The organism is Aeromonas sanarellii, from assembly GCF_000820085.1.
Taxonomy (GTDB): Bacteria; Pseudomonadota; Gammaproteobacteria; order Enterobacterales; family Aeromonadaceae; genus Aeromonas; species Aeromonas sanarellii.
This window is the reverse complement of record NZ_CDBN01000021.1, coordinates 1-57,279: the sequence shown is the minus strand read 5'-3', so window position 1 is coordinate 57,279 and position 57,279 is coordinate 1. Positions and strand designations below refer to the sequence as shown.

Annotated in this window: 49 protein-coding genes and 1 tRNA gene (1 of these 50 only partly in view); 21 read left to right on the top strand and 29 right to left on the bottom strand. The window is 62.4% G+C overall.

The window, feature by feature from the left end:
• The 7 genes from BN1132_RS03915 to hinT form a co-directional block, all read right to left on the bottom strand.
• On the bottom strand, positions 1-190 hold the 5' portion of the coding sequence (locus BN1132_RS03915) for a hypothetical protein (RefSeq protein ID WP_042075203.1). It extends 278 nt beyond the left edge of the window; only the first 190 of its 468 coding nucleotides appear in the window; the start codon lies at positions 188-190; its stop codon lies beyond the left edge, outside the window.
• Positions 191-298: 108 nt separating this feature from the next.
• On the bottom strand, positions 299-1,159 hold the full coding sequence (locus tag BN1132_RS03910; protein ID WP_042075201.1) for a DUF6279 family lipoprotein: 861 nt from the start codon (positions 1,157-1,159) through the stop codon (positions 299-301).
• A 50-nt stretch (positions 1,160-1,209) separates the two neighbouring features.
• Positions 1,210-2,070, bottom strand: coding sequence for a phosphotransferase (locus BN1132_RS03905; RefSeq protein WP_042075199.1), 861 nt, complete (start codon positions 2,068-2,070; stop codon positions 1,210-1,212).
• Positions 2,060-2,656 carry a penicillin-binding protein activator LpoB gene (lpoB, locus tag BN1132_RS03900; protein ID WP_042075196.1) on the bottom strand — a complete coding sequence of 199 codons (597 nt, stop codon included), beginning with the start codon at positions 2,654-2,656 and terminating at the stop codon, positions 2,060-2,062. Before lpoB ends, BN1132_RS03905 begins: the two co-directional genes overlap by 11 nt.
• On the bottom strand, positions 2,656-3,054 hold the full coding sequence (locus BN1132_RS03895) for a YcfL family putative periplasmic lipoprotein (RefSeq protein ID WP_042075193.1): 399 nt from the start codon (positions 3,052-3,054) through the stop codon (positions 2,656-2,658). The genes lpoB and BN1132_RS03895 overlap by 1 nt, the downstream gene beginning before the upstream one ends.
• A gap of 69 nt (positions 3,055-3,123) precedes the next feature.
• Positions 3,124-4,536: a COG3014 family protein gene (locus BN1132_RS03890; protein ID WP_042075191.1), complete on the bottom strand. Its 1,413-nt coding sequence runs from the start codon at positions 4,534-4,536 to the stop codon at positions 3,124-3,126.
• On the bottom strand, positions 4,536-4,886 hold the full coding sequence (hinT, locus tag BN1132_RS03885) for a purine nucleoside phosphoramidase (protein ID WP_042075189.1): 351 nt from the start codon (positions 4,884-4,886) through the stop codon (positions 4,536-4,538). The genes BN1132_RS03890 and hinT overlap by 1 nt, the downstream gene beginning before the upstream one ends.
• A gap of 257 nt (positions 4,887-5,143) precedes the next feature.
• Here hinT and BN1132_RS03880 point away from each other — a divergent pair, with 257 nt between their 5' ends.
• A complete protein-coding gene (locus BN1132_RS03880) occupies positions 5,144-7,156 on the top strand; it encodes a methyl-accepting chemotaxis protein (protein WP_042075187.1) in 2,013 nt (670 codons plus the stop codon).
• Positions 7,157-7,227: 71 nt separating this feature from the next.
• On the opposite strand, the gene BN1132_RS03875 is transcribed toward BN1132_RS03880, so the two are convergent.
• The gene (locus BN1132_RS03875) at positions 7,228-8,103 is read right to left on the bottom strand and encodes a 6-pyruvoyl trahydropterin synthase family protein (protein WP_042075186.1); all 876 of its coding nucleotides are present in this window, start codon (positions 8,101-8,103) and stop codon (positions 7,228-7,230) included.
• Between the two features lie 79 nt (positions 8,104-8,182).
• Here BN1132_RS03875 and BN1132_RS03870 point away from each other — a divergent pair, with 79 nt between their 5' ends.
• The 5 genes from BN1132_RS03870 to BN1132_RS03855 all read left to right on the top strand — a co-directional run bounded on the left by BN1132_RS03870 (position 8,183) and on the right by BN1132_RS03855 (position 12,001).
• Positions 8,183-9,526 (top strand): dihydroorotase, encoded by a 1,344-nt coding sequence (locus BN1132_RS03870; protein WP_042075184.1) that lies wholly within the window; start codon positions 8,183-8,185, stop codon positions 9,524-9,526.
• Between the two features lies 1 nt (position 9,527).
• Entirely contained in the window at positions 9,528-9,650 is a 123-nt protein-coding gene (locus BN1132_RS20345) for a hypothetical protein (protein WP_280136281.1), read from the top strand.
• A 211-nt stretch (positions 9,651-9,861) separates the two neighbouring features.
• Positions 9,862-9,938: transfer RNA gene (locus BN1132_RS03865), tRNA-Pro, on the top strand.
• 123 nt (positions 9,939-10,061) lie between these two features.
• A complete protein-coding gene (locus tag BN1132_RS03860) occupies positions 10,062-10,538 on the top strand; it encodes a CC0125/CC1285 family lipoprotein (protein WP_042075182.1) in 477 nt (158 codons plus the stop codon).
• A gap of 203 nt (positions 10,539-10,741) precedes the next feature.
• The gene (locus tag BN1132_RS03855; RefSeq protein ID WP_042075181.1) at positions 10,742-12,001 is read left to right on the top strand and encodes a dicarboxylate/amino acid:cation symporter; all 1,260 of its coding nucleotides are present in this window, start codon (positions 10,742-10,744) and stop codon (positions 11,999-12,001) included.
• A 72-nt stretch (positions 12,002-12,073) separates the two neighbouring features.
• On the opposite strand, the gene BN1132_RS03850 is transcribed toward BN1132_RS03855, so the two are convergent.
• The gene (locus tag BN1132_RS03850) at positions 12,074-12,520 is read right to left on the bottom strand and encodes a methyltransferase family protein (RefSeq protein WP_042075180.1); all 447 of its coding nucleotides are present in this window, start codon (positions 12,518-12,520) and stop codon (positions 12,074-12,076) included.
• 173 nt (positions 12,521-12,693) lie between these two features.
• Here BN1132_RS03850 and alr point away from each other — a divergent pair, with 173 nt between their 5' ends.
• Positions 12,694-13,920, top strand: a complete 1,227-nt coding sequence (gene alr / locus BN1132_RS03845; protein ID WP_042075178.1) for an alanine racemase — start codon at positions 12,694-12,696, stop codon at positions 13,918-13,920.
• Positions 13,921-13,977: 57 nt separating this feature from the next.
• Here alr and BN1132_RS03840 read toward each other — a convergent pair whose 3' ends face one another.
• From BN1132_RS03840 to BN1132_RS03805, 8 genes are all read right to left on the bottom strand, one after another.
• Entirely contained in the window at positions 13,978-14,934 is a 957-nt protein-coding gene (locus BN1132_RS03840) for a TerC family protein (protein WP_042075176.1), read from the bottom strand.
• 291 nt (positions 14,935-15,225) lie between these two features.
• The gene (oppF, locus tag BN1132_RS03835; RefSeq protein WP_042075175.1) at positions 15,226-16,221 is read right to left on the bottom strand and encodes a murein tripeptide/oligopeptide ABC transporter ATP binding protein OppF; all 996 of its coding nucleotides are present in this window, start codon (positions 16,219-16,221) and stop codon (positions 15,226-15,228) included.
• On the bottom strand, positions 16,222-17,202 hold the full coding sequence (gene oppD, locus BN1132_RS03830; RefSeq protein ID WP_042075173.1) for an ABC transporter ATP-binding protein: 981 nt from the start codon (positions 17,200-17,202) through the stop codon (positions 16,222-16,224).
• 107 nt (positions 17,203-17,309) lie between these two features.
• Positions 17,310-18,221 (bottom strand): oligopeptide ABC transporter permease OppC, encoded by a 912-nt coding sequence (gene oppC / locus BN1132_RS03825; protein WP_042075170.1) that lies wholly within the window; start codon positions 18,219-18,221, stop codon positions 17,310-17,312.
• Positions 18,222-18,235: 14 nt separating this feature from the next.
• Positions 18,236-19,156 carry an oligopeptide ABC transporter permease OppB gene (oppB, locus tag BN1132_RS03820; protein ID WP_010674330.1) on the bottom strand — a complete coding sequence of 307 codons (921 nt, stop codon included), beginning with the start codon at positions 19,154-19,156 and terminating at the stop codon, positions 18,236-18,238.
• A 97-nt stretch (positions 19,157-19,253) separates the two neighbouring features.
• On the bottom strand, positions 19,254-20,873 hold the full coding sequence (locus tag BN1132_RS03815; protein WP_042075168.1) for an ABC transporter substrate-binding protein: 1,620 nt from the start codon (positions 20,871-20,873) through the stop codon (positions 19,254-19,256).
• A 280-nt stretch (positions 20,874-21,153) separates the two neighbouring features.
• A complete protein-coding gene (locus BN1132_RS03810) occupies positions 21,154-21,789 on the bottom strand; it encodes a YchE family NAAT transporter (protein ID WP_042075167.1) in 636 nt (211 codons plus the stop codon).
• A gap of 164 nt (positions 21,790-21,953) precedes the next feature.
• The gene (locus BN1132_RS03805; RefSeq protein WP_042075165.1) at positions 21,954-22,145 is read right to left on the bottom strand and encodes a hypothetical protein; all 192 of its coding nucleotides are present in this window, start codon (positions 22,143-22,145) and stop codon (positions 21,954-21,956) included.
• A gap of 494 nt (positions 22,146-22,639) precedes the next feature.
• Between BN1132_RS03805 and adhE the strand changes: the two genes are divergently transcribed.
• The 5 genes from adhE to BN1132_RS03780 all read left to right on the top strand — a co-directional run bounded on the left by adhE (position 22,640) and on the right by BN1132_RS03780 (position 30,999).
• Positions 22,640-25,315, top strand: a complete 2,676-nt coding sequence (gene adhE / locus BN1132_RS03800) for a bifunctional acetaldehyde-CoA/alcohol dehydrogenase (RefSeq protein ID WP_042075164.1) — start codon at positions 22,640-22,642, stop codon at positions 25,313-25,315.
• Between the two features lie 108 nt (positions 25,316-25,423).
• Positions 25,424-26,659 (top strand): cyclic di-GMP phosphodiesterase, encoded by a 1,236-nt coding sequence (locus BN1132_RS03795; protein ID WP_042075163.1) that lies wholly within the window; start codon positions 25,424-25,426, stop codon positions 26,657-26,659.
• Between the two features lie 352 nt (positions 26,660-27,011).
• Positions 27,012-28,682, top strand: coding sequence for a sensor histidine kinase (locus BN1132_RS03790; RefSeq protein ID WP_042075162.1), 1,671 nt, complete (start codon positions 27,012-27,014; stop codon positions 28,680-28,682).
• A 50-nt stretch (positions 28,683-28,732) separates the two neighbouring features.
• The gene (gene btsR, locus BN1132_RS03785) at positions 28,733-29,437 is read left to right on the top strand and encodes a two-component system response regulator BtsR (RefSeq protein WP_042075161.1); all 705 of its coding nucleotides are present in this window, start codon (positions 28,733-28,735) and stop codon (positions 29,435-29,437) included.
• A gap of 140 nt (positions 29,438-29,577) precedes the next feature.
• On the top strand, positions 29,578-30,999 hold the full coding sequence (locus BN1132_RS03780) for a carbon starvation CstA family protein (RefSeq protein ID WP_042075160.1): 1,422 nt from the start codon (positions 29,578-29,580) through the stop codon (positions 30,997-30,999).
• Between the two features lie 67 nt (positions 31,000-31,066).
• Here BN1132_RS03780 and BN1132_RS03775 read toward each other — a convergent pair whose 3' ends face one another.
• Positions 31,067-32,701, bottom strand: a complete 1,635-nt coding sequence (locus BN1132_RS03775) for a mechanosensitive ion channel family protein (RefSeq protein WP_042075159.1) — start codon at positions 32,699-32,701, stop codon at positions 31,067-31,069.
• A gap of 245 nt (positions 32,702-32,946) precedes the next feature.
• Between BN1132_RS03775 and BN1132_RS03770 the strand changes: the two genes are divergently transcribed.
• From BN1132_RS03770 to BN1132_RS03750, 5 genes are all read left to right on the top strand, one after another.
• Positions 32,947-33,279: a DUF3302 domain-containing protein gene (locus tag BN1132_RS03770; protein ID WP_042075158.1), complete on the top strand. Its 333-nt coding sequence runs from the start codon at positions 32,947-32,949 to the stop codon at positions 33,277-33,279.
• A gap of 10 nt (positions 33,280-33,289) precedes the next feature.
• Positions 33,290-34,327, top strand: a complete 1,038-nt coding sequence (locus tag BN1132_RS03765; RefSeq protein ID WP_042075157.1) for an HlyD family secretion protein — start codon at positions 33,290-33,292, stop codon at positions 34,325-34,327.
• 129 nt (positions 34,328-34,456) lie between these two features.
• Entirely contained in the window at positions 34,457-36,217 is a 1,761-nt protein-coding gene (locus BN1132_RS03760) for a DNA repair helicase RadD (RefSeq protein WP_042075156.1), read from the top strand.
• A gap of 125 nt (positions 36,218-36,342) precedes the next feature.
• Positions 36,343-37,776 (top strand): D-alanyl-D-alanine carboxypeptidase/D-alanyl-D-alanine endopeptidase, encoded by a 1,434-nt coding sequence (gene dacB, locus BN1132_RS03755; protein ID WP_042075155.1) that lies wholly within the window; start codon positions 36,343-36,345, stop codon positions 37,774-37,776.
• Positions 37,777-37,989: 213 nt separating this feature from the next.
• On the top strand, positions 37,990-38,247 hold the full coding sequence (locus BN1132_RS03750) for a GrxA family glutaredoxin (protein ID WP_010674029.1): 258 nt from the start codon (positions 37,990-37,992) through the stop codon (positions 38,245-38,247).
• A 59-nt stretch (positions 38,248-38,306) separates the two neighbouring features.
• On the opposite strand, the gene BN1132_RS03745 is transcribed toward BN1132_RS03750, so the two are convergent.
• On the bottom strand, positions 38,307-38,516 hold the full coding sequence (locus BN1132_RS03745) for a DUF1653 domain-containing protein (RefSeq protein ID WP_010674028.1): 210 nt from the start codon (positions 38,514-38,516) through the stop codon (positions 38,307-38,309).
• A 356-nt stretch (positions 38,517-38,872) separates the two neighbouring features.
• Between BN1132_RS03745 and BN1132_RS03740 the strand changes: the two genes are divergently transcribed.
• The gene (locus tag BN1132_RS03740) at positions 38,873-40,087 is read left to right on the top strand and encodes a pyridoxal phosphate-dependent aminotransferase (RefSeq protein WP_042075154.1); all 1,215 of its coding nucleotides are present in this window, start codon (positions 38,873-38,875) and stop codon (positions 40,085-40,087) included.
• 61 nt (positions 40,088-40,148) lie between these two features.
• On the opposite strand, the gene BN1132_RS03735 is transcribed toward BN1132_RS03740, so the two are convergent.
• The 10 genes from BN1132_RS03735 to BN1132_RS03690 form a co-directional block, all read right to left on the bottom strand.
• Positions 40,149-41,624, bottom strand: a complete 1,476-nt coding sequence (locus BN1132_RS03735; RefSeq protein WP_042075153.1) for a YfcC family protein — start codon at positions 41,622-41,624, stop codon at positions 40,149-40,151.
• A 163-nt stretch (positions 41,625-41,787) separates the two neighbouring features.
• A complete protein-coding gene (fabV, locus tag BN1132_RS03730; RefSeq protein WP_042075152.1) occupies positions 41,788-42,981 on the bottom strand; it encodes an enoyl-ACP reductase FabV in 1,194 nt (397 codons plus the stop codon).
• Between the two features lie 205 nt (positions 42,982-43,186).
• Positions 43,187-43,408, bottom strand: a complete 222-nt coding sequence (locus tag BN1132_RS03725; RefSeq protein WP_042075151.1) for a hypothetical protein — start codon at positions 43,406-43,408, stop codon at positions 43,187-43,189.
• Positions 43,405-45,354, bottom strand: a complete 1,950-nt coding sequence (locus BN1132_RS03720; RefSeq protein ID WP_042075150.1) for a hypothetical protein — start codon at positions 45,352-45,354, stop codon at positions 43,405-43,407. Before BN1132_RS03720 ends, BN1132_RS03725 begins: the two co-directional genes overlap by 4 nt.
• A 27-nt stretch (positions 45,355-45,381) precedes the next feature.
• A complete protein-coding gene (locus tag BN1132_RS19165; RefSeq protein ID WP_052446999.1) occupies positions 45,382-45,786 on the bottom strand; it encodes a hypothetical protein in 405 nt (134 codons plus the stop codon).
• Positions 45,787-45,808: 22 nt separating this feature from the next.
• Positions 45,809-46,960 (bottom strand): LamG domain-containing protein, encoded by a 1,152-nt coding sequence (locus BN1132_RS20220; protein WP_244462906.1) that lies wholly within the window; start codon positions 46,958-46,960, stop codon positions 45,809-45,811.
• A gap of 3 nt (positions 46,961-46,963) precedes the next feature.
• Entirely contained in the window at positions 46,964-48,136 is a 1,173-nt protein-coding gene (locus BN1132_RS03705; RefSeq protein ID WP_042075148.1) for a hypothetical protein, read from the bottom strand.
• 115 nt (positions 48,137-48,251) lie between these two features.
• Positions 48,252-51,872, bottom strand: coding sequence for a hypothetical protein (locus BN1132_RS03700; RefSeq protein WP_042075147.1), 3,621 nt, complete (start codon positions 51,870-51,872; stop codon positions 48,252-48,254).
• Positions 51,869-52,237 (bottom strand): hypothetical protein, encoded by a 369-nt coding sequence (locus BN1132_RS03695; RefSeq protein ID WP_042075146.1) that lies wholly within the window; start codon positions 52,235-52,237, stop codon positions 51,869-51,871. Before BN1132_RS03695 ends, BN1132_RS03700 begins: the two co-directional genes overlap by 4 nt.
• On the bottom strand, positions 52,234-55,080 hold the full coding sequence (locus tag BN1132_RS03690) for a tape measure protein (RefSeq protein ID WP_042075144.1): 2,847 nt from the start codon (positions 55,078-55,080) through the stop codon (positions 52,234-52,236). The genes BN1132_RS03695 and BN1132_RS03690 overlap by 4 nt, the downstream gene beginning before the upstream one ends.
• Before the next feature lie 151 nt (positions 55,081-55,231).
• Between BN1132_RS03690 and BN1132_RS19880 the strand changes: the two genes are divergently transcribed.
• The 3 genes from BN1132_RS19880 to BN1132_RS19875 all read left to right on the top strand — a co-directional run bounded on the left by BN1132_RS19880 (position 55,232) and on the right by BN1132_RS19875 (position 57,104).
• The gene (locus tag BN1132_RS19880; protein ID WP_157005317.1) at positions 55,232-55,537 is read left to right on the top strand and encodes a hypothetical protein; all 306 of its coding nucleotides are present in this window, start codon (positions 55,232-55,234) and stop codon (positions 55,535-55,537) included.
• 36 nt (positions 55,538-55,573) lie between these two features.
• Positions 55,574-56,338, top strand: coding sequence for a hypothetical protein (locus BN1132_RS03685; protein WP_042075143.1), 765 nt, complete (start codon positions 55,574-55,576; stop codon positions 56,336-56,338).
• Positions 56,339-56,624: 286 nt separating this feature from the next.
• The gene (locus tag BN1132_RS19875; protein WP_157005314.1) at positions 56,625-57,104 is read left to right on the top strand and encodes a hypothetical protein; all 480 of its coding nucleotides are present in this window, start codon (positions 56,625-56,627) and stop codon (positions 57,102-57,104) included.
• Positions 57,105-57,279: the final 175 nt, after the last annotated feature.

The following is a 57,279-nucleotide window of genomic DNA, read 5'->3' as shown; positions in this document are numbered from 1 at the left end:
TGCCGCTGACACCGTGGGCCGCCGGGCTTGCGTCGGCAGGCGCCGCCCCCTCCGCCAGCGAGTGGGCCTGCTGGGCCGAGGGCTGGGACGCGGGAACCCTGAGCCCCTCCACCGAGAGGGTAGAGAACAACAGAGCGAGGGTGATGAGCAGGGTCATCGCCGCCAGTTTCACGTTGTCGGTCAGGCTCAAAAAGTTAATTCCCACACAATAGAAAGGGCAAGCTACCACAGCCTGCCCCACAAGAACAAGGGCGGCAGGCCCGAAGGCCCGCCGCCCTTGCGCTCTGGTCCCTCGCCCTCAGCGGCTGCGGGTCATGCCCTCGAAGTCCTCGGCATAGTCCTTGAGCAGGGTATAGAGATGGGCCCGCTGGGAGAGATCCATGGACTGGCTGAGATCGCTCAGCCACTGGATGGTGCGCTGGCGTGACTGGTCCGTATAGCCGGTGAAGCGACCGTCCATCAGGCCGTCCCCCTGCTGCAGCAGCCGGGTCAGCTCCTGGCCGAAATTCGGACTCTGGCGCTGCTTCATCAGCCGGTCCAGCTCCTTGGTCCAGGCCTCCTGGAAATCGAGCCAGGGGGCCATCATCTCGTATTGCCACTCGGCCCACTGGTTGACGAGGGGCGCCTGGGCCGGTTTCACCTTGCCAATCCAGAACACCAGGCGCTCGTTCATCTTCTCCCGAAAGCCCTTGATCATCTCGGCCTTCGACTCGGTAGCAAAATCGTGCTGGCGCTCCTGCTGGCGCTTCACCCGATCGGCCATGAAATGCGCCACCTGGTCGTCGGTCAGGGTCTTGGCCAGGCGCACCGTGCGGGGAATGGCGTTTTCCAGGGTGCGGGTCAGGCTCGCCTGGGTTCTGTCCAGGTGCAGGGTGACCTGGGCCGGGGTCATGGGGCTGGCCACCGCCCTGGCCAGGGCATCGAGATCCCGGGCGTAGAGGGGCAGCTCATGCTGCCGGTGCCAGGCCATCAGCCCCTTCACCTCCTGATCCAGCAGGGTCTTCTGGCTGCGGTTCAGGGAGAAGTAGTCGTCCAGTTGCCAGACGATGGCCGAGTCGAGCCAGTAGTAGATCACCCGGGTGGCGCAACCCGTCAGCAGCAGGCAGAGCAGCAGCAGGCTCCAGCTACGAGGTTGACGCCATGAGAATGTGGTCACCATGCATGCCTCCCATTCATTGAAAACAAGCGTCAGTCATGCCGTTGCCGGATTCATTCCAGGCGCTGGCGGTTCGTGTCGATGAGGGCCTGATACTCGGGCCCGGGTTGCCGCTCGGCCATCAGCAGCGCCCACAGCAGGCCGATGTAATCGACCCAGGGCAGGAAGGCATCGGCCTGAAATCCCTTGGCATTGAGCAGCTTATGCGTTCCCATGCCTTCAAGATAGCAGCTCTCCAACTGACGCCGCTGCTCTTCGCTCCAGCCATGGGTGCGCTGAATGCTGGCGACCTCGAAGCCCGGATGACCGGCGGCGCCGTACTCCCAGTCGATGACCCAGGGCCGAGGTCCCAACAAGTTAGCCGGATTGAGATCGTGATGGCAAGGGAGCCAGCAATCGTCCGGCTCCCGGCTCGCGAGCAGGGCCCGCTCCAGCGCCGGCAGCCAGGCCGGCACCCGGGCCAGACGGGCGCGATAGCCGGCGCTGTGGGCCCGCACCGCCATCACCACCTTGGGCACCGGCAGGCGGTGCAGGCGCCCCAGCACCCCGGCCAGCAGGGCGGGCTGCGCCTCGGGCGCGGGCGGCTGCTCGGCCCAGTTCGGCTCGTCGCACCACGCCAGCAGCATCAGGCCGCTGGCGGGATCGCCGTGATGACAGGGCAGTGCCAGCCCCTGCCCCACCGCCCCCTGATAGAGCCGCCACTCGGTGGCCCGATCGATGCCGAGGCGCACCGGATCCGGGTGGCCGCGGCGCAGGAAGGCGTACTCTCCCGAGGGGAGGCTGAGCCGGTAGTTGCCGTTGGTCAGCCCCCTCGCCAGCGGCTCAAGGCGCCCCTGGTTCCAGGGGGCCGGCAGGCTGGCGAGCAGCGCCAGCTCCGCCAGATCCCCCTGCCCGCGCGGGTCCTCACCAGCCAAAGGTGGAGGTCTTCGCCTGCTTGCGGATCTCTTTCTGATCGGCCCACAGCAGTTCGCCGTTCTCCAGATCCATCAGGTGCATGGTCATCTGGTAGTAGACGTCCTTCACCTTGCCGTTGTCCTTCACGATGCTGGCGAGGTTGCCATAGACCATGTAGCGGGCCCCGGTCTGCTTGCCCAGGCGCACCATGGTGGCGGGATCCACCATGCCGCTGCCCTGCTGGTACTCGAGCTGCTGCTTGACCGCGCTCACCTTGCTCATGTCCACGAAGCGGAACTTGCCGGCGCGCAGCAGCTTGGTGCGCAGGGTGTCGGTGATGGCCTCGGTGTCGATGTGTTCCGAGGTCTTGTTGCGGATGCTGTCCATGAACATCACGGGGCGGCCCCCCGCGGTGATCTCGGCGGTCGCCGGCGAGGCGAGCATGGAGTCCGCCATCTTGTCGGCGATGGCCTGCAGGTCGCTTGAGCCGTAATCCACGGTGACCGTCTCGGTCTCGGTGGGATCGCCATAGCTGACGGTGGTGCTGGAGCAGCCGCCGAGCAGCAGGGCAGAGCTCAAGATCAGCAGGGCATGATTCATTTTCATCAGTAGGATTCCTCAATCACTTCGCGTACGTAAATCCGGTAGCCCCGGGCGGCCGGGCTCGGCGCCAGGGCGGACAGGGTGCGGGTCTGGTAGCCGTGCAGCTTGAGGGGTGTCCAGCCGCGGCCGTCGCTGGCCAGCTCCTGCCCCGCCTCGTCATACCAGTAGAAGAGATATTGCAGCTTGTTGTCACCGCGCTGGGTGCTGGCCACCGCCACGTTGACCTGCAACAGGCCGTTCTGCTGGCGCCGGCTCAGCTCGGTCAGGGTGACGTCGACGTTCTGGTGCTGCTCCGCCACCGCCGCCGCCCCGGGCGCGCCATAGAGCGCCATGCCGGAGGTATTGGTGGCGCAGCCCGTCAGCAGCAGAACCAGGCCCAGGGCCAACCCTTGTGCTTTCATCTTGTTCTCCTCGCCGGCGGCCTTTGGCCAGACCGGTCACTCAGGTGGATTGCCATTGCCGGGAGGCCCTCACAGGGGCAGCACCCGGGTCGTCAGACCGGCGCCCAGGCGCTGCACCCACACCAGGGTAGTGCGCCCGGCGTGCACGCTGAGTGGCAGGGTGCGCATGGCACTGCCCGCCCCCAGGGTCAGGGTGATCTCTCCCGCCGTCACCCTCCCCTGCCAGCTCGATGCCTGGGCGGGCAGGGTCAGCCAGCTGCGGGTATCCGCCCGCTCCGAGAGGGTGTTGAAGATCCCGACCAGGATGTTGCCCACATCCCCCCCCTCCTTGGCGGCGCCGCGCCGCATCTGCTCCTTGGCCACCAGCCGCAGGGCCTGGCGGGTCAGCATGCCCGGCAGCCGCTCCTGCAGATCCTTGGCGGCCAGGGCTTCGAGCCGCACCAGCTCGCTGGTCTGCTCGACCCGCTGGCCGAGGGTGACGGTCAGGGGCCCGGTGTCGCTGGCCCGATTGTCGTAATAGGGCACAGCCAGCGTAAAGGTACGAAAATCGCCGCCCGAGGTGGAGAGGGGCAGCGGCAGGAAGAATTCGCGCCGCGCCGGGATGAGGCCATCTTCAAACAGCACCACCACCTGCCCCTCGCCCTTGGCAAGGGGCGGCGCCTTGCGGCCCACCTGCTGCTCGATCTCCTTGAGTTCATCGGGCGAGCCCCTAAGCACAGCCAGGCGCAGCAAGGCATCCTGCAGGCTCCGGTTGTCCGGCGCTATCTGGTAGCCGCGCCGATAGTCCACCCAGGCGTCGTTGAGATCCCCCGCCGCCTCGTAGAGCACGCCGGAAAAATAGAAGGTGTAGGCGTTCTGGAAGCCGTTCTTGACCTTGCCGATCAGGCGATCCAGCTCGGGGGCGGCGCGCGACATCTGCTGGCGCATCTCCCCGCCTGCCTCGTCCTCCTCTCCGGCCTTTTGCACCTCGTCGGCCCGGCGCTTGAGCGCCTGCTCCTGCACCTGGTTGGCGCGGCGCACCTCCACCAGGGCCCCCTCGGCATCCCCCCGCTGCAGGTACCCCAGGGCCAGGTAGTGGTGCAGCATGGTGCGCTCGTAGTCCGGGGCCCGGTAGGCCATGGTCTGATCGTTGGTCAGCAGGCTGCCCGCCTGGGCCAGCCCATGGCTCAGGCGGTACTGGGCCTGATTGTCTTCCCAGGCGAGGCGACCATCGGCGGCGGCGAAGGCCTGCTTGCTGACTCCATCCTGGCCCGCCAGCCAGGCGATGCGCCCCTTCTCCAGCTGGTCCAGCACATAGGTGTCGTCCCCCGGGGTCGACTCGCGTACCTCGGGCAGGGCCTCGGCGGCCTGACCCAGCAGCAGCGCGTTGCGCAGGGGTACCATCTGATCCGAATAGGAGACGAAGATGTCTTTCCACTGGGAGGCGCAGCCCCCCAGCAGCAGACCGGCCAACAGCAGGCCGGTCAGCGAGGCGGGACGCATCACAGGCTGAGCAGGGGTCCCAGGGGCTGGCCACCGACCAGGTGCAGGTGGATGTGGTAGACCTCCTGCCCGCCGTGGCGGTTGCAGTTCATGATGAGGCGATAGCCGTCCTCGGCGATCCCGGCATCCTTTGCCAGCTTGCGGGCCACGGTGAACATCCGGCCCAGCGCCAGCTCGTGATCCGCTTCCACGTCGTTGACGGTGGGGATGAGCACGTTCGGCACGATCAGGATGTGGGTCTTGGCCTTGGGCTGGATGTCGCGAAAGGCGGTCACCAGATCGTCTTGATAAAGGATGTCGGCGGGGATCTCCTTGCGGATGATTTTGCTGAAAATGGTTTCTTGCGCCATGGGTAACTCCTTTATATGAAAAAGAAAATTTAACACAAAACTCAAGCGACTCCCAAAAATGCCGCCACGGCCCGCCAAGTGTGACACAAGCCGACATTTGACACAGCCGTTGTCCCAATCCCTTCAGTTATTGTGAAGAATACCGATAGTGAGGATGTCGTCCCTACTGCCACGGCAGCGCACCCTGCGAGGCATGCAGGGTATCAAAGGGACGGGGTACTCAGGCAAGGGACTTTTGCACAGACAGCGGGACAATAATGAAACAAACAATGTCAGACCTCTCGATCTTACAGAGAGTCTATCTGGGCTTTGCCATCCTGGTCGCCGTCATGGTGGCCAGCGCGGTACTGACCTTTCGCGGCCAGAGCGAACTCAGCGGCGCCCTTGATCAGGTGACCCAGGAGTCCATGCCGCTGGTGCTCGCCAGCAGCCAGACCCAGATCAGCCTGCTGAGCGCCAACAAGTGGCTCACCGACGTGCTGACCGAGCAGGATCTCAAGCGCCTGCCCGAGGAAGTGGCCGAACTGCAGCAGGCCAAGGACCAGGTGGACAAGATGCTCTCCAGCCTCAAGCAGCAGGTGGCGGCCCACCCCCAGCTGCAGGGTGACATGCAGGCCCTCGGCAAGCTGGTCGACGACTACCTGCAGCTGACCCAGACCCTGCCCGGCGAACACGAGGCCCTGCTCACCCGGCTGCACAAGGTCAATCTGGCCAAGGGCCAGTTCCAGGTCAGCCTGCCCCAGTTCAAGAAGAACCTCGGCGACATGATGGTCACCGTCGACGACAGCTTCATCAAGATGCTCTCCGAGACCCTGACCACCAAGCTCTCCGCCATCGAGCTCTCCACCATGGATGCCCTGAACCAGAGCATCCCCGCCCCCATAGAGGCGGCGCTCAAGCGCAACAAGATGCAGATCGAGAGCTTCAACAGCACCATCAAGGATCTCCAGGGGGAGCTCAAGGATTTCGACAACAACATGGGCCACTACGTCCACGGGTTCGTGCGCGATACCACGGGCAACGAAGGGGTGCTGGCCCAGTACCTGGCCCTGATGAAACAGCAGCAGGCCATGCGCGAGCAGAGCCGGCAGGCGAGCCAGCTCATCCTTGGCATCCAGAACAAGCTGGAGGGGATCACGGCCCAGAGCCAGCAACTGATGAACGCCAGCATCAAGGCCTCCGATCGGGTGCAGACCCAGAGCACCCTCACCCAGGGGATCAGCATCGCCATCGCCATCTTCGTCGCCATCCTAGTGGCCTTCACCCTGGGCAAGGCCATTCGCCAGCCCCTCAAGGAGCTGCTGCGGGTGCTGACCGAGGTGACCCAGGGGGACATGACCCAGCGCGTCGGCTTCAAGAGCCAGAACGAGTTCGGCCAGCTCGCCAGCCAGATCAACCTGCTGATCCACCAGATGGGTGACGTGCTCAGGCAGCTCTCCCAGGCCTCGAACCAGCTCAACAGCGCCGCCCACGACAACCGCCACACCACCGAATCGGTGCGGGCGGATCTGGAGAAACAGCGCCAGGAGACCGCCTCGGTCGCCGCCGCCATGACCCAGATGGAGGCCTCGGTGCGGGAGGTGGCCCAGGCCGCCAACCAGACCCTGGAGCGGGTGATGGACGTGGAGAAGGCCTCCGAGATGGGTCGCAAGGTGATGGCAGGTAACATCACCACCACCCATCAGCTCGCGGGCAAGCTGCAGCAGACCGGCAAGGTGATCGGCGACGTGAGCGCCATGAGCGGCCAGATCGGCAACATCCTCGACGTCATCCGCGGCATCGCCGAGCAGACCAACCTGCTGGCCCTCAACGCCGCCATCGAGGCGGCCCGTGCCGGGGAGCAGGGTCGCGGCTTCGCCGTGGTGGCGGATGAGGTGCGCAACCTCGCCGGGCGCACCGCCCAGTCCACCAGCGAGATCCAGACCATGATCGAGAACCTGCAGCAGGGGGTCGCCCGGGCGGTCAACGTGATGCAGGAGTGCTCCCGCGAGATGGACAGCTGCGTGGATCAGAGCTCCCAGGCCAACAACGCCATGGAGGAGGTGCAAGGCATCGTGGTGCTCATCAGCGACATGTCGAGTCAGATCGCCTCCGCCGCCGAGCAGCAGCAGGCCACCAGCGCGGACATCGCCACCAACCTCAACCGCATCTCCGACATCTCGGATCTCAACTACCAGGGGATAGAGCGGGTGGCCGAGACCAGCCAGCAGCTCGACTCCCTGGCCGAGCAGCAGGAGACTCTGGTGCAGCGCTTCCGGCTCAGCGCCTGAGGGGCGCCCCCCCCAATGACAAGGCCCCGCAACAGCGGGGCCTTTTGTTCATCTGGGCAACGCAGCGGGGATCAGGCGTAGGCGATGGCGCCCTTGCCGACCCCTTCATAGGCCACGATCTTGACGAACTTGTCCCCCACCTGTTTCTTCACCTCGCGGGCGATGTAGTGGGCCAGCAGCTCTATGGTGGTGTCGGTGTCGATCATCTCCACCTCCGCCGCCGGCATGGCGAGCTGGAACAGCCCCTGGGGCGCCACGTACTTGAAGCCGAGGTGATGCTCGCCCAGCTGGGTCTTGGCCAGATCGCTCAGCTCCAGCTCGGACAGGGCCACCTTGTCTTCTTCGGTGCCGAGATAGATGTCGGCCCAGCGCTCGGCCCAGTTCAGCTCCAGCTCCTCGTCGCGCTCCCCATCCACCAGGATTTCGATGGGGGAGCGGTGGCCGTGGGCGATGCGCTGGCAGTTGCCGTCGTGTTTCTTGAGGCCGTGGCTGTAGTGGTAGAAGGCGCCCTCGATGCGCTCCTGGCGCAGGGTCAGGGCCAGATCCTTGATGTTGCCCGGCAGCCGCTCGGCCAGCACCCCCAGCAGGTAGCGGGTCACCAACTCTTTATCTATCTGGGCTCCGGGGATCAGGGCGAACGCCTGGGACGGGCAGCACAGATGGATGGAGCGACCCGGACGCAGCAGATCCACGGTGCACTCGCCGTTATCCAGCTCGTCGATGTGCACCAGGCCGCAGCCGGTCGGCACCAGCAGCTTGTGATCCACCTCTTCGTCGATGATCGACTTGATGAGCTTCTTCACCCGGCCAAAGTCCAGCAGCATGCTCATCTCGTTGAGCTCGCCGCTCATCTCGATGTCGACCAGCCAGCTCTCCCCCACCATGCCGCGGCGTTCACACAGATAGCTGGAGTCGATAACGGTCAAATCTCTTACAAATAACTTCATTACTCAGACCTTGCTACAGAGAAAGTGCGGTTTGGGATATTATGACGTCGGATTATCGGCAAAGGAACTGGAACCCCCCATGAACAAATTGCTTATCAAGAACGCCACCCTGGTCAACGAAGGCCGCATCTATGCCTCCGACGTGCTGATCGAGGGGGAGCGCATCGCCCGCATCGCCCCCGACATCAGCGACTCCGATGCGGTGGTGATCGATGCCGCGGGTCGTCACCTCATCCCCGGGATGATCGACGATCAGGTCCACTTCCGGGAGCCAGGCCTGACCCACAAGGGCACCATCGCCAGCGAATCCCGGGCCGCCGTGGCCGGGGGCACCACCAGCTTCATGGAGATGCCCAACGTCAACCCCCAGACCACCACCCTCGATGCCCTCGAAGCGAAATACCAGATAGCCGCCAACTCCTCCGCCGCCAACTACAGCTTCTACCTCGGTGCCACCAACGACAACCTGGAGGAGATCAAGCGTCTCGATCCCAAGCAGTCCTGCGGCATCAAGATCTTCATGGGCGCCTCCACCGGTAACATGCTGGTGGACAACCAGGAGACCCTGGCCGCCATCTTCCGCGAGAGCCCGGTGATGATCGTCACCCACTGCGAGGACACCCCCTCCATCAAGGTGCTGGAAGACGAGGCCCGCGCCAAGTGGGGCGAGGACGTGCCGATGCGCGAGCACGGCCGCATCCGCAGCGCCGACGCCTGCTACAAATCCTCCAGCCTGGCGGTGGGGCTGGCGAAAAAATACGGCGCCAAGCTGCACGTGTTGCACCTGACCACGGCGAAAGAGCTGTCGCTCTTCACCGCCACCCCGGATCTGAAGGATCTCAAGGACAAGAACATCACCGCCGAGGTGTGCGTCCACCATCTGTTCTTCAACGAGTCGGACTACGACACCCTGGGCAGCCAGATCAAGTGCAACCCGGCGGTGAAGAGCGCGGCGGATCAGCATGCGCTGCTGGACGCGGTGCGCAACGACGTGCTGGACATCATCGCCACCGACCACGCCCCCCACACCTGGGAAGAGAAGCAGAACAGCTACTTCAAGGCGCCCTCCGGCGTGCCCCTGGTGCAGCACTCCCTGCAGGCGCTGCTGGAGCTCTACCACAACGGCGTCTTCTCGCTGGAGACCATCGTCAAGAAGACCTCCCACGCGGTGGCCGAGCGCTTCCAGGTGCAGGATCGCGGCTACATCCGGGAGGGCTACTTCGCGGATCTGGTGCTGCTGGATCTCGGCAAGCCCTACGTGGTCACCGACAGCAACCTGCTCTACCTGTGCGGCTGGTCCCCGTTCAACGGCTACCGCTTCCAGAGCACCATAGAGATGACCCTGGTGAACGGCCAGATCGCCTGGCAGAACGGCCAGGTCACCGACAAGGTGTTGGGCAAGCGGTTGACCTTCAATCGCTGATATGTGTGATGAGCGCTTCCAGCGCGCCCTGATTGAGATGACCCTGGTGTACGGTCAAGTCGCCTGGCAGAACGGCCAGGTCACCGACAAGGTGCTGGGCAAGCGACTGATCTTTAACCGCTGACCAGTCTTCGCTGATGCCAAACGGCCACCCATCGGGTGGCCGTCATTTTTGGCCGACAAGCCGGGAAAACAGCGCAACCCCGGGTGATTGGTCGCTCTTTGATCCGAAGTTGCTCGCAAAGCAGGCGAACGATCGTGAAGTACTGTTTCCCCTGTTGACAGGGCATGGCCATCTCCATAAACTCAGCCCCCGTCAGCCGAGCTGACTCCGTCGGTGTGTAGCGCAGCCAGGTAGCGCATCTGCATGGGGTGTAGAGGGTCGGAGGTTCGAATCCTCTCACACCGACCAAATTCCCCGAGAAAGGCCTTGTCAGACGACAAGGCCTTTTCTTTTTGCGCCGCTGCGCCCCTCATTGTCTCCCCATGTCCGTTGTGCTGTAGTGGTGCTCTGTCTTCTGCCCGGATCCCTCAGATGCCGCTCCCCCGCTCTCCCCTCCCTGGTCTTCTCCTGTGCGGCCTGCTGCTCGGCCAGCTCGCGGGCTGCGCCACCCCCTACGACAGCGAAAAATCCTTCTGGAACGGCCAGACCGGTTTCTCCCAGACCCAGCTCGGGCCTACCCAGTGGCAACTGGAGTTTGTCGGCAACGAGCTGGTGGACAGGGAGACGGCGCGCAAATACGTGCTCAAGCGGGCCGGGGAGATGGCGCTGGCACAGGGGTACGCCTGGGTGCTGGTGCAGACGCTGACCCTGTCGCGGGATGCGGTCAGGGTCACGCCAGCGCGCCCCCGATTCGGCTTCGACGAATACGAGCCCGATACCTTCATGGACGAGATGCACGTGGAGCATCGCACCTCGGCACTGCTGACCTTCACCCTGGAAAACCGCCCATCGAGCGACCAGAGCCTGGAAGCTGTTTATATTGCAAAGATTAAAATAAACAGCGATTAATATAATTAATTAACAAGATTTACATCACATACCACTAATAACCACATAAAGTTCTGCCATAAGTTGCTGGATTTCCCCTTCGCGATTAGGCATGCTCCAGCACACCGGCTGTCTGGATTCCACGGCCCGGATCACAAAAAAGGACTGAGGTGGCACCCTGCCTACCTGTACAGCACTGCACATATCGAGACTGGGACTCCCCCATGAAAATGAATAAATTGACCGTTGCCATCCTCATCGCGATGATGCTTGGCATTGTTACCGGGCAAGGCTATCGCCTGTTTGCCCCTGCAGAGGCCGCCGGCTTTGCCAGTGACATCACCCTGCTGACCGACATCTTCCTGCGCCTGATCAAGATGATCATCGCCCCCCTGGTGTTCACCACCCTGGTGGTCGGCATCGCCAAGATGGGCGACACCCGCACCGTGGGCCGCATCGGCGTCAAGACCCTGGGCTGGTTCATGCTAGCCTCCCTGATGTCCCTGACCCTGGGTCTGGTGATGGTCCACCTGATGCAACCCGGGGTGGGGCTCTCCCTCTCCCTGCCCGATGACGGCGCCAGCTCCGGCGTGACCGCGGCCGCCATTTCCCTCAAGGACTTCGTGACCCACGCCATCCCGAAAAGCGTGGTCGAGGCCATGGCCACCAACGAGATCCTGCAGATCGTGGTGTTCTCCCTCTTCTTCGGCCTGGCCGCCGCCGCCCTGGGGGATGCCGCCAAGCCCGTGGTCATGCTGATGGCCAGCGGCGCCGAGATCATGCTGAAGGTGACCGGCTATGTGATGAACTTCGCCCCCTTTGCCGTATTCGGCGCCATTGCCGCCATGGTGGCCAAGGAGGGGCTCGGTATCCTCGCCACCTACGGCAGCTTCATGGCCCAGTTCTATCTGGCCCTGGCCTGCCTCTGGCTGCTGCTCATCGTCATGGGCAGCCTCTTCATCCGTCGCCGCATCCTGACCCTGCTGGCCATGATCCGCGAGCCCATCCTGCTCGCCTTCTCCACCGCCAGCTCCGAGGCCGCCTATCCCAAGACCCTGGACAGGCTGGAGAAGTTCGGTTGTGACAAGCGCATCGCCAGCTTCGTGCTGCCCATGGGCTACTCCTTCAACCTGGACGGCTCCATGATGTACTGCACCTTCGCGGTCATGTTCATCGCCCAGGCCTATGGCATCGAGCTCAGCACCGCCCAGCAGATCACCATGCTGCTGCTGCTGATGGTCACCTCCAAGGGGATGGCTGGCGTACCGCGCGCCTCCCTGGTGGTCATCGCCGCCACCCTCAACCAGTTCCAGATCCCGGAGGCCGGCATCCTGCTGCTGCTCGGCATCGATCACTTCCTGGACATGGGCCGCTCCGCCACCAACGTGCTGGGCAACGCCATCGCCGCCAGCGTGGTGGCCAAGAGCGAGGACAGCTTGGGGGACAGCGAACCCCTCGGCCAGGTCGACACCGCCAAGGCCTGATCCCGACCCGCGCTCTCGATACGGCCCGCCTCTGCGGGCCGTTTCTTTATGTGCAATCGGCCAGGAGCCCCCTCAACACCAGCGCCGCACCCGCCGGCAGTAATCGGCATAGGCATCGCCGAAGCGCCTGTGCAGCGCCCGCTCTTCCGCCAGGATTTGAAAGCGGGTGAGCCAGCCCCACAGCAGCAGCGGCCCGAGCCACACCATCATGCCCCCCAGATAGCAGGCCAGCGCCATGGTCCAGCAGAGCAGCCCCAGGTACATGGGGTTGCGGCTGATGCGATAGACGCCCCGGGTCACCAGCACCCGGCTCTGATCCAGGCGGATGGGGTGGACGCTGGTCCCCTGGCGCCAGAAGTGCAGGAGTGCCCCGCCTCCCAGCAAGGCTCCCGCCAGCAGCAGGGCTGCGGCAGGCAGGAGCAGGGGCTCTGCCCCCCTCGCCTCTCCCCGCCCCAGCCACATGACAAGGGCGATGACCACAAACAGCAGCAAAGGTGGGATCCGCACCACTAAACGCATATTTTATTCCTGCAGCATGTGCCACGAATGACGCCATTAAGATACACTCTCGCCGCTGGCACCTTGGAAAAAATGGATAAATATCATCCACATACGAATAAATTACCAAGATACCTACGCCCGCGTCCACACCAGGACGCGCCTCAACAGAGACAATAAGAAGGTAACATCCCATGCACAAGAAAACGCTGCTCGCGACCCTGATCTTCGGGCTGCTCGCCGGTCAGGCGGTCGCCGCCCCCTATCTGCCGCTCGCCAGCGACACCCGCAACGGCCAGGAGCAGACCGCCACCAACGCCTGGCTGGAAGTGGACCTGACCGCCTTCGAGCACAACATCCAGACCCTCAAGGATCGTCTGGGTGACAAGGGGCCGCAGATCTGCGCCATCATGAAGGCGGACGCCTACGGCCACGGCATCGACCTGCTGGTCCCCTCCGTGGTCAAGGCGGGCATCCCCTGCATCGGCATCGCCAGCAACGAAGAGGCCCGGGTGGCCCGCGAGAAGGGCTTCGAAGGCCGGCTGATGCGGGTCCGTGCCGCCACCCCGGCCGAGGTGGAGCAGGCCCTGCCCTACAAGCTGGAAGAGCTGGTGGGCAGCCTGGCCAGCGCCCAGGGGATCGCCGACATCGCCCAGCGCCACCACACCACCATCCCGGTGCACATCGGTCTGAACTCCGCCGGCATGAGCCGCAACGGCATCGATCTGCGCCTGGCGGACTCCAAGGAAGATGCCCTGGCCATGCTCAAGCTCAAGGGGATCACCCCGGTCGGCATCATGACCCACTTCCCGGTGGAGGAGAAAGAGGACGTCAAGCTGGGGCTGGCCCAGTTCAAGCTGGACTACCAGTGGCTCATCGACGCGGGCAAGCTGGATCGCAGCAAGCTCACCATCCATGCCGCCAACTCCTTCGCCACCCTGGAAGTGCCGGAAGCCTACTTCGACATGGTGCGCCCGGGCGGCATCATCTATGGCGACACCATCCCCTCCTACACCGAGTACAAGAAGGTGATGGCGTTCAAGACCCAGGTCGCCTCGGTGAATCACTACCCGGCGGGCAACACCGTCGGCTATGACCGCACCTTCACCCTCAAGCGCGACTCCCTGCTCGCCAACCTGCCGCTCGGCTACTCCGACGGCTATCGCCGGGCGCTCAGCAACAAGGCCTATGTGCTGATCCAGGGCCAGAAGGTGCCTGTGGTGGGCAAGACCTCCATGAACACCATCATGGTGGACGTGACCGATCTCAAGGGGGTCAAACCCGGTGACGAGGTGGTGCTGTTCGGCCGCCAGGGGGACGCCGAGGTGAAGCAGTCTGACCTGGAAGAGTACAACGGCGCCCTGCTGGCGGACATGTACACCGTCTGGGGCTACACCAACCCCAAGAAGATCACGCGCTGACCGCGGATCGGAAACAAGAAAGGGCTCCCGCGGGAGCCCTTTTCAGTGGATTGGCCATCAAGCCGCTTTCACGCCCTCTTTCTTGCGGGTCACCCAGAGGCTAAGCCCCATGGACGCCAGCAGGATCAGCGCCACCACACCCAGCGCGATGCCGGTGGGTATCTTGAAGATGTCGAGCAGCAGCATCTTGACCCCGATGAACATCAGGATCAGCGCCAGGCCGTATTTGAGCAGGGCGAAGCGCTCCGCCACCCCGGCTAGCAGGAAGTACATGGCACGCAGGCCCATGATGGCGAAGATGTTGGAGGTCAGCACGATGAAGGGATCCGTGGTCACCGCGAAGATGGCCGGGATGCTGTCCACCGCAAAGATGAGATCGCTCACCTCCACCAGCACCAGGATGAGCAGCAGCGGGGTGGCGTAGCGCACGCCGTCGCGCCAGACGAAGAAGCTCTCCCCCTCCAGGGTCTCGGTCACCTTGAAGCGGCGGCGCATCCAGAGCAGCAGCGGGTTGTTGGCGAGATCCGGCTCCTTGTCGGCGGCCCACAGCATCTTGACCCCGGTCAGCAGCAGGAAGGCGCCGAACAGGTAGAGGATCCAGTGGAACTGCTCGATGAGCCAGCTGCCCGCAAACACCATGCCGGCCCGCATGACGATGGCGCCCAGCACACCGTAGAGCAGCACCCGGCGCTGCAGCTCGGCCGGAATGGCAAAGTAGCCGAACAGCATCAGCCAGACGAAGACGTTGTCCACCGCCAGCGCCTTCTCGATGAGGTAGCCGGTGAGGAACTCCAGCCCCTTCTGGTTGGCCACCTCGCGGCCCACGCTGTGATCCAGCCAGAGCCAGATGGCCAGGTTGAACAAGAGCGCCACGCTCACCCAGATGAGGGACCAGATCCCTGCCTCCTTGAGCGACACCTTGTGCGCCTTGCCGCCGCCGACGAAGCGTATGTCAATCCATAACAGGACCAGCACTATGCTGAAGAAACCGGTCCACATCCACCATTCACCCATTTTCACTTCTCCCAAAACGACAAAACCCACGACCGAGAGGCGTGGGTTTGCGTTTGGAGCAGATACACCTTGCCTCTCGGCAAGGTCTCACTTACAGCAAGTTCGATGTGCTGCCCGGCTGCCGGGTGCACTGCAGGATATGGGTGCACCGTAATGACGACAAACCGGCGAGAAGTTACTCCCCTTGTGCGGCGGATAGTAACAGCCCGGGAAGATGGCGCCAAGAGGCATCTTCTGCCCCGGACAAAAAAACGGGGCGCCACCCGGGCGCCCCTCGTCATCCCATCTTTCTCAGAGCGGATCCACCTTGAGACAGGAAACCGCGTGGTCGAAGTTCCCCTCGAGCATGGGCCGGGTCTTGGCACACTCCGGGCCCGCCACCGGGCAGCGGGTGCGGAACACGCAGCCGGAGGGCGGGTTCATGGGGGACGGCAAATCCCCTTCCAGGATCTGGATGGTCTTGCTGCGCTCCACGTCCGGATCCGGGATGGGCACCGCCGACATCAGGGCCTTGGTGTAGGGGTGCAGGGGGTTCGCGAAGATCTCCTTGCCGGTGCCGAGCTCCACGGCGTTGCCCAGGTACATGACCAGCACCCGATCCGAGATGTGTTTGACCACGGAGAGGTCGTGGGCGATGAAGATGAGGGAGAGCCCCATCTCCTTTTGCAGGGATTTCAGCAGGTTCACCACCTGAGCCTGGATGGAGACATCCAGCGCCGAGACCGGCTCGTCGCAGATGATCATCTTGGGTTCCAGGATCAGCGCCCGGGCGATGCCGATGCGCTGGCACTGGCCGCCGGAGAACTCGTGGGGGTAGCGGTTCACCAGGTTGGGCAGCAGGCCCACCTTGGTCATCATGGCGCGCACCTTCTCCTTCACCTCCTCCCTGGGGAGCTTGGGATAGAAGGTGATGAGGGGCTCGGCGATGATGTCGCCTATGGTCATGCGCGGGTTCAGGGAGGCCAGCGGGTCCTGGAAGATCATCTGGATCTCCTTGCGCTTCTCCCGCAGGGCGTTCTGCTCCAGCTTGGTCAGATCCTGACCCAGCCACACCACCTTGCCGTCGGTGGCCGGCACCAGGCCGATGAGGGCGCGGGCGAAGGTGGACTTGCCACAGCCTGACTCCCCCACCACCCCCAGGGTTTCCCCCTCGTAGAGGCGCAGGGTGACGCCATCCACCGCCTTCAGGGCGGAGGGTTTGGCCCAGGGCCAGGCCTTGTCACTCTTGATGCTGAAGTGAACCTTGAGGTCGGACACTTCCAGCAGCAGTTTCTTGTCAGTACCCATTTAGTTCACTCCCTTGATCATGGCATCCGATACCCAGTGGCAGGCCCGCTCCCGACCGTCGCCGAAGGGGGTCAGGACGGGAGACTGCTGGCCGCAAATCTCGTGGGCCCGGTGGCAGCGCTCCTGGAAGGGGCAGCCGGTGGGCAGACGCAGCAGGTTGGGCGGATTGCCCGGGATGGTGGGCAGCACTTCCCCTTCCGTATCGAGGCGGGGAATGGCGCGCAGCAGCCCTTCGGTATAGGGGTGGCTCGGGCGATAGAAGATGTCGTTCACCCTGCCGTATTCCATGGTGCGGCCCGCGTACATCACCAGCACCTTGTCACAGATGCCGGCCACGACACCGAGGTCGTGGGTGATCATGATGATGGCGGTGTTGAACTCGCGCTTGAGCTCGTTCATCAGGGTCATGATCTGGGCCTGCACCGTCACGTCCAGGGCCGTGGTCGGCTCGTCGGCGATGAGCAGCTGCGGCCGGCACAGCAATGCCATGGCGATCATCACCCGCTGGCGCATGCCGCCGGAGAACTCGTGGGGGTACATGTTCATCCGCTTGCGCGACTCGGGGATCTTCACCGCGTCCAGCATGCGCACCGACTCCTCGAAGGCGGCGGCCTTGGTCATACCCTTGTGCAGCATCAGCACTTCCATCAGCTGATCCTTCACCTTCATGTAGGGGTTCAGAGAGGTCATGGGGTCCTGGAAGATCATGGCGATCTTCTCGGAGCGGATGCGGTTGAGCTTGGATTCCGGCAGGTTGAGGATCTCCTCCCCCTGGAACCTGGCCGAGCCGGTGATGACGCCGTTCTTGGCGAGCAGCCCCATGATGGCGAACGCGGTCTGAGACTTGCCCGAACCGGACTCCCCGACGATCCCCAGGGTCTCGCCGGCAGAAAGAGAAAAGTTGAGGTCGTTGACGGCCACCACATTGCCGTCCGGGGTCTTGAATTCGACCCGCAGATCTTTCACATCCAGTAATTTCATATCAGCACTCCTTATCGCGCTGTCGTGATGCCGGCCTGCCCATTCCGAACGCAGCGCGTCCCTGAACGGGTCTTACGGCCCCTTGGCGTCTTGCCTGTCCCTTGCTGTCAGCGATCCTTTGGATCCAGGGCATCACGCAGACCATCCCCGAGGAAGTTGAAGCAGAACAGGGTCACCACCATGAAACCGGCGGGGAACAGGAGTTGCCAGATGGCCACTTCCATCGACTTGGAGCCTTCATCCAGCAGGGCGCCCCAGCTGGTCATGGGCTCTTGCACCCCCAGCCCCAGGAAGCTCAGGAAGGATTCGAACATGATCATGCCCGGCACCAGCAGGGTGGCGTAGACCGCCACTATGCCGAGCACGTTCGGCACGATATGGCGGGTGATGATCTTCCACTTGGAGACGCCGCAGACGTGGGCCGCCTCGATGAACTCCTTGCTCTTGAGGCTCAGGGTCTGGCCGCGCACTATCCGCGCCATGTCGAGCCAGCTCACCGCGCCGATGGCGAGGAAGATGAGCGCCAGATTGCGACCGAAGAAGGTCACCAGCATGATCACGAAGAACATGAAGGGGAAGGCGTTGAGGATCTCCAGCACCCGCATCATCAGGCTGTCGACCCGGCCGCCGATGAAGCCGGAGGCCGCGCCATACAGGGTGCCGATGATGACGGCCACCAGGGCCCCCATGATGCCGACCATCAGGGAGATGCGCCCGCCGAGCAGGGTACGCACGAAGAGATCCCGACCCAGGCTGTCGGTACCGAACCAGTGACCCGTCTCCATGTCAGGAGCGGTCTGCATGGCGCCCCAGTCCGGGTCGTCGAAGGTGTATTGGGACAGGTGGGGCCCGACGATCACCGCCAGACCTATGATGGTCAGGATGATGAGGCTGGTCAGGGCCGCCTTGTTGCGCAGGAAACGGCGACGGGCATCCTTCCACAGGGAGCGTCCTTCCACCACTTCCACTTTCTGGGCGAACGCCTCGACGGCTTCGCGCTTTTCAGTTGTGACTACCATGATGAACTCCCGGCTTAGTAACGGATCTTGGGATCGATGACGGCATAGAGGATATCGACCACGGCGTTAAAGGTGATGGTGAGGGCGCCGACCAGAATGGTCAGGCCGAGTACCATGGAGTAATCACGGTTCAGCGCTCCGTTGACGAACAGCTGGCCAATCCCCGGCAGGCCGAAGATGGTCTCGATCACCACGGAGCCGGTGATGATGCCCACGAAGGCCGGTCCCAGGTAGGAGACCACAGGCAGCATGGCCGGGCGCAGCGCGTGCTTGAGGATGATGTGGCGCAGGGGCAGCCCCTTGGCGCGGGCGGTACGGATGAAGTTGGAGTTCATGGTCTCGATCATGCTGCCGCGCATGATGCGGGAGATGGCCGAGATGTAGTACATCATCATGCCGAACACCGGCAGCACCATGAACTGGGCGCCCCCCCCCTGCCAGCCCCCCGCCGGGAACCAGCCGAGATAGATACTGAAGAAGAGCACCAGCAGCGGCGCCAGCACGAAGCCCGGGATCACCACCCCGGCCATGGCCGACGACATCAGCAGATAGTCGATGAGGGTGTTCTGCTTGAGCGCCGCTATGGTGCCGAAGGTGACCCCCAGGGTCACCGCCAGCAGGAAGGCGACCGAGCCAATCTTGGCGGAAACGGGCAGCGCCTGGCTCACCAGATCGTTGACGGTGAAGTCCTTGTACTTGAAGGAGGGCCCCAGATCTCCCTGTACCAGGTTGCCCAGATAGGTGAGGTATTGCATGCCGATGGGCTTGTCCAGGCCATATTTGGCCTCGATGTTGGCCAGGACTTCCGGCGGCAGGGCGCGTTCGCTGGTGAAGGGGTTGCCCGGCGCGAAGCGCATCATGAAGAAGGAGACGGTGATCAAGACCAGCAGAGTCGGGATCGCTTCCAATAGACGTTTAAGGATGAATTTCAACATAGACATTTCCTGTCCTGTACTGCTTCCAAAGGGTCGCGGTTGTAATAAAGGCCCGCCGTCTGGCGGGCCCTGCTTGTTATGCGACTTGTTTCTTTACTCAGTGAGCAACGATGTACATGTCTTTGCTGTAGATGTTGTCCAGCGGGTTGGCCGGGTAGCCGCCCACGTAGGGCTTGACCATGCGGGAGGTCACGTACTGATAGATGGGGGCGATCGGCATGTCCTTGGCCAGGATCTCTTCGGCCTGGACATAGAGCTTGTTGCGCGCATCGGCATCCACCTGGTTGCGGGACTCGCTCATCAGCTTGTCGAAGGCGGGGTTGGAGTACTTGCCGTCGTTGTTGCCGTGGGTGGTCTGCATCAGATCCAGCATGGAGGAGGCTTCGTTGTAGTCCGCAATCCAGCCGGCGCGGCCCACGTCGAAGTTACCCTGCTTCTTGGTCTCCAGGTAGGTCTTCCACTCCTGGTTCACCAGGCTCACCTGCACGCCGAGCTTCTTCCACATGGAGGCGACGGCCACGGCCACCTTCTTGTGGTTGTCGTCGGTGTTGTAGAGCAGCTCGAACTTGAGCGGCTTGCCCGGGCCGTAACCGGCTTCGGTCAGCAGCTCCTTCGCCTTGGCGTCGCGCTCCGCCTGGGTCAGCTTGGACCAGGCCGGCGCCACCGGCTTGAAGCCGTCCACGAAGTCGGGCACCAGGGTGTAGCCCGGGGTTTCGCCCTTGCCCATCACCTTGTCGGCGATCACGTTGCGATCGATGGCGTAGGAGAGCGCGGTACGCACCCGCACGTCGTCAAACGGTTTGTGCTTGAAATTGTACTGGTAGTAGTAGGTGCCCACATAGCCGCTCACCTTCACCTCGTCCGGCAGATCCTTCTTCATCTGCTTGAAGCGCTCGATGGGCATGTTGTAGGTGAGATCCACTTCGCCGGCCAGATAGCGGTTCAGCTCGGCGTTGGTGGACTGGATCGGCAGATAGGTCACCTTCTCGATGACGGTCTTGCCGTTGTTCCAGTAGCTGGGGTTGCGCACCACGTCGACGCGCTCGTTGACCACCCAGTCCTTCAGCACGTAGGCGCCGTTGGACACCATGTTACCGGGCTGAGTCCACTTGTCACCAAACTTCTCGATGACCTTCTTCGGGACCGGATAGGTGGTGGTGTGGGAAAGCATGCTGACGAAGTAAGGCACCGCCTTCTCCAGTTGCACCTCGAAGGTGTGATCGTCCACCGCCTTCACACCCAGGGTGTCGGACGGCTTCTTGCCAGCGATGATGTCGGTGGCGTTGACGATGGTCGGGATCTCCATGTACCAGGAGTAGGGAGAGGCCGTCTTGGGATCCACCGCGCGCTTGAAGGCAAATTCGAAATCGTGGGCGGTGACGGGATCGCCGTTGGACCACTTGGCATCCTTGCGCAGGTGGAACACGTAGTGTTTGTTGTCCTTGGTTTCCCAGGATTCGGCGACGCCGGGCAGGGTCTCACCCTTGGGGCCGGAGGTGACGAGACCCTCGAACAGGTCGCGCAGGATATTGGATTCTACCGTTCCCTCGGTCTTGTGCGGATCCAGGGTGGCGGGTTCGGAGCCATTGCCCTTCACCAGGGTTTGCTCGGGAGCCAGCTTGGTACCGGCGGGGACATCGGCGGCCTGGGCCAGGGTGGCGCCACCAAAGAGTGCGGTCAATAAAAGGGTATTAATAATTGTTTTTCTATGAGTCATTTCCATACTCCAACAAGAACATTCCATGCATTTGTTATCCACGAGACAAACACCTCGCTGCCCGCATAATTCCCTGACAATTCTGATAATGCAATAGATATCATCAGTGCGGGACCACTTTAATGGTCAAAAAAACAGCCTTAAACCATTTATTCAGCATTTAAATATCGCGCGGCGGTCACTTTTCATACAGAGCCGCTCGATTCTAGGAAATGACCAACAAAAAAGAAACAATAAAAAAGCCGGTCACAGGGACCGGCTCCGACAAAACAGACCTGGCTCACATCAGGCCGGGGAAGACTCCCTTGATGCCGGCCACTATGATCTCGATGCCGAGGGACATCATGATGAGACCCATGATACGGGTGACCACGTTGATGCCGGTGTTGCCCATCAGCTTGAACAGCAGGGGGGCGGCGCGGAAGATGAGCCAGGAGCAGCAGGCGAACGCCACCACCACCAGGAACATGCCGGCCAGCTGGGGCAGGGTCTTCTGGCTGGCATAGACGATGGAGGACGAGATGGCACCTGGCCCGGCCATCAGGGGCAGCGCCAGGGGCACCACGGCGATGGATTCGCGCGCGGCCAGCTCCCCCTTCTCCTGCTTGTTGTGCTTCACCTCGCCGAGCTTGCCCTGCAGCATGGACCAGGCGATCAAGGTGATGAGCGAGCCCCCCGCTATACGGAAGGAGGCCAGCGAGATGCCGAAGCCGTCGAGGATCAACTGCCCCATGCACATGGAGACCATCAGGATGATCATCACGGCGATGTGGGCCGTCGTATTGGTCTTCCTGCGCTCCTCCGGCTGCATGTGGCCCGTCAGACTGACAAAGACCGGCAACAGACCCAGCGGGTTGATGATCGCAAAGAGGCCGACGAAGAATTTCAGGTATAAAGAGAAGTCAATTGCTGCCATAGGCGCCATCCAGAACCAAGCCGGGCCACTGAGGGCCATCCCCATCAAACTGCGCGTAAATTTACACCAGGACTTTTCCCTTCTCCAATCAAATAATCTCACCCTTACCGGGGCTTTTTAGTTAGTTCCTCTAATGTATCGACGAAATTCAACATATCGAGTTGTTAAGCAACATGGTCAATATTTAACGGCATGATAAAACCCGTCGGCATTTTATTCTGCTCATCTCTCCCATCACGATATTGATACTCCACAAACGGCCATGCCGCTGGCCGGATATCGGCATACCCCGGCGCCTCCTGCACAGTGGCTATCCGCCCGCGCCACGGCCCGCGACCGCCCTCTTCTGCCATCATAGGCCCATCATTGCCTGTACCGTCGCCTCACCTTCAGCATCTTGTGCGCCGGGTGCGGCAACTGGATGAAAGCAACAAGCCGCTTTTTCAACAAACTTGAAACGCATGCCCCACTTCCGGCGTGGCCGTGTCACCATGACACTCCCCCTTGTCTGTTCCCGCGCCACCCGAAAAGGAGGGAGGACAGGGGCAAGGACCCGAACCCGGACGCAAAAATCCTTGCCTCTCTTGCAGTTAGCACTCTAGGCGCACGCAACAGGTTAGCAACATTCGGTCAGTCTGGCGGGTGAAACAAAATTTCTTTTGTTCTTTTGTTACATATGATCCAGATCAATCTTTTCTGACACATCCCGGCCCTATAATCGAGTCAGAAAGCAGTTTACTAAGGCATGTAAATACCCCGTTGTGGTGATTCTCTCCTTGACAGGGCGACTATAATTGCCGGGCATTGCCAAGGTCTTACTAAACAGTTTTCAAATCATCAGGAGATAAACATGGCAGTAACCAATTTGGCTGAACTGGATGCACTGGTTGCCCGCGTCAAGGAAGCCCAGCGTGAATTCGCCAGCTTCTCGCAAGAGCAGGTAGACAAGGTCTTCCGCGCCGCCGCACTGGCCGCCAGCAACGCCCGTATCCCCCTGGCCCAGATGGCCGTTGCCGAATCCGGCATGGGTATCATCGAAGACAAAGTCATCAAGAACCACTTCGCCTCCGAATACATCTACAACGCCTACAAAGATGAGAAGACCTGCGGCATCCTCAGTGAAGATGACGAGATGGGCACCATCACCATCGCCGAGCCGGTAGGCATCATCTGCGGTATAGTACCGACCACCAACCCGACTTCCACCGCGATCTTCAAGGCCCTGATCTCCCTGAAGACCCGCAACGCCATCATCTTCTCCCCGCACCCCCGCGCCAAGAACTCCACCAATACCGCTGCCAAGCTGGTACTGGATGCAGCCGTGGCCGCCGGTGCGCCGAAAGACATCATCGGCTGGATCGACCAACCCTCCGTCGAGCTCTCCAACGCCCTGATGCGCCACAACGACATCAACCTGATCCTGGCCACCGGTGGTCCTGGCATGGTGAAGGCCGCCTACTCCTCCGGCAAGCCCGCCATCGGCGTGGGTGCGGGCAACGTGCCCATCGTCATCGACGAGACCGCCGATATCAAGCGTGCCGTCGCCTCCATCCTGATGTCCAAGACCTTCGACAACGGCGTGGTCTGTGCCTCCGAACAGGCGGTCATCGTGGTCGACTCCATCTACAACCAGGTCAAGGAGCGCTTCGCGACTCACGCCGGTTACATCCTGTCCAAGGACGAAGCCGACAAGGTGCGCAAGGTACTGCTGATCAACGGCGCCCTGAACGCCGACATCGTGGGCCAGCCTGCCACCAAGATCGCCGCCATGGCTGGCGTGACCGTCCCCCCCACCACCAAGATCCTGATCGGTGAAGGTCTGGAGCTGTGCGCCGAGGACGAGTTCGCTCACGAGAAGCTCTCCCCGACCCTGGGTATGTTCCGCGCCAAGAACTTCGAAGAAGCCGTCGAGATGGCCTGTGACATGGTCAACATCGGTGGTATCGGCCACACCTCCGGTCTGTACACCGACCAGGATCGCAACGCCGACCGCATCAAGTACTTCGGCGACAAGATGAAGACCGCCCGTATCCTCATCAACACCCCCTCCACCCAGGGTGGTATCGGTGACCTGTACAACTTCGCGCTGGCCCCGTCCCTGACCCTGGGTTGCGGCTCCTGGAGTGGTAACTCCATCTCCGAGAACGTCGGTCCCAAGCACCTGATCAACAAGAAGACAGTCGCAAAACGGGCAGAAAATATGCTGTGGCACAAACTTCCGAAATCCATCTACTTCCGTCGTGGCTCCCTGCCGATCGCCCTGGGCGACCTGGAAGGCAAGAAGCGTGCAATGGTGGTGACCGACCGCTTCCTGTTCAACAACGGCTATGCCGATGAAGTGGTCCGCCTGCTCAAGAAAATGAACATGGAAGTGGAGATCTTCTACGAAGTGGAAGCCGACCCCACCCTGTCCGTGGTACGCAAGGGCGCCGAGATGGCGAACTCCTTCAAGCCGGACGTGATCGTCGCCCTGGGTGGTGGTTCCCCCATGGATGCCGCCAAGATCATGTGGGTCATGTACGAGCACCCGGACACCGCGTTCGAAGACCTGGCCATGCGCTTCATGGACATCCGCAAGCGTATCTACAAGTTCCCGAAAATGGGCGTGAAGGCCGAACTGGTCTGCATCACCACCACTTCCGGTACAGGTTCTGAAGTGACCCCGTTTGCGGTCGTGACCGACGACGCCACCGGCATGAAGTACCCGCTGGCCGACTACGAGCTGACCCCGAACATGGCCATCGTGGATGCCAACTTGGTCATGGGCATGCCCAGATCCCTGTGTGCCTTCGGCGGTATCGACGCCGTGACCCACGCCATGGAAGCCTATGTCTCCGTGCTGGCCAACGAGTACTCCGACGGTCAGGCGCTGCAAGCCCTGAAACTGCTGAAGGAATACCTGCCCTCCAGCTATCTGAACGGCGCCAACGACCCGGTTGCCCGCGAGAAGGTGCACAACGCCGCCACCATCGCCGGTATCGCGTTTGCCAACGCCTTCTTGGGCGTGTGTCACTCCATGGCCCACAAGCTGGGTGCCGAGTTCCACATCCCCCACGGTCTGGCCAACGCCCTGCTGATCAGCAACGTCATCCGCTACAACGCGAACGACAACCCGACCAAGCAGACCGCGTTCTCCCAGTACGACCGTCCGCAGGCTCGCCGTCGCTACGCCGAAGTCGCTGACCACCTGGGTCTGACCGCAGCCGGTGACCGCACCGCGGCCAAGATCGAGAAGCTGCTGGCTTGGCTGGACGAGCTGAAAGCCACCCTGGGCATCCCGGCCTCCATCCGTGAAGCCGGTGTGAACGAGGCGGACTTCCTGGCCAAGGTTGACCAGCTGGCCCTGGAAGCCTTCGATGACCAGTGCACCGGCGCCAACCCGCGCTACCCGCTGATCACCGAGCTCAAAGCCATCCTGATGGACACCTACTACGGTCGTCCCTTCATTGAAGAAGCTCAGGTAGCGACCAAGGTTGAAGCCAAGGTCGAGGCCAAGGTAGACAGCAAGAAGAAATCCAAGGCCTGATAATCGGCCAGGATGACAAAGCCCGCGCAATTGCGCGGGCTTTTTATTTGTCTATCTGCTTAATTTTGCTAGCTTGTTGGTAGGCAAACACGACACAAGAGCTAGCATATGGCGCTGATCCAGGCCTCCATCGAGCAGTTGAGAGTCGGCCACTACATCCATCTTCCCACGGGATGGACCAGTCACCCTTTCCTGTTCAACGCCTTCAAGATCCGCGACCAGCAGCAGCTGGAGATCCTCCGCCACCTCGAACTCACCCTGCTGATGGTGGATCCCGACAAAAGCGATCTGCCCGTCACCCCCCTGCTGAGTGCCGAACCGGCCACCGCACCCGGACCGGACATGGTGCAACACGCCCCCTTGACCCCCATGACCCCCACCTTCGACGAGAAGGCATTCAGGCGCTCCCTGCGCGCCGCCGACAAGGCCTTTGGCCAATCCCTGTCGGATCTGCGCGATGCACTCGGCGCCCTCAACCTCAAGCCCGACGAAGGCCTGGCCAATACCGCCCAGCTAGTGCGCAACACCGCCGCCCGTCTGGCGAGTCATCAGGGGCCGCTCGGTCTGCACCTCATCCGCAGCCAGCACACGGATACCCTGCTGCAGCACAGCCTGAGCGTGGCCTTCATCGCCATGCTGATGGCGCGAGAACTCGGCATGAACCCGGTCGAGATCGAGGAGGCGGGGCTGGCCGGCCTGCTGCACGACATCGGTGAGCTCAGGATCCCGAGCCAGATCACCCAGAAACGGGGCGAGCTCAACAAGGCAGAGCAGAACTTCCTCAACATGCATCCCCAGTACGGGCTGGAGATGCTCAACCAGTTGCAGGCCTTCGAGCCCAGGATACGCGAGGTGGCCCATCTGCATCACGAGCGCCTCGATGGCAGCGGCTTTCCCCTCTGCCTTCAGGGCGACAGGATCCCTCCCCTCGCCCGCCTCATCGGCCTGGTGGATCACTACGACGAGTCCCTTCACCCCCGCAGCGGCCTCCAGCCCGCGGGGCCGAGCCAGGTCATCGGCCAGCTCTTCAAGCTGTCACAGAAGAAGTTCGATCAGGATCTGGTCAGGTTGCTGATAAAGGTGCTGGGGGTCTATCCACCCGGCTCCCTGGTGCGCCTCGACGACGACTCGGTGGCCCTGGTGCTGTCGACCGAGCCCACCCTGCCCCTCAAACCCAAGGTACAGCCCTACATCAAGGGGCAGCGCCCGGAGGGGGTGGCCATGATCGATCTGCGGGAAGATGCGCGAAGCATAGTGGCCACCCTCAGGCTGGAGGAGCTGGATGAGGGGCAGCGGGCCTTCTTCGGCCTGGGTCGGCGGGTCTGCTACTATTTCGCCTTCTGAGTTATCCCCAGAAGCTGGGGATAACTCATTGGACAAACCTGAATAATTGCTCAAGCCCCCTCGAAATCGTCCGCCATTGGCACCGGATAAAAAACGCCCAGCCGAAGGCCGGGCGGAGCATGCCACCTCCGTGTGGCGTATCCGGCGGATACATTCATGCTCTCTCCAGCAATACCAAGCGCTGGCAGATTACACAAATATCAATTTAACACTCTGATTTTATATGGTTTTATTTTTCCATTCTGGCAAACTGCCTCCGCAACAGGGTCGCGGCATGCACCAGGACGAGATCTGGCTCACAGTGCGCCAGGGTGACTCACGGGCTCGGCATGATTCTTGAAGAAGGTTTTTTATGCAGTTAGTTCTCTCCCTGCTCCAGCAGATGAGCGTCAGCCTGGTCATCGCCTACCTCTTTTCCAAGAGTCCGCTGCTGCGCCCCCTGGCCAACTACTCGGTCAGACTTCCCCACAAGGTGCTCATCTACCTCATCTTCTCCAGCTTCTGCATCCTGGGTACCTATGTGGGGCTGGACATCGACGACGCCATCGCCAACACCCGGGCCGTCGGCGCCGTGCTGGGCGGGCTGCTGGGGGGCCCGCTGGTGGGCTTCCTGGTGGGGCTGACCGGCGGCCTGCACCGCTATACCCTGGGGGGGTTCACCGATCTCGCCTGCGCCATCTCCACCACCTGCGAGGGGCTGCTGGGCGGGCTGGTGCACTGGCGGCTGATGCGGGCGGGCAAGATGGATGCGCTGTTCGAGCCGCGCATCGCCTTCTTCACCACCCTCTACGCCGAGATCATGCAGATGGTGATCATCCTGCTGGTGGCCACGCCATTCGATAAATCCCTGCTGCTGGTGCGCACCATCGCCACCCCCATGATCCTGGCCAACTCCTGCGGCGCCGCGCTCTTCATCAGCATGATCCGCGATCAGCAGCAGATGTACGAGAAGTTCTCCCGGGTCTTCTCCGCCAAGGCGCTCAATATCGCCAACCGCACCGTCGGCATCATGAGCCAGGGCTTCACCCCCGAGGCCAGCCACAAGATCGCCAGCATCATCCAGGAGGAGACCGGCGTCGGGGCCGTCGCCATCACGGATACCGACAAGATCCTCGCCTTCATCGGCATCGGCGAGGAGCACCACCAGCCGGGTACCCCCATCACCTCGGCCATCACCCTGCAGGCCATCGCCCGCAACAAGGTGCTGTTTGCCGACGGCAACAGCCAGCCTTACCGCTGCAGCATCTCCCCCCAGTGTCAGCTCGGCTCTGTGCTGGTGATCCCGTTGCAGGGGGATCAGGGGGTGATCGGCACCATCAAGCTCTACGAACCCAAGAAGCGGCTGTTTCTCAAGATCAACCACACCCTGGGGGAAGGGATCGCCAACCTGCTCTCCCAGCAGTTGCTGACCGGCCGGCTGGAGCAGCAGCAGCGGCTGCTGGTGCAGTCCGAGCTCAAGCTGGTGCAGGCCCAGATCAATCCCCACTTCCTGTTCAACACCCTCAACACCATCAGCGCCATCACCCGGCGCGAGCCCGAGCGGGCGCGCCAGCTGCTGCTGCACCTCTCCCTGTTCTTTCGCAAGAACCTCAAGCGCCAGAGCGGCCTGGCCACCCTGCAGGAGGAGCAGGAGCACTGCCAGTCCTATCTGGAGATCGAGCTGGCCCGCTTTGGCGACAGGCTGACGGTGCAAAACGAGATCCCGCCCGCCCTCGCCGGCCTCAAGCTGCCGAGCTTCACCCTGCAGCCTCTCATCGAGAATGCCATCAAGCACGGCATCTCCACCCTGCTGGAGCAGGGGCGCATTCGCCTCTACGCCGAGCAGACGGCGGAACAGGTCACCCTCCACGTGGAGGACAACGCCGGCACCTGGCAGGAGAAACCGGCCGGCGACGGCCTCGGCATGACCCTGGTGGACAGGCGCCTCAAGAGCGCCTTCGGCAACCGCTATGGCCTGAGCGTCAGCTGCGAGCCCGACTGCTGGACCCGGATCTCCGTCACCCTGCCCAGGGAGGCGTCATGACCCGGCCGCCGCAACACACCATCTTTGCCCCCCGTCCCCCAGGAGACCCCATGATCCGCACCCTGATCGTCGATGACGAGCTTTATGCCCGCGAGGAGCTGATGCAGCACCTGGCCGCCGAGTCCGATATCGAGCTGCTGGGCACGGCCGCCAACGCCATCGAGGCGCTGCCGCTGATCCAGCGGCTCAAGCCCGACGTGGTGTTTCTCGACATCCAGATGCCCAAGCTCAGCGGCATGGAACTGGTGGCCATGCTGGATCCCCTGCCCCGCATCGTCTTCGTCACCGCCTTCGACGACTACGCCATCCAGGCGTTCGAGGAGAACGCCTTCGACTACCTGCTCAAGCCGGTGGAGCCGGCGCGCCTCGCCAAGACGCTTGGGCGACTCAGGCAGGACATCACCCCGCAACCGGTCGGAAACCTGGCCCCGACCATCCGCCATATCCCCGGCTACCTGCACAACCGGGTGCGGCTGCTGCCCATCGAACAGGTGGAGTACGCCTTCTCCGATCTCGGCGGCGTGCACGTCGCCAGCCGGGGCGAGCTGTTTCACACCCAGCTCACCCTCAAGTCCCTGGAGGAGAAGACCCCGCTGCTGCGCTGCCACCGCCAGTATCTCATCGCCCCCGACGCCATCTTCGAGATCCGGCTGCTGGACAACCAGTTGGCGGAGATGGTGACACCGAGCGGTGCCCGGGTACCGGTCAGCCGCCGCTACCTGAAGGAACTGAAGGACGAACTGGGGCTGGAGTAAGCCCCGCGATGTGAGCCGGATCACGAGCACCGACCGCTCGGGTCGCCATATGACCGCTCATCTTCTTTACCTGCCGTTAACAGGGGCGCACATCTAGACTGGCCGCGCACACCCAACAATAACAAGGCAGGAGCGTAACAATGATCTGGTTCTTCCTCTGTGTCGGCTTGCTCGTAGCCGGCTACTTCCTCTACGGCAAATTCATCGAACGGATATTCGGCCCCAAACCCGAGCTGAAAACCCCCGCCATCACCATGGCGGACGGGGTGGACTATGTCCCCATGTCGGACAAGAAGGTCTATCTGGTGCAGCTGCTCAACATCGCCGGCGTCGGCCCCATCTTCGGTCCCATCCTGGGAGCCCTCTATGGCCCGGTCGCCATGCTCTGGATCGTCTTCGGCTGCATCTTCGCCGGCGCGGTGCACGACTACTTCTCCGGCATGCTGTCGGTGCGTGCCAGGGGCGCCTCGGTGCCAACCGTGGTCGGCGAGCACCTCGGCAACGCCGCCAAGCACTTCATGAACCTGTTTGCCGTGGTGCTGCTCATGCTGGTGGGCGTGGTATTTGTGCTGAGCCCGGCGGGCCTGCTCGCCAACCTCACCTCCACCGATCTGGTCTACTGGATTGCGGCCATCTTCGCCTACTACATCCTGGCCACCATAGTCCCCATCGACAAGATCATCGGTCGCTTCTACCCGATCTTCGGCGCCCTGCTGGTGTTCATGTCGGTCGGCCTCATCATCGGCCTCATGGTCTCCGGCAAGGGCTTCTACAACACAGGGATGGACTTCTCCAACCTGCACCCGACCGAACTGCCGCTCTGGCCGCTCTTGTTCATCACCATCGCCTGCGGCGCCGTGTCGGGCTTCCACGCCACCCAGTCGCCGCTGATGGCGCGCTGCATGCAGAACGAAAGCTCCGGCCGCTTCATCTTCTACGGCGCCATGATAGGGGAAGGAATCATCGCCCTCATCTGGTGCACCCTGGGTCTCTCCTTCTACGACAGCACAGAAGCGCTCAACGCCACCCTGGCGAGCGGCGGCCCCTCCGCCGTGGTACACGAGGTCTCCACCAGCCTGCTCGGCACAGTCGGCGGCATCCTGGCCATCCTCGGCGTGGTGATCCTGCCCATCACCTCGGGTGACACCGCGTTTCGCAGCGCCCGCCTCATCATCGCGGACTTCCTGAAGCTGACCCAGAAGCCCATGGCCAAGCGTCTGCTGATCGCCATACCGATGTTCATCCTTGGTTTCATCATCTCCAAGGCCGAGTTCGGGGTGATCTGGCGCTACTTCGGCTGGGCCAACCAGACCACGGCCGTCATCATGCTGTGGGCAGCAGCCGCCTACCTCATCAAGGAGGGCAAGCTGCACTGGGTCTGCACCATTCCCGCCATCTTCATGACCGCCGTGGTGATCACCTACCTGGCCAACGCCCCCATCGGCTTTGGTCTCGCGATGAACGTCTCCACCCTCATCGGTCTGGTGAGCACCGCCCTCATCACCTTGGCCTTCCTGGTGAAGTTCAGACCCTCCCAGTTGCGGGAAGCCAAGGAGAGCTGAGTCGCGAGACTGACGCTGCCCCATGACAAGAGGCCCGGCATTGCTGCCGGGCCTCCTCTTTTTGGGGTCATGTCTTGGGTGGGGGCTCACTGCCGGCGGGAACCTCAGGAGGCTGCGCAGGCGACTGATACCAGTGTTCCCTGGCCACCAGCACCGCCTGCTCCGGCTGGGCGATGAAGTTGGGGGACATGATCTGCACCCCGAACTCGTTGAAGACATCCTGGATATGGCCGTGCAGCTCCGTCTTGACCACGGCGGGCAGCAGATCCCCCTTCATCCGCACCTGCAGCTCATATTCCACATACCAGTCCTGCAGGTTCAACTGCCGCACCAGGGGCGGTTCGTCCTGGTTGAGCAGGGTACAACGTCTGGCCGCCAGCTCCAGCATGGCGTGCACCTGACGCCAGGGGGCATCGTAGCCTATGGTCACCCTGGTCAGGAGCGCCACCCCCTTCTCCCCCGCCAGCCGCGTCAGGTTGACCACCTTGCCTCCCACCACCACCGCATTGGGCAGGGTGACCTCGTGATCCTGGCGCGTCACCAGCTTGGTGGAGAGGGCATTGAGCTCGCTCACCATCCCCTCCACCTCCCCAATCTGCACCAGATCCCCGGGCCTCAGCGCGCGGGAATAGATGAGCACCAGGCCGCTCATGGCGTGGTTCATGATGCCGGCCGACCCCAGGGTTACCATCAGACCGAAGAAGACGCTGATCCCCTTGAAGGCGTCGGAGTCGGCACCGGGCAGGTAGGGGTAGGCCACGGTCAGGGCAAACAGCCAGATCACCACGGAGAGCAAGCGCCGGGTCGCCCCTATGGTCTCCGCATGCACCCCCTGCACCCGCAACTGACCGCGCTCGATGCGATCGAAGAGGATGGCCAGCACCCGGATGAAGAAGCGGGTGATGAGCACGATCAGCAGCACGGTCACCAGCCCCGGCATGGCGGCTATCATGCCCTCCAGCATGTCGCCGCACAGGGCGAACAGGGAATCCCCCAGCCGTTCGCTCCAGGCCCGGGTCTGGGGGAAGAGGCCAAGCACATAGGTGAGCCAGCCATAGGTGAGCATGAAGAGCAGCAACAGGGTCACCAGGCTGAGCAGGCGCACCTCCACGTTGCCCGCCACCTGGCGCCACTGGTGCGGGATCAACCCCTTCTGCTGCAGCAGGCGATTGGCGAGCCACCTTCTAATTCGTCTGTGGCCCCGCTGCAGCTGCCAGATGACGGCGAAGAAGAGCAGGCTGGCCGCCACCGCCTTGCCGCCTGCCTTGATCAGATAGGGGCGCGAGTGCAGTTCGAGGTACTTGAGGCGCACCTTGTCGAGCCGCCCCCGCACGCGCTCGCTCGCCTGCTCCAGGCTGAGTTCGTCTAGGGTCTCCAGATCTCCTTCCATCAGCACCAGGATCCGCTTGCCATTGACCAGAAACTCCCGGCTCTCCTGCCCTTGCCGGCGACCCTTGACCACAGTGATGGGATGGTTCAGATCCGCTGGGTCCAGGCGCTGGATCCGCTCATGGGTCAACCTCACCCGGGCCGCCCCGTCCAGGCTGCCGAAGGTCGCCTGCAACATGACGATGGGCTCATGGAGCAGGATCAGGGTCTGGGCCCTCTCCTGCTCGGTCGGTTCCATCCTGGGTTCTGCGGCCCAGATGCTGCCGCTTTGCACGGCAACGAACAATAACAGTGCCACCCACCGGCGGCCCATCCTGCATCCCCTTTCCATCGCGTCTCCCGTCCTTTAGCCATGAGACAGACGAATCTCGTTCCCGTTTGATTTTACAGAAGGAAATGAAGGATGGGCGATAAATAGCCAACCGGTTAACCGGGCCTGTACCGGAATATCAACTCCCCTGTTGCACTCTTGCACTCAGCTAATATGCTGTCATCATGGCCGGATGCCTTGTCTAGACGAAACAAGGCATTACCTCGCGACTAAGATGGGAGAAATCGATGGTACTTGACTACATTGCCCTGGGAATACTGGTGTTTGTCGTCTTGGTCATGTTCTATGGCGTTATCGTCATTCACGATATTCCGTACGAGATTGCCAAGCATCGTCAGCACCCTCACCAGGACGCCATTCACGTGGCAGGCTGGGTCAGCCTGTTCACCCTGCATGTGCTCTGGCCCTTCCTCTGGATCTGGGCCACGATTTATCGCCCCGATCGCGGTTGGGGTTTCAATCAACGGCTGCAAAAAGACGAAGACGAGATCAGCGCCCTCAAGCAGGAGCTGGCCGCACTGCAAGCCCGCATGACCACGCTCGAACAGACAGATAAATAGGTGACCCTACATGGACCTGCTACTTATTCTCACCTATACGGCCCTCTGCGTAGGTATTTTCAAGATCTTCAAGATCCCGCTCAACAAGTGGAGTGTGCCCACGGCCGTGCTCGGCGGTGTCTTCATTATCGGGGCGCTCATCACGCTGATGAACTACAACCACCCCTATTCGGAGCTGGCCCGCAATTACTACGTCTCCACCCCCGTCGTTCCCCTGGTCAAGGGGCGGGTCACCGAGGTGCCGGTCAAGGCCAACCAGCCGGTCAAGCAGGGTGATGTGCTGTTTCGCCTGGATGCTGTGCCCTTCCAGGAGAAAGTCGCCAGCCTGACGGCGCGGCTCGCCTCCAACCAGGACTATCTCAAGGCCCTCGACGCCAGATTGCGCTCCGCCAGTCTGGACCGGGATCGCGCCCAGGAGCTGATGCGTCGCGGCATCGGCAAGCAGCGTGATCTCGACGTGACCCAGGCCAACGTGGACGACATCGTTGCCCAGATTGACCAACAGAAGGCGTCGCTGGATGACCTGAGCGCCCAGCTCAACATCGCCAAGTACGAGCTGGATCAGACCGTGGTCTACGCCCCGAGCGACGGCCATGTGGTGCAGCTGGCGCTGCGTCCCGGCATGATCGCCGCCCCCTTCATGTATCGCCCCGTGATGACCTTCATCCATGAAGATGAAAACGCCTACGTCGGCTGGTTCTGGCAAAACAGCATGCAGCGGCTGAAGGATGGCGATGAGGCCGAGGTGGTGCTGGACGGTATCCCCGGCCGGATCTTCAAGGCCAGGGTGCAGTCCGTGATCCCCGCCATGGCGCCGGGCAACATCCAGGCCCAGGCAGGGCTCATCGATCAGACCTCCGCCCAGGTACCGGGCCGCCTGCCCATCATCCTCGAGATCACCGATCCCGAGTGGGCGAAGTACCAGGTGATTGCCGGCTCCAGCGGCCAGGCCGCCATCTACACAGAGCACTTCCACCACGTGGCCATCATGCGCAAGATCCTGATGCGCATGGGCAGCTGGCTCAACTACCTGTTCCCCTTCCACTAAGCACTCGCCAGTGTCTGCGGGCCGGCATCATGCCGGCCCGTTTTCGTCTGGGGCACCGCCCCCTCCCCTCGCTGCATTTTCGCCGCAAGATCCCTATAATGGCGCCACCTTGCGCCACAGCCGTTCCCCATGTTCGTTCTCAGACCCTATCAAACCGACGCCGTCAACGCCGTGATCCGCCACTTTCGCAAGCACCCGGATCCCGCCGTGGTGGTGCTGCCCACCGGCGCCGGCAAGAGCCTGGTGATCGCCGAGCTGGCGCGCAAGGCCCGTGGCCGGGTGCTGGTGCTGGCCCACGTCAAGGAGCTGGTGGAGCAGAACCACGCCAAGTACGAGGCCTGGGGGCTCAAGGCCGACATCTTCGCCGCCGGGCTGGATCGCAAGGAGGCGAGCGCCCAGGTGGTGTTCGGCTCGGTGCAGTCGGTGGCACGCAATCTGGCTGCCTTCGACGGGGCCTTTTCCCTGCTCATCATCGACGAGTGTCATCGGGTTTCGCTCGATGACGACAGCCAGTACCATCAGGTGATCGCCCATCTCAAGACCGCCAACCCAGCCCTCAAGATCCTGGGTCTCACCGCCACCCCCTATCGTCTCGGCCTCGGCTGGATTTACCGGCGCCATTACCACGGCATGGTCAAGAGCCACGGGGAGCGGCTGTTCGGCGACTGCGTGTTCGAGCTGCCCCTGCGCTTCATGGTCAAAAACGGCTACCTGACGCCGCCGCGCCTGGTGGATGCCCCCATAGTCCACTACGACTTCAGCCGGCTGGTGCCGCGGGAGAACGGCCTGTTCAGCGAGGCCGAGCTCAACGGCGAGCTCAAACGCCAGGAGCGGGTCACCCCCCATATCCTGAGCCAGGTGCTGGAGTATGCCCGCGAGCGCCAGGGGGTGATGATCTTCGCCGCCACCGTCGAGCATGCCCGGGAAATCCACGGCCTGCTGGGCGCGCGCGGGGAACAGGCCGCCCTGATCACCGGAGAGACCCCGGGTCCGGAGCGCGATGCCCTGATCCATGCCTTCAAGGCCCGCGAGCTCAAGTTTCTGGTCAACGTGGCGGTGCTGACCACGGGGTTTGACGCCCCCCACGTGGATCTCATCGTGATGCTGAGGCCCACCGAGTCGGTGTCTCTCTATCAGCAGATCGTGGGGCGCGGCCTGCGCCTGTCGCCGGGCAAGACCGACTGCCTGGTGCTCGACTATGCCGGCAACAACTTCAACCTGTTTGCCCCCGAGGTGGGGGAGCCCAGACCCCACGCCGGCACCGAGCCGGTGCTGGTGCCCTGCCCCGCCTGCGGCTTTGCCAACACCTTCTGGGGCAAGACCGACGAGGATGGCAAGGTGATCGAGCACTACGGCCGTCGCTGTCAGGGACTGTTTGAAGATGACGAGGGCCATCGCGAGGAGTGTGACTACCGCTTTCGCGCCAAGATCTGCCCGGCTTGCGGGGCGGAGAACGATATCGCCGCCCGCCGCTGCCAGCACTGCGATCAGCTGCTGGTGGACCCTGACGACAAACTCAAGGAGGCGCTCAATCTCAAGGACTGCATGGTGATCCGCTGCGCCGGCCTGACGCTGAGTGCCGGACGTGGCAAACAGGGGGAGCGGCTGGAGGTGACCTACCACGACGAGGACGGTCTCACCCTGAGCGAGTACTTCGGTTTTCACTCCGAGGGTGCACGGCGCTTGTTTCAACAGCGCTTTGTGCGTCATCATTGGCCCGCCCCGGGCCTGGAGCCCGAATTTGCCACCCTGGCGAGCGTGCTGGCGTTGGCGCGCCAGTTTCGCCACCCCGATTTCGTCATCGCCCGCAAATCGGGCCGCTTCTGGCAGATAAAGGAGAAGATTTTTGATTATGACGGCCGCTACCGCACCGCCAACGCTCCGACGTAGCGGCAAGGGGCGACCGGCATCATGAATGGCTTCGTCACGGCCGAGCCCGCATCGGCTGGTGACACAAGGTTGAATTGTCAGGGCCGGCACCACTGCCGCGCCCCTTCGTCACGTTAGAGGATGTTATGCAGCGGCTGTTGATTGGTTTTTGTGCTCTCTTTTCCCTGGTGGCCCAGGCCACCCCGCTGACCCCGCCCAAGGGGGGCCAGTATGCCGTCATCGTCCAGGGCAACAACGGCATCGAGTTTTCCCGCAACGCGGACGACATGATAGCGCCCGCCTCCACCATGAAGGTGCTGACCGCCCTGGCAGCCCGCCTCGAGCTCGGCGCCGATTTTCGCTTCGCCACCGATATCCAGGCCCAGTCCGGCGCCAAGCAGGGGGATGCCATCAACGGCGACATCTGGATCAACTTCGTGGGCGACCCCACCCTGTCGCGCATGGATCTGGTGGCCCTGTTCAAGCAGCTCGGGGTCTCCCGCATCCAGGGCAACGTCTACGTCAACACCGGCGCCTACAACGGCTATGAGCGCGGCAATGGCTGGTCCTGGGGGGATCAGACCCTCTGCTTCGCCGCCCCCGTCTCCTCCGTCATCATCGACAAGAACTGCGCCTACGGCACCGTCACCGCCACCCAGATCGGCAGACCGGCGGTGGGCAACGTGGCCACCGGCGTGCCCATCGGCATCGGCGCCGACAACGTGGAGGTGATGAGCTATGGCGACATGGCGCGCCAGTTCTGCGCCCTGGAGGTGGACATGGCCAAGGGCAACTTCTACGAGCTCAAGGGCTGCATCACCCCGAACAAGGAGCCACAGGGGCTGCGCTTCGCCATTCACGATGTGGAAGCCTGGGGCTGGGACAACATCCGCTGGGCCATGAACCGCGCCGGTATCCGCCACGACGGCCTGCTGCGGGTCACCCACCAGGCGCCGGTGGGCGCCCAGACCCTGGCCACCCACTACTCCGTCTCCCTGCCGGTGATGCTCGCCAAGATGCTGAAGAAGTCGGACAACCTCTACGCCGACACCTTCTTGAAGACGGTGGGCCGCCACTACTACAACAAGCCGGGCAGCTATCGCAGCGGCACCATGGCGGTGCGCGCCATCCTGACCAAGCACGGCATTGACCTTGGCAACGCCACCCTGGCCGACGGCTCCGGCCTCTCCGCCCACAATCTCATCAGCGCGCGCCAGATGTTGTCGGTGCTTAACTTCATCCAGAAGAACGATGCCGAGCTCGACTTCATCAAGCTGCTGCCAAGCTCCCAGGTGGACGGCACCCTGGCCTGGCGACGCAGCGTCACTGCCCCCATGATGAAGAACAAGGTGCACGCCAAGACCGGTACCATCACAGGTACGTCTAACCTCGCCGGCTTCATCGACACCGCCGGTGGCCATCGCAAGGCCTTCGTGATGTTCCAGCGCGGTCTCTCCCAGGATCCGGCGACCCACGAGCGCTACCGCGCCAGCAAGGCGCCCTGGCCCTGGACTGTCTTCGAAAAAGGCGTGCTGGAGAGCATCTACCAGCAACAACCCATCCAGATCGTCGAGCAGTGAGACAGACGGGCTGTCTTGCCGGCAAGGCGGCTCGATTCCCCGGCCTTGGGGCGAAACAGGGACGCTGGCGCCGTCATCAACAGTGGGCGCAATCGGAGATGGCGAACGTAAGCATCGCTATTTTCAGCTTTGACTGACAGGGCGCCAGGGCTATGCTGTGCCCAGCCTCGTCTCAATGGCCTTCTTCAACGGCTTGTTTAATGGAGAGAAAAGATGTTTGTAGAGATTTTTGGTCGTCCCGGTTGCCCCTATTGCGTGCGTGCCAAGCAGATTGCCGAGCAACTGACCGAGGAGCGCGATGACTTCGAGTTCCGCTACGTGGATATCAACGTGGCCGGGCTGACCAAGGACGATCTCGCCGCCAAGGCGGGCAAGCCGGTCACCACTGTGCCGCAGATCTTCCTGGATGAGCAGCACATCGGCGGCTGCACCGATTTTGAGGCCTATGCCAGAGCCAATCTGGGTCTTTAAGCCCCGACACCATGAAAAATGGCGCCTCTGGCGCCTTTTTTCATGTCGCCAAGCCTGCCTCAGGCCACCGGCGTGAAGCGGCTCACCACCTGTCCCTGATGTTCAATCCACTCCATGAACATGGCGACGGGGCGGGCATAGACCTGACCATCCTGTTCGGATTGATAGATCACCAGCTGCTCCTGGGTTTCGGTGTGCAAGGCCAGGGCCAGAACCTGGTAATAGCCCCCCTTGAAATGGCGGTAGCGACCGGTGGCGGGTGCCTGCATGAGTGAACCTCGAGAGCGGGAAGATGAGCCCCCGTGCCTGCGTGCTCCCCTGGCAGACCGACGGGTCGGGGCCTTTTTTACCCCAGCCAATCGTGCCAGATGGGGGAGATATTTCAATACACTCATGTTGCTTTATGAATCTGCCCCTCATCTTTCACTAATTCACCAAAGAGAGGCAAACGATCATGCTGAATTTAACATTTCAACAACCCTGTTTCAGGGGTAAATATCAGGGATTTATTCCATAAATTAGATTGTTCTAGCATTCAATTCTGTGAAGAATAGGGGCAGAGAAATTTGATACTAAAAACAGCTTTTCTGCCAACGCGCCCCACGGGGAAGGAATCACGCTCACCATGTTCACTATCGACAAGTCGCACAAGCTCGACGATGTCTGCTATGACATCCGCGGCCCGGTGCATAAGGAAGCTCGCCGTCTCGAAGACGAAGGTCACCGCATCATCAAGCTCAACATCGGCAATCCGGCCCCGTTTGGCTTCGAAGCACCGGAGGAGATCATCAAGGATGTGATCCTCAACATGCCCCAGAGCCAGGGCTACTGCGACTCCAAGGGGCTCTTCTCGGCCCGCAAGGCGGTGATGCAGTACTACCAGCAGAAAGGGATGCGCAAGGTCGACATCGACGACATCTACATCGGCAACGGCGCGAGCGAGCTCATCGTGATGGCGATGCAGGCGCTGCTCAACAACGGCGACGAGATGCTGGTCCCCTCCCCCGACTACCCGCTCTGGACCGCTGCCGTCACCCTCTCCGGTGGCCATGCGGTGCACTACCGCTGTGACGAAGAGGCCGACTGGTATCCGGATCTCGACGACATCCGCGCCCGCATCACCCCGCGCACCCGCGGCCTGGTGCTGATCAACCCCAACAACCCGACCGGCGCCGTCTACGGCAGCGAGTTCCTGCTGGAGGTGATCGAGATCGCCCGCCAGCACAACCTCATCATCTTCGCCGACGAGATCTACGACAAGATCCTCTACGACGACATCTCCCACACCAGCGTCTGCACCCTTTGCGACGATGTGATGGTAGTGACCTTCAATGGCCTCTCCAAGGCCTACCGCGCCTGCGGCTTCCGCCAGGGCTGGATGGTCATCACCGGACCCAAGGGCCGTGCCAAGGGCTATATCGAGGGGCTGGAGATGCTGGCTTCCATGCGGCTCTGTGCCAACGTGCCCATGCAGCATGCCATCCAGACCGCCCTTGGCGGTTATCAGAGCATCAACGAGCTGATCCTGCCGGGTGGTCGCCTGCGTCGCCAGCGGGACAAGGCGTGGGAGCTGCTCAACGACATTCCGGGGGTCTCCTGCGTCAAGCCCAAGGGGGCGCTCTACATGTTCCCGCGCCTGGACCCCAAGGTGTACGACATTCGCGACGACCAGAAGATGGTGTTCGACCTGCTGCAGCAGGAGAAGCTGCTGCTGGTGCAGGGCACCGGCTTCAACTGGCCCGCGCCGGATCACTTCCGCCTGGTCTTCCTGCCCCGGGAAGAGGAGCTCGAAGAGGCCATCGGCCGTCTCGCCCGTTTCCTCAAGGGCTACAAGCAGTAAGCTCTGAACATGAAAAAGGCTCCTTCGGGAGCCTTTTTTCTATCTGTCGTGTGACGTCCCATCAGCCGTGCAGCAGGGCCCCGGCCACCAGCACCCCCATGGTGATGAGCCCTACCCCGATGATAAAGGGCAGCACCCAGCGCACGAAGCGATCGTAGGGGATCCTGGCGAGCGCCAGCCCCGCCACCAGGTGGGCGGCGGTGGGGGCGAACAGGTTGATCCAGCCGGAAGCGGACTGGTAGGCGGTGATCACCAGATCCCGGGAGATGCCGGAAAAGTCTGCCAGCGGCCCCATCAGCGGCATGGAGACGGTCGCGAGCCCCGAGGTGGAGGGGATGAAGAAGCTCAGGATGATGTGCACCAGATAGGCCATCAGGATGAACACCGACGACGACAGCCCGCTCACCAGCCCCTCGGCCCAGTGCAAGATGGTGTCGATGATGACGCCCTGCTCCATCACCACATAGATGCCACGCGCCACCGCCACCACCAGAGCCACCCCGATGAGATCCCGCGCTCCGTTCAGGAAGGTCGCCACATAGTTGGACTCGGGCATCCGGTTGATGAGCGCGATCAGGATGGAGGCGCTGAAGAAGAGGGTGGAGAGCTCGTCAAACCACCAGCCCAGGGTGGGCAGCAGATCGATGCCCAGATCCGACCAGGGCACCACCGCATAGATCATCAGCAGGAAGGTGCCGAAGAAGACCAGCATGGTGAGCTTCTGCCTGCCGCTGAAGGCGTGGTTGTCGCTCTTCATCTGGGAGAACTCGTCGTCATAGACGATGTCCGCCAGCACGGAGCGGGCGCTGTCCTGCTGCACCTGCCTGGCGTAACGCATTACGTACCAGGAGGCGAAAATGACAAGCAGCAGCCACTGCACGACCCTGAGACCAATCCCCTCGCCGATGGGGATGCCGGCAAAACCGGAGGCGATGCCGGTGGCAAACGGGTTGACGGTGGAGGCTAGCACCCCGACCCCGGAGCCGAGCAGGATGATCCCCGCCGCCACCATGCGATCGAAGCCCGCCGCCATCATGACAGGCACGATGAGCGCCCAGAAGGCCACCGTCTCCTCCGCCATGCCGAAGGTGGAGCCGCCAAGGGCAAACAGGGCGATCAGCACGGGGATGAGCAGTCGCTCGCGCCCGGCGAAGGTGCGTACTATGGCCCCCACCCCGGCATCGAGCGCCCCGCTCTGCATGGTCACCGCCAGAAAACCGCCGATGATGAGCACGAAGAGCGCCACATCGGCCGCCTTGTGGAACCCCTGAATGGGGGCCTTGAGCACCTCGAACACCCCCTGCGGCCGGGAGGGAAGCTCGGTGTAGCTGCCGGGCACCGGCAGCAGACGCTCGCCGCCGCTGTAATCCGCCACGGCCGCAGCCGCCACCGGCTGCTGGGTCTTGGCCGTCACATAGTTGTATTTGCCCGCCGGCAGCACCCAGGTGAGGGCCGCCACCAGGGCGATGATGAGAAAGAGCAGGGTGTAAACCGTGGGGAGTTGGCGCTTCTTGGGCGCGTCGTGTGGAGTGGTCATAGCTTCCGTACCTCGGCAGTGCCGTCATGTAAGCCAAACAGCGCAAGCCTAGCGGGTTTGATGTGGAAATAAGGTGATCGCGGATAATAAAATTCTGTCATCAGAGAAATGCTTGCCAAAAAAAACAGGGCCCTGCGGGGCCCTGTCTGCACTGACAACCGGCTTACAGCTCGACCACGTCGAACTGCACGTCCGGGTTCACGTCCGCATCGTAGTCCACCTCGTCCAGACCGAAGCCGAACAGGCGCAGGAACTCCTGCTTGTAGCCGGTGTAGTCGGTCAGTTCACAGAGGTTCTCGGTGGTGATGGAGGGCCACAGATCGCGACAGGTCTGCTGCACGTCATCACGCAGTTCCCAGTCATCCATGCGGATGCGGGCCTGCTCGTCCAGCGCCAGATCCGCGCCGTACAGACGGGTGCGCATCATGCGATCCACCTGCTCCATGCAGCCCTCGTGAATGCCCTTCTCCTTCATGATCTTGAAGGCCATGGAGATGTAGAGCGGCATCACCGGAATGGCGCTGGAAGCCTGGGTCACCACGGATTTCAGCACGGCCACGTGGGCGGTACCGCCCTTGGCAGCCAGATCGCCACGGATGGCGGTGGCGGCGCGGTCCAGATCTTCCTTGGCGCGGCCCAGAGTGCCATGCCAGTAGATGGGCCAGGTCAGATCGGTACCGATGTAGGAGTAGGCCACGGACTTGGCGCCGTCAGCCAGCACGCCCGCATCGCGCAGGGCCGCCATCCACAGCTCCCAGTCCTGACCGCCCATGACGGTGATGGTGCTCTGGATCTCTTCCTCATTCGCCGGCTCGACGGTGGCGGTGATGATCTGATCCTTGTTGGTATCGATGGCGGTGGAGGTGTAGACCTCGCCGATGGGTTTCAGGGCGGAGCGCACCACTTCGCCGGTATCCGGCAGCTTGCGCACCGGGGAGGCCAGGGAGTAGACCACCAGATCGATCTGCCCCAGATCCTGCTTGATGAGCTCGATCACCTTGGCGCGGCACTCGTGGGAGAAGGCATCGCCGTTGACGCTCTTGGCGTAGAGACCCGCCTCTTTGGCGGCCTTGTCGAAGGCGGCGGAGTTGTACCAGCCGGCGGTGGCCGTCTTGGTCTCGCTGCCCGCTTTTTCGAAGAAGACGCCGATGGTGGCGGCACCGCTACCGAAGGCGGCGGCAATGCGGGAGGCCAGGCCATAACCGGTGGAAGCGCCGATCACCAGCACCTTCTTGGGGCCATTCTCGATGGCGCCCTTGGCCTTTGTATAAGCGATCTGGCGACGAACATTGGCTTCACAACCGACCGGGTGGGTGGTGGTGCAGATAAAACCGCGAACCTTGGGTTTGATGATCATATGGGGTCTCGGATCCGTTAAATGGATGAAATCGGGGCATAAGATACCTCATTGTGGCCCGTTATGGTGCTCTGATGTGTTGAACTGTAGCCCGCCGCGAAAAATGAAAAACGCATCTGGGTAAAACGATAAACAGAGCAGAGGCCACATTTATCAAACTCGGTGAATCAGAAATCACCCAGTTTGAAAGACGCTTAACAGGGGTTTAAACCTCGATTTCATAGGTTGGTAAATCAGGAGCGGGCCCTATGATAGCACCACTCTGGTAGAACGCCTTCTGGCCGATGGCCACCCCTCCCCCTCGCACCACCACCACACCGCCCCCCATCGTTTGCAGCGTCGTCGTGGCACCGACAGCGGTCACGGTACCAACCAGCAAAGGGTCGGCACCGGGTACCAGCTCCAGGAACTGTTTGAACAGGTTCATACAAATCGCTCCACGCTCAGTTGTTGGCGTACCTTCATAGCCCTGTCCTGCAGCTCTGCAGAGACCCGCACGCTCCGGTTAAAACCCTTCCAGCCATCCACCGCGAGTAACGCCCCCGGCAAGATGAGTCCGGTGTCGTTCGATAGCGGCAGCTCGATGGCCTGCAGGCGCTTCGGCATGGTCTTGGCCAGGGCCACCACCCCCTGGGCACGGGCCGCCACCACATCGCACACCAGCGGGTGGGTGATGGTCGGTGCCTGTTTCTCCCCTGCCGTGCCTTGGCGCAGCACCCGGGCGCTGATGCCCTGATGACCACCACTGACCCAGACCCCGTTCGCCGCCTGCCCCGGCTGGAAGTCGCTGCCCAGGGTCGTGACGATGGCGCGGGGGATGGCCACGTCTGCCAGCGCCCCGTCGAGCTGCCAGGGTACGGTCGGATAACGCGGCTTGATGACCAGGTGCCGATCGCGCTGGTGCGGCAGCACGAACCCACCTGCCGCCTCGGCCAGGTACTTGATCGCCTCGATGGGGGTCTGGTTGTCCAGGCTGAAAAAGCCTGCCGGTACCAGCCAGTCCGGTGCCTGCCAATCCAGGGTCCAGCCAAACGGCAACAACGCCTCCGCCAGCTGGGCCATGGTGGCCAAGGCGCTCTCGCTCACCGCTTGCGCCAGTACATGGGTCGGCGACAGATAAGCGGTGCGAGAGCGACCGGTCAGGGTCGCCGACTGCCGGCCAAAGCTCTCGCTCGACTGCCAGCCGTCGCATACGCAGTCCCACTGCTGGCCGTTGACGTGGATGCTGACCTCCTCCTCGTCCGTCATGGCCGCCGCCGCGATGCGCGGGATCTGGGCCGTGAACTGCCAGGCCCAGGAGTCGGTATCGAGTTCGATGCTCAGCGAGGTGGTTGGAATATCGACCCCATCCCTCACCCGCACAATGCTTGCTGTGTTGCTCACCAGATAAACCCTCCGGGTTGGGATAACAATCTGAGCCTGTCCGAACCAGACGAACTCCAGGGAGGCATTCCCTCGGTGCCGGCCAAATACCAGTGCCTTGGTGCGCTTGTCCGGCCGCTCCGGCTTGATGGGCGGCTTGGGGGGCGGGCTGGTCCCCCAGGGGGGCTGCATCGCCTCCTCCCAGCGCGACAGCCAGCCCTTGTGCAGCTGCAGGCCGAACTGCCAGCGCTGGCCGCCCAGGGTGAAACCGATCGGGGTGGCCTCCTGCCATCTGTCGGCTTGCCACTCCTTGTCCTGGCGCGGGGGGTTGCGAAACCCGCTCACCTGCCAGCGGCCCACCGGCGCCCCCTCGACCCAGAGCGAGCGGGTCACGGCATGGCCGGGGGGCAGGCTGTCGAACCCATGGCCATTGCTTGCGCCGAGGGCCTGCCCCTCGTCGAACGGCACCCGCACGGTGCCATCCTCCCGGGGCAGCTGTTCGGCCAGGCCGGTCCACTCGCTCTGCAGGGGGCGGGCCTCCTGCCAATGACTCTGACAGGGGGCGGGAACGAGGGCTGGCTGCTGCCAGTCGCTTTGCACTGCCCGGGTCACCAGCGCGGCCCGCTCGAAATGATCGGTGCTGGTGTGGCTGGGGCCCCTGAACACGTTGATGTCGTGGCCGGCCTCGATGGCAGGCAGCAGGGGGCGAGCCGTGCTGGCCAGGGTCGCCTCGATGACCACGGCGGCACCGAACTCGACCGCCGGCTGCGGCGCCGTGGCCAGCAGGGCAGCCGGGTAAACCGGTATCACCGCCAGGCTGGCCTGGGTCGCGGGCCCCGCCCCCTGCAGTGCGCTCGGCAGCACCAGGCCCGGGGAGCAGGTCAGGCTGGGCGGCAGGCTGGTCCCCCGCAGCACGGCCGCATAGCGCTGCACCTGGAGCGGGTTCAGCTCCAGGGTGGCGTTGGCCTTGCGGGCCTTCTGCAACTCCAGCCGGGCGTCGGTTCTGGCCATGCTGACCTCGTGGCTCACGGGGAGCGGTTAGGGTTCGGTAAAGATGGCGTCGTTGATGCGCACCATGGCGCCGGTGAACAGCTCACTGGCGGGGATTTCGATGTCGGCGCCGCTCTCCGGTGGCCCCACGTCGAGATCCGCCACAAAGCCCCCGTCCCGGTTGGCGATGCGCCCCCAGGACTGGACCCCGCTGGCGGTGACCATCTGCTCGGCCAGGGGCTTGAGCGTCAGCACCCCGCCCGTCACGCTCTGGGCGCAAGGGTGGGTGAACTGCAGCGTCACCAAGAGCACCTGGCTGGTGACGGCCGCCCCCGGGGCGGGGCGGGTGCCGGTGTAGATCTTGAGGGTCGCGGGCCCCGCGCTGCCCTGGTCGATGGCGCTGGCCAGCAGCTGGGCGCGGCTGGTGCGCAGGGCATCTGCATACGTGAACATAGTACCTCCTGGTACGGCCCTATCAGGCCAGGCCGACCCCCTCACCGGGGGCGTAGGGGGTGGGGAGCTGGAAGTCGGCCGCCACGGCGTTGTAGTCGGCGGGGCCGAACGCCGGATCGTCCTGGGCGACCAGCATATAGCGGCGGTTGAGCCACAAGAGATCGAACCTGTATTTGCCATCGCTGGCCCGGCTCATGGTCTCGCCGACCAGGTTGCCCGCCTGGTCGAAGCAGAGCACCCGGCGGGCGACCCCCTCCCCGTCGATGGTGACCGTGCTCTCGATATAGCCCTGCAGCACGTTCTGGACCCCATCACGCAGCCAGAACTGATCGAGCCCCTGACAGAGGAGGTCTGGGTCTATCTGGATGACTGGCGTGGGCCCCCCATACATGGCCACTGGGCTACCCCGCCACGCCACGTCCTGCGGCTGGAATACGCTGCGCGGCTCCTGATTGGCTGGCAGGGGCTGAATAGGCACTGCCAACCACGGCATGGCACCAAGCAGCAATTGGTTGCGGGCCAGGATCTCGGCATCGGTCAAAATCCGGTTGTAGATGGCGACATGGGCAATGGGGAAATTAATCCCAAAGCTCCCGCCACGGGAAAACAGGTGTAACGGGATCGCGCCTTGATCTAACTGAGTCCCTGAGCCGGTCGCCAGCGAGACAGCATTAATCGAACCATTGGTTGCGGTCTTTAGCGTGGTCCCGTCGATCATCAGCACGATATGCGCGACGGCAGGCAGCAAGGATGCCCCACCGTAGAAAATGTTGGGGGTAGACGGTGTGCCCAAGAACGTCGAGATCTCGCCCTGCTGCCCCGGAACCTGGGCCGATGAAATAGATTGCACCGACCAGTTACGGTTGCTGCCGCCCCGCTCGAACGCCACCAGGTTGGTATCGGTCACCCCGGCCACTATCATTTCGATGCTGATCTTGTTGCCCCGAAACTCGGCCCGGTCCGGGATCACGACCAGGGCGGATGCACCGCCTTGCGTCATGGTGATGTCCATCCCGAACAGCGTCTTGACCGTCTGACTGAATGACCCGGATTGAGTGCCGTTATTGCCGTTCGCCGTGGCGTCCAGCCCAAGATTGGCGATGTTGTCCAGCGGCCAGTAACCAATGGGGTTGCTGGCCAGTATCAGATCCCGCAGTGCCTGATCGCTCGCCATGACTTACCTCCACGGCCCAGTCAGATCGAAGCCAATCAAGACGGGTGTCTGGTTATAGTTCTCGGTATAGGCGGCCTGTATAAACCGCACTATTTTGTTGGGGAAGGCCGGCATGTTGGCGAAGTTCTTCCGACTCCAGGCGGAAACGGTGCCAAACGGCTGGATAAGGCCCGGGATATACCCCCGCAGGTGGCTATTAGCCTCCAGCACCATGAACGGCCCAGAGGTGAAATACATGCCGTTATCCGGCCCGTTAGGAACGGGCAGGCCGTAGCCGAACCGGGTGAACAGCCCCTTGATCAACCAGTTCGTGACGCCAAACAACTGGCTGTATGGCCGAGCCATGGCGCGGTGGTTGGAGTCATCGAAGGTCAACAGGTTGTTCAAGTACGACGACGAGCTATCCCAGCGGCGGCTCGTATTGCTGGCATCCGCTTGGGGGTAGGTCGCCAGAATGGCGTGGTAACGGTCACCCGGGCGCACCGATTTGAGGTAACCAAACAGATAGAGCGCCTGAAAATTGTGGGTGCCATAGGCGGGCAGCCAGTAGAACAACTGGCTATCGCCGATCAGATCCCAGCGTTTGTCGGACAAGTTCTGGGTCGCGGGCCAGCGGTGGTCGTAGATCAGGGTGTAGGTGTTGATGTCCACCACATCCTCGACCAGCTGCACCTTGGCGAGCCACTGGGCGGTGCCCGTCCAGCCGGTAAAGGCGGTGTTGTCGATACGCAGACTGACGTTCCCAGATGCCGATACATCGGTCGGGCGGTAGATGGCCACCATGCCGTCTGCGCTCTCGTGGGTCAGGGTCCAGCCGAGCGAGGCCACCTTCATCGACATGGTGCCGCTGCCGGCACTCCCCGGGTTGCCCCCGTCCAGCTCGAACCACACTTCGGTGGTGCTCACCTTCTTGACTCGGTGCTCGCCGTTGTAAGCAGCAGGGCTGGCCCCGCCCACCTCGATCACCGAGTCCTGCTTGTAGGCATGACCCGCGCTGATGGTCGCCTTGGCGGCGTTCTCGGTGGCATCCCATACCAGGCTGTTGACGGTGAGGGTGCCGAACCCGGTCACCAGCACCGCCTTGAGCAGCGCGGCCAATCCGCCCGCCGTGCTGTCCGTTATGGCGGGCGCCCCCTGCATGTTGCTGGCAAACCATTTCACGGGAAAAGTAGCCATGGTGTTCTCCAGTTGGATCAATCGGGGTGGGGCAGATTGCCCCACCCGGTTAAGTGGCTGGCGCGTCGGCGGGGTGCAGGCCCTCGGCGCCGTAACTTTCCTGCACTGCTACCTGTCAGCGGTTGACGTTGCCCCGCAGCTGCAGCTCGAACTTGTCGGTCTCTTGCGCCGCCACCGACTGCAGGATGGTGCGGATCACCCAGAGCGGATAAGCCGCCGCCTGGGTGGTGAAGCGCAGCACGTTGCCGCTCGACCAACCCGCCCCCCAGCCCCGGTGATCCAGCAGGAAATAGGGCTGGCCGTTGTTGGGGTTGATGGGCGCCAGGTCGGTGTTCACGTCCCCCACCGCGATCTGGCCCACATGCTCCCCGACCAGCACAAAGGTGGTGCTGGAGTTGAAGATGATGGCCCAGCGCTCCTGCAGGGTGGCGCGGTTGGTGACCAGGATCGGGTAGTCGGTGTCGTTGTACTGCGCCGTGGACTGGTCGCCGATGAGGTAATCAGACCAGACATTGGTCCAGCTTTTCTGATCGAACAGGCCGGTATAGCGCGCCCACAAGTCGCCGATGATGAGCGCACTCGACACCAGGGTGTCGGCGGCGTCGTAGTCGTGGGACAGGGGCCTGGCCAGCCTGATCCTGCCCGAGATCTCCACGTCAGTGACCAGGCTCATGTCCTCGATGCGATGCACCACGTAGAGGGGTTCGGCGTAACCGGTCAGGTTCAGCGGGCTGGCAAGCGTCACCACGCCGCTGTCAAGGTTGACGCTGTAGAGCGACGTGGCCAGCTGTTTGCCATCCTTGTCCTCCACATGGGCATGGGCCAGCCGCACCCGATTGGCATTCAGCTGTTGCCCCGCCGACACCCCCAGCGGGAAGGCCGCCTTCTGGGTACTGTGGATCACCACGATGTAGCCCTTGCGGATGAAAGGCACCCGCCCGTCTGACGGCAGCCGCACCGGATCCAGCCCGATGACATCGGCATTGAGCGGCAGGTAGCTGAACACCACGCAGTTGAACCGGATGGTATCGGCCACCACGCTAAGCGGCCGCCAGATCTTGCCGTCCTCCCCCACCAGTTCGGCGTCATACCAGGGCTCGGCCTCGTTGCCGGCGGCCGTGACCTGACGGCCAAAGCGCACCGTCGCCACCCCTGTCTGGTAGTTCACCCGACCATCCATGTCGGCGGTGGTGAAATAGCCGTCCCCATCCGCCGTCGCCTCGATGCGCCGGCCGGTGGCGGTGTTGGCACTGAGGTAGAGGCTGCCCGGGGCCACCGGGGCCCCGGGGGTGCGGAAGGTCACCATGTCCACCGACTGGACATTGAACGAGGTGGCCAGGGACTGCAGCGACGGCTGGGCCCCCTGCCCCGCCGCCCAGTCGGCCAGCACCGCCAGCCCGTTGCTGTAGTCGATGGTGCCCGCCTGGATGCCGGCGCCGGTCGCCGGATCCGGGTCGCGGTAGAGCAGCCCTTGCCGGTCCACGTAGGTGGACCCGCCCAGGGTGAAGCGCATCGATCCCTCCAGGATCGCCTCGGCATAGCCCGGGGTCACGTCGATCCGCAGCGCCTGGGCGGTCAGGGTCGCATTTTGCGCCAGGGCGCTGTTGTTATTGCGGTAGGTCACATCGACCCAGCCCCCCTCGCCATCGGGGAAGGTGTAAGCGGTGTTGATGTACTGGAAGCCGGTCAGGGTCCAGCGCATGTCGGTGTACCAGGTGCCCGTCACCGGGTCCTGGTGACTGCCCGCCGGCACCCAGGCGTAGGTGGGTTCTGGCAGCAGGGCGGTGCCGTCCGGCATGAAATGCAGGGTGGCGGCGTTGTAGTCGATGGCCCCCAGCACGTTGCCGCTGGCATCTTTCAGATTGCCCTGGCCGTCATCGGTGAGGGTGATGATGGGGTCCTTCTTCTCGATGGAGAGGATCCGCTCTGACGCTGCCACGATGGCGTACAGCGCGTTGAACTTCACCCGCACCGACCCCGGGGTGAGGTTGTGGACGCCGCCCCCATCCCCGTCCAGGGTGATGGAGAGGTGCCCCACCTGGCCGGGGGTGCTGAGGCGCCCCGGCTCGATGTGGCGCTCGGTCACCGGCTCGCCGTACTGGTACTGGGCCACGTACTCCTGACCCAGTGCCGGCAGGGTGATGTGCTCCAGGTCGATGATGCCCTCGGCGTAGTCGATGGTGCCGGTGATGTCGCCCCGGATCCGCCCATCCCCCACCGCATCGTTGGCAGTCAGGCCCGCGCCCCAGGTCAGGATCAGGCTCTTGGGGGTGATGCCGGTGTGGGGCAGCTGCCAGGCGCTCTTGCTGATGCTGATGGCCTGGCCGCTGCGGTTGGTGTAGTTGACCGGGGTGGCCCAGCTGAACAGGATCGCCGTGTCCACGTCCGGCAGCGCCCCCAGGGTCAGCATGACCGAGCCGGTGGCCAGATTGACCACACCGGACCCGTAGGACCTGTCTGCCCCGAACAGCTCGCCCCGGCCGTTGTCCTTCAAGTCGTACCATTTGCCTTGCGCCATGAACGACACCGTCAGGGTGCCCGGCGCCGGGGTCGGCTGCAGGGTGATGGTGTAGGCATAGCCCCGGTTGTTGGCCTTGATCTCGATCTGGGCCGTGTCGGCGATACGCGACGGGCGGGCCGCCGGCCAAAAACTGACGCTCTTGCTCGCGGTGCCGTAGTTCGGGCACTGGGCGTTGAACTCCAGCTGGCCCCGGCCATAGTCGATGGCCCCCACCACAGACCCGGCGACAACCAGCTCGCCCCCCTTGTCGGTGATGGTGGCCGCGCCGATGGTGATGCTGAGCGTCCCCGGCTTGACGCCGGTGCCGAGGAACAGGCCCCGGCTCGGGGCGATGCTGGCCACGGTCGAGAAGGTGACCAGGGCCTTGCCGGAATCCACCAGGCTGGCCAGCTCGCCGGCGGCGGTCAGATCCACCGCCGGGGTCTCGCTCCTGGCCGCCGGCACCAGCTGGGTGAAGATGGTCTTGGCCTTCACCTGCATGGCCCCGAACGCCGCATTTTCCGCGAGCTTGGTGGTGGCGAAGTAGTTGGCCGCATCGGCCACCACGGTCTCGCGCAGGGCGGTCTTGAGGTTGGTCACCACGTCATAGGGGGTCGGCTGCTCCCCCTCGAAGGTGTAGCGCAGCGGATCCGCCAGCTTGCAGGTCACCACGTTGCGGGTGAACTCGGGCACCCCGGGGATCTGGAACTTGGCCAGTTGCTGGGTCACCTCCAGCACCCGCACATACTGCTCGAACTCGCCGGCCTTGCCCTCGTTGCCGACCAGCACCAGGGTCTCCCCCACCTCCGGCAGGCGCACCTCGACCCGCTGGAAGAAGCGGATCGCCCGCTGCCCTTCCAACTGGGTGTCGTACAGGAAGCCGCGCCACTTGGGCCCACGGGCCAGGTAGCGCTCCAGCACGTCACGGGCGGCGGCGCGGGTATCGTGGTGGTCCTCGGTGCTCATCAGGCACAGCCCCACGTTCGGGTCGCTCGGCGGCAGCAGCACCGTGGTGTTGGCGCCGTAATAGGTGTCGGTGTTGTCGGTCTGCACCGTCAAGAAGGCCTTGCGCAGGTTGACCACCCCATAGGCACGGTCGAGATCGCTGATGTCGGGGAACAGGCTGTTGTGCTCGCCGCTGACGATCTCGTGGCCGGTCACCCGGCCGCCACCATCGGGGGTATCCGTCAGCCGCTGGCTGGCCAGCAGCTTGATGTCGCCGGAAAGAATGCTCATCGGATCACCTCGGTGAAGTTAAGGGTCAAGGCATAGGGCTCACCCGCCTCGGGGTCGGCCATCTCGATCAGTGGCGTGGCTACCACACCGGGCCTGCGCCAGAACACCTCCCGCTGCTGCCCATCCAGCAGGGTCAGGGTCATCAGCTGGGCCACCTGGGTCTCCAGCGCCTTGAGTGCGAGCACGGTGGCACGGGGGCAATGACCCACCAGGGTGATGGGGCGCCCCTCCGGTTTGGCCGTTTCCTCGACCAGGAGAGCGCCAGAGAGCGTCGGCGTGACCACTTGCTCGACGGGGGCCCAGTCGAACTCGTCTCGCCAGATGAGGTCATCGGGCAGGTGCAGCCCGTTTAAGGTGACGTTCATGAGCGCAGTCCCTGCTGTTTAAGGAGATGAATAAGGGCGGCGGCATTGGCCTCGTCGGCCTGCACCTCGGCCTTGGCACCGTTCGATGCACGCAGCTCGATGATGATCCGCTGGGGTTGCCCCGGATTGAACGAGGTTTGGGGCAGGCTTGATGGCCCGACTTGGCTGGGGGTCGAGGTGGGGGCTTGCGCCTGCTGGGTCTCTTTCGCCTGGGCCTTGCTCAGTTCCTGCTGGAGCTTGGTTCGCATGGCCTCCATCTCCTTCTGGAACTTCTCGCCGTAATACTTGCTCCACTCGCTGTAGGCCGGAATGTCTTTGACCTTCTGGCTGTAGCGGGCCAGCTCCTCTTCCACGCCCGCGAGGGTGTTGGCCAGGGCATCGGCATTGCCGCGCAGGTTGTTGATGTCCACGGTCTTGTAGAAGAAGGAGCCGGCGCCCACGCTGCGGGTCACCTCCCCCCGGCCACCGCCCGCACCGCCCCCGCCTCCTGCCGACGCCACGGCGTTGCCGGTCTGCTCCGCCTCATCCTGTACGCCGCGAAGGCTGGAGCGCATGGCATCGGTGGCACTCTTGGCCTTGGCGGCCGCCGTATCGAAGCCATCGCCGATCGCCGCCACAGCGGTCTTGGCATCACCGCTGCCCCCCTTCACCTTGTCCATAGCAGCAGCGGCCACGGCCATGGAGCGGGTGATGCCATCCCCGGTGAGCTGACCCTGCTTGGCCATTGCCTGCATGCGCTCGATCACCGCGTCGATCTCGGCCTTGTTCTTCGCCTGGTTGAACGCCGCCGCCAGGTACTCCTCACAGGCCGCCGAACTGGAGCCGCTGTGCTGCACCAGGGTATCCAGGGCGCTGAGGGTCTCCTTGAAGCTCTCACCGATACGGCCATTGGCCCGCTCGAAGTCCAGCCCCAGGGTCTCGGCTGCCTTGCCCAGCGTGGCGGGGAGCTCTGCCGCCGTTTTCCTGGCGACGGCATTGATCTCATCTAAGTAGTCGCGGGTCTGCTTGGCCTCGGTACCGAGCGCCTGGATGGCGGCGGCCCCCGCTCGCCAACTGCCTGTCGCCTCGTCGTAATGGATCTTGCCCTCGGCGACCAGACGGTCGAGATCCGCCACGCTGGTGATGGCCACCCCCAGCTCGGCAGAGAGGGCAGCCAGTTGGCCATTGAGCTGGGCCTGAGTCTGCGCACGCAACGCCTGGGATTCTCGCAGCGCCAGCTCGGCCTGCATCCACTCCTTGAGGGCGGTGGCCAGGCGGATGACCTGGAATATCGACTCGACAGTGACGGCGGCCAGCAACCCCTTGATCGCCATCCCAAGGGCTTGCATCCCGATAGAGGCGGCGGCCGCCGCCGTCCCTGCCGTGGTCATGCCACCCGCCGCCGTGGCCGTCGCCGCCGGCAGGGCGATGAACTGACCATAGAGGCCGCGCAGATCGGCAATCCAGCCCGCGATTTTCAGGCCATACCAGGCCTGGGCCATCACCAGCAGGGCATCGCGCCAGGCATAGACGGTCTGGATGAAGGCCTTGATGGACTCCCCAAGCCCAACGATGCCATCGGAGAGCCGCTGGGCCCACGCCTGCAGACGGCCATCCTGGGCCATCTGGTCGAACTCACGGTTGAGGCTGGCCAGCTGGTTCTTGAGCCAGGTCAGCGCCCCGTTCTCCGCCACCATGCGGTAGAACTTGGCCAGGTTGTCCTGGGCGTTGGAGATAAGCCCCGAGAGCAGGCTCATGTTGTTGGCCGCTGCCCTGCTCGACTGGGCGGCGATCTCGTTCATCAGGGCCTGGATGGTGTCCCGGCCGAGTTTTCCCGCTTCCGAGAGCTTCTGCAGTTCGGCGGTATTCTTGCCGGTGACCTGCTCCAGCAGTTGCCACACCGGCACCCCACGCTCGATCAGTTGCAGGATCTCCTCCCCCTGCAGCTTCTGCTTGGCCCAGGCTTGGCCCAGCGCCAGGGAGATACCCTGCACCTCCTCGAAGCCGCCGCCGAGCTTGTAGGCCTGATCGACGATGCCCTGCATGGCGCCATTCATGGGGTCAATACCAAAGGCTTTCAGGCGCACGAAGACCTGGGTCACCTCGTCGAGCTGCAGCGGGGTGTTCTTGGCGAAGTCCTGGATCCAGGCAGAGGCCTGTTTGCCCCCCTCAATGGTGCCCATCACTGCCTTGAGCTGGACGCTAAGGCGTTCGGCCTGATCGCCACTCTTGAACATGGCAACCAGCTGGTTGGTGAGGGTCTGGATCCCGAACCAGGTGCCGGCCAGGGCCACCAAGCGACCGGTCAGGCTGCCGATGCTGCCGTGAAAGCCGCTGGACTGCTGACTGCTCTGCTGCAATGAACGCCCGAGCCGCTCGGTTTGGGCCGCACTCTCACGCAGTTCGCGCTGCAGCCTGGCTTGTTCTTGGGCAAGGTTGCGGGTATCGAGCCCGGCTTGGGAGAGGCCGGCATGCAAGCGACTATGGCTGGCCGCCTGGGCGACCAATTGGCGCTCCAGTTGCTTGACCTCGGAGGCCAGCAGCCGTTCCTGGTCGGTGAGCTGGCGAGCGCTACCCGCCGCCCCCTGCTGCTCGCGGCGCAGTTCGGCCAAGCGGTCCCGGGAGAGCACTATGGCCAGTTCGAGCTGGGTCAGGGCGCGGCCACTGGCTTCGAACTGAGCGATCAGCTCCTGCTGCTGAGTCAGGGTTTCCAGGGTTTGCGCCAGGCGCTCGGTCTCGACGGCGGTCTCGGTCGAGAGGGGCCCCAGTTCCTGCACCTGCCCCGCCAGCGCGGCCAGGTCCTCGCGGCCGGTGACCTTGGCCGCCAGTTCCAGGGCGAGTTTGAGGGTGGAAGAGGTGGACATGGGGCATTCCTGAGAGATTCAGATATGCCCTATTTTGAAGGAATGGCGAAACGGGGGAATTTATTGCATCTTACAGAGATATGTCACAGGAAGACCTCGAACGTTCGAGTACGCTGAGCTATCCAAACTTAGCTCCCAAAAGGAACCCTACATGAATGACCCAATGTTATTGGCCAACCGTTTAAAGGAACTAGCTAAACTGGCCGAACAGGCAAACACGGCGTTCGAAAAAGCTGCTGTGTATGCCGCTACGCGATCAATCCAAGCAGAGTTTGATGCTGTCGAAGAAGATTTCGATAGCTACACCCTAGAGAAGGTCTTATATGCCTGTACCCATATCTGTGCCGCCGTTGGATATGATATTACAAATGGTCACAATAGTTCCCAGCATATTGTATGGGCACTTGGGAGCATCTCATCGTTAATAACCCAACTTAAATCATGTCCAGAAGCATAACGACCGCATAATAAATTTCATAGCATCGGAGGCAAAATGTCAGCAGAACTTCAGAGGATGATGAAAAAGCTTGAGGGTGACGGGCCGGTTGAAAAACACATCTTACTCCTCAAGCTGCGTGAGGCCCTTGAACAAGCACCTAACTTTGGTGACGTACCGATCTTCGAAGTCAGCACATCACAGCGCCAATGGTTAGCAACCGTCGGAGCTATCTTATCTCGCCTTGGTCTCAGCCATCAAACAAGCTTCAAAGCAAGCTATGCCACTTTGGCCCAATATTGGAAACCAGCGATAAATATGATTCAAGGTCAGGTTCTCGACGCCATTGAGGAATTAAAGTTGGAACTAGAACTGGACGGTCGAAGTGAAATAGGAAGTGCTTATGCGCCAGGAGATATTTACCGTTTCTTCACCGACCTGAAGAACATCGTAAATAGTGCCAAGAAGGGACTCTTAATAATTGACCCCTATTTCGATGGCACCGCCTTTAATGATTATCTATCATCGGTTCCTTCTAGTATTGCTGTTCGCGTCCTTGCAGACCGCTACGCTGCCGATGTGGCGACCTACGTTAGCAAACATCGTCTACAGTACAACAGTTCATTCGAACTCAGGTCCAGCAAGGAGCTGCATGACCGCCTCATCCTAGTTGATGACGACTCAGCCTGGATAATGGGCGGTTCGATCAAAGATGCCGGTAATAAAAAAGCAACCTATTTGATCCCCCTTTCATCACCAATTGCAGCAGCCAAAAAGGCTATTTATACGGACATATGGAATCGATCCAGTGTTGTTTCATAACGTCGTAGGTTCGATTAGCGCAGCGTCATCGGACGTTAGCAGAAAACAAACGGCGGGCCTCCCCGCCGCTTTTATTCTCCACAAATCACACCATCTCAGTCAGATCCATATACTCATTTATTTTCAATGCGTTACAATCATTGATGCCATGACCATTTATTAGTTAGCCGCTCTTGCTTCATCCATTCAGGTTCAGTCCAAAATCGCTTTGTATGATAACTATGTCTATGAGTATGAATCTTTAAATATTTTCAACGCACACAATTGATTTACAAAGAATTTCACAATGTTTAAACATATTTTGTTACCTCTAATAGCTTCTGCATTTATATCTGGTTGCGCATCGACCTACGACATTACCTACAACGCAGAGCCGCAAGGGGCTGCCGTAATTTGCGATGGGGTAAATAAAGGTTATGCACCAACAACCTTACGATACCAAGTTGACCAATCTAATCGAGAAAACGGAACACTAAATACTGTTCCTTGTCATGCTCAGTGGTCTAGCGGAGCAAGTGAAGTCTATCCAACCTCACATTCAATGACGCAGTTCCCCAACGGAGTAATGTACACATTACCAAGACCTGATGTCCCTGGTTATCAACAAGATGCAGAGTTCGCATTGAAAGTGGAAAGTATGAAAATTCAGCAAAGACAGGCTCAAGCAGCTGAAGCAGCAGCACAAGCTGCTGCAGCTGCTGCAGCTGCTGCATACGAGACAAAAAGACAAAATGATAAAATATGCAACCTCACGTACTGCTATTAACTAATGTATGCAGCCTAATACTCTATTAGGCTCAGTGTAATTGACTCTTCGGCTCAGATAATAATAACGGCTGGTCTCCCCGCCGTTATTATTTCCATAACGATTATGCCGTCTCCGGTCGGTCCACATAAAAGGGGGCAGTCTCGCCATCCAGGGGGCGTTGTTGCCCAAATCA

What these genes read in the sequence shown, in the direction of transcription:
- BN1132_RS03910 (WP_042075201.1), bottom strand. Translation starts at nt 1,159, where the DNA reads ATGGTGACCACATTCTCATGGCGTCAACCTCGTAGCTGGAGCCTGCTG.
- lpoB (WP_042075196.1), bottom strand. Translation starts at nt 2,656, where the DNA reads ATGAAAATGAATCATGCCCTGCTGATCTTGAGCTCTGCCCTGCTGCTC.
- BN1132_RS03895 (WP_042075193.1), bottom strand. Translation starts at nt 3,054, where the DNA reads ATGAAAGCACAAGGGTTGGCCCTGGGCCTGGTTCTGCTGCTGACGGGC.
- BN1132_RS03890 (WP_042075191.1), bottom strand. Translation starts at nt 4,536, where the DNA reads ATGCGTCCCGCCTCGCTGACCGGCCTGCTGTTGGCCGGTCTGCTGCTG.
- hinT (WP_042075189.1), bottom strand. Translation starts at nt 4,886, where the DNA reads ATGGCGCAAGAAACCATTTTCAGCAAAATCATCCGCAAGGAGATCCCC.
- BN1132_RS03880 (WP_042075187.1), top strand. Translation starts at nt 5,144, where the DNA reads ATGAAACAAACAATGTCAGACCTCTCGATCTTACAGAGAGTCTATCTG.
- BN1132_RS03875 (WP_042075186.1), bottom strand. Translation starts at nt 8,103, where the DNA reads ATGAAGTTATTTGTAAGAGATTTGACCGTTATCGACTCCAGCTATCTG.
- BN1132_RS03870 (WP_042075184.1), top strand. Translation starts at nt 8,183, where the DNA reads ATGAACAAATTGCTTATCAAGAACGCCACCCTGGTCAACGAAGGCCGC.
- BN1132_RS20345 (WP_280136281.1), top strand. Translation starts at nt 9,528, where the DNA reads ATGTGTGATGAGCGCTTCCAGCGCGCCCTGATTGAGATGACCCTGGTG.
- BN1132_RS03860 (WP_042075182.1), top strand. Translation starts at nt 10,062, where the DNA reads ATGCCGCTCCCCCGCTCTCCCCTCCCTGGTCTTCTCCTGTGCGGCCTG.
- BN1132_RS03855 (WP_042075181.1), top strand. Translation starts at nt 10,742, where the DNA reads ATGAAAATGAATAAATTGACCGTTGCCATCCTCATCGCGATGATGCTT.
- BN1132_RS03850 (WP_042075180.1), bottom strand. Translation starts at nt 12,520, where the DNA reads ATGCGTTTAGTGGTGCGGATCCCACCTTTGCTGCTGTTTGTGGTCATC.
- alr (WP_042075178.1), top strand. Translation starts at nt 12,694, where the DNA reads ATGCACAAGAAAACGCTGCTCGCGACCCTGATCTTCGGGCTGCTCGCC.
- BN1132_RS03840 (WP_042075176.1), bottom strand. Translation starts at nt 14,934, where the DNA reads ATGGGTGAATGGTGGATGTGGACCGGTTTCTTCAGCATAGTGCTGGTC.
- oppF (WP_042075175.1), bottom strand. Translation starts at nt 16,221, where the DNA reads ATGGGTACTGACAAGAAACTGCTGCTGGAAGTGTCCGACCTCAAGGTT.
- oppD (WP_042075173.1), bottom strand. Translation starts at nt 17,202, where the DNA reads ATGAAATTACTGGATGTGAAAGATCTGCGGGTCGAATTCAAGACCCCG.
- oppC (WP_042075170.1), bottom strand. Translation starts at nt 18,221, where the DNA reads ATGGTAGTCACAACTGAAAAGCGCGAAGCCGTCGAGGCGTTCGCCCAG.
- oppB (WP_010674330.1), bottom strand. Translation starts at nt 19,156, where the DNA reads ATGTTGAAATTCATCCTTAAACGTCTATTGGAAGCGATCCCGACTCTG.
- BN1132_RS03815 (WP_042075168.1), bottom strand. Translation starts at nt 20,873, where the DNA reads ATGACTCATAGAAAAACAATTATTAATACCCTTTTATTGACCGCACTC.
- BN1132_RS03810 (WP_042075167.1), bottom strand. Translation starts at nt 21,789, where the DNA reads ATGGCAGCAATTGACTTCTCTTTATACCTGAAATTCTTCGTCGGCCTC.
- BN1132_RS03805 (WP_042075165.1), bottom strand. Translation starts at nt 22,145, where the DNA reads ATGATGGCAGAAGAGGGCGGTCGCGGGCCGTGGCGCGGGCGGATAGCC.
- adhE (WP_042075164.1), top strand. Translation starts at nt 22,640, where the DNA reads ATGGCAGTAACCAATTTGGCTGAACTGGATGCACTGGTTGCCCGCGTC.
- BN1132_RS03795 (WP_042075163.1), top strand. Translation starts at nt 25,424, where the DNA reads ATGGCGCTGATCCAGGCCTCCATCGAGCAGTTGAGAGTCGGCCACTAC.
- BN1132_RS03790 (WP_042075162.1), top strand. Translation starts at nt 27,012, where the DNA reads ATGCAGTTAGTTCTCTCCCTGCTCCAGCAGATGAGCGTCAGCCTGGTC.
- btsR (WP_042075161.1), top strand. Translation starts at nt 28,733, where the DNA reads ATGATCCGCACCCTGATCGTCGATGACGAGCTTTATGCCCGCGAGGAG.
- BN1132_RS03780 (WP_042075160.1), top strand. Translation starts at nt 29,578, where the DNA reads ATGATCTGGTTCTTCCTCTGTGTCGGCTTGCTCGTAGCCGGCTACTTC.
- BN1132_RS03775 (WP_042075159.1), bottom strand. Translation starts at nt 32,701, where the DNA reads ATGGGCCGCCGGTGGGTGGCACTGTTATTGTTCGTTGCCGTGCAAAGC.
- BN1132_RS03770 (WP_042075158.1), top strand. Translation starts at nt 32,947, where the DNA reads ATGGTACTTGACTACATTGCCCTGGGAATACTGGTGTTTGTCGTCTTG.
- BN1132_RS03765 (WP_042075157.1), top strand. Translation starts at nt 33,290, where the DNA reads ATGGACCTGCTACTTATTCTCACCTATACGGCCCTCTGCGTAGGTATT.
- BN1132_RS03760 (WP_042075156.1), top strand. Translation starts at nt 34,457, where the DNA reads ATGTTCGTTCTCAGACCCTATCAAACCGACGCCGTCAACGCCGTGATC.
- dacB (WP_042075155.1), top strand. Translation starts at nt 36,343, where the DNA reads ATGCAGCGGCTGTTGATTGGTTTTTGTGCTCTCTTTTCCCTGGTGGCC.
- BN1132_RS03750 (WP_010674029.1), top strand. Translation starts at nt 37,990, where the DNA reads ATGTTTGTAGAGATTTTTGGTCGTCCCGGTTGCCCCTATTGCGTGCGT.
- BN1132_RS03745 (WP_010674028.1), bottom strand. Translation starts at nt 38,516, where the DNA reads ATGCAGGCACCCGCCACCGGTCGCTACCGCCATTTCAAGGGGGGCTAT.
- BN1132_RS03740 (WP_042075154.1), top strand. Translation starts at nt 38,873, where the DNA reads ATGTTCACTATCGACAAGTCGCACAAGCTCGACGATGTCTGCTATGAC.
- BN1132_RS03735 (WP_042075153.1), bottom strand. Translation starts at nt 41,624, where the DNA reads ATGACCACTCCACACGACGCGCCCAAGAAGCGCCAACTCCCCACGGTT.
- fabV (WP_042075152.1), bottom strand. Translation starts at nt 42,981, where the DNA reads ATGATCATCAAACCCAAGGTTCGCGGTTTTATCTGCACCACCACCCAC.
- BN1132_RS03725 (WP_042075151.1), bottom strand. Translation starts at nt 43,408, where the DNA reads ATGAACCTGTTCAAACAGTTCCTGGAGCTGGTACCCGGTGCCGACCCT.
- BN1132_RS03720 (WP_042075150.1), bottom strand. Translation starts at nt 45,354, where the DNA reads ATGGCCAGAACCGACGCCCGGCTGGAGTTGCAGAAGGCCCGCAAGGCC.
- BN1132_RS19165 (WP_052446999.1), bottom strand. Translation starts at nt 45,786, where the DNA reads ATGTTCACGTATGCAGATGCCCTGCGCACCAGCCGCGCCCAGCTGCTG.
- BN1132_RS20220 (WP_244462906.1), bottom strand. Translation starts at nt 46,960, where the DNA reads ATGGCGAGCGATCAGGCACTGCGGGATCTGATACTGGCCAGCAACCCC.
- BN1132_RS03705 (WP_042075148.1), bottom strand. Translation starts at nt 48,136, where the DNA reads ATGGCTACTTTTCCCGTGAAATGGTTTGCCAGCAACATGCAGGGGGCG.
- BN1132_RS03700 (WP_042075147.1), bottom strand. Translation starts at nt 51,872, where the DNA reads ATGAGCATTCTTTCCGGCGACATCAAGCTGCTGGCCAGCCAGCGGCTG.
- BN1132_RS03695 (WP_042075146.1), bottom strand. Translation starts at nt 52,237, where the DNA reads ATGAACGTCACCTTAAACGGGCTGCACCTGCCCGATGACCTCATCTGG.
- BN1132_RS03690 (WP_042075144.1), bottom strand. Translation starts at nt 55,080, where the DNA reads ATGTCCACCTCTTCCACCCTCAAACTCGCCCTGGAACTGGCGGCCAAG.
- BN1132_RS19880 (WP_157005317.1), top strand. Translation starts at nt 55,232, where the DNA reads ATGAATGACCCAATGTTATTGGCCAACCGTTTAAAGGAACTAGCTAAA.
- BN1132_RS03685 (WP_042075143.1), top strand. Translation starts at nt 55,574, where the DNA reads ATGTCAGCAGAACTTCAGAGGATGATGAAAAAGCTTGAGGGTGACGGG.
- BN1132_RS19875 (WP_157005314.1), top strand. Translation starts at nt 56,625, where the DNA reads ATGTTTAAACATATTTTGTTACCTCTAATAGCTTCTGCATTTATATCT.